General features: G+C 63.2%; 57 protein-coding genes (1 of these 57 cut by a window edge). 34 read left to right on the top strand and 23 right to left on the bottom strand.

Features of this window, described 5'->3' with window-relative positions; all coding sequences use genetic code 11:
• Nucleotides 1-79: 79 nt before the first annotated feature.
• Together NKJ76_RS04560 and NKJ76_RS04555 are read left to right on the top strand one after the other, a co-directional pair.
• Nucleotides 80-400 carry a DUF1476 domain-containing protein gene (locus tag NKJ76_RS04560; protein WP_023669091.1) on the top strand — a complete coding sequence of 107 codons (321 nt, stop codon included), beginning with the start codon at nt 80-82 and terminating at the stop codon, nt 398-400.
• A gap of 127 nt (nt 401-527) precedes the next feature.
• A complete protein-coding gene (locus tag NKJ76_RS04555) occupies nt 528-1301 on the top strand; it encodes an HpcH/HpaI aldolase family protein (protein WP_023715987.1) in 774 nt (257 codons plus the stop codon).
• A gap of 19 nt (nt 1302-1320) precedes the next feature.
• Here the strand turns inward: NKJ76_RS04555 and NKJ76_RS04550 are convergent, their stop codons facing one another.
• The gene (locus tag NKJ76_RS04550; protein WP_023690188.1) at nt 1321-1875 is read right to left on the bottom strand and encodes an RBBP9/YdeN family alpha/beta hydrolase; all 555 of its coding nucleotides are present in this window, start codon (nt 1873-1875) and stop codon (nt 1321-1323) included.
• A gap of 195 nt (nt 1876-2070) precedes the next feature.
• Here NKJ76_RS04550 and NKJ76_RS04545 point away from each other — a divergent pair, with 195 nt between their 5' ends.
• Nucleotides 2071-2886 carry a VOC family protein gene (locus NKJ76_RS04545; protein ID WP_352536861.1) on the top strand — a complete coding sequence of 272 codons (816 nt, stop codon included), beginning with the start codon at nt 2071-2073 and terminating at the stop codon, nt 2884-2886.
• A 15-nt stretch (nt 2887-2901) separates the two neighbouring features.
• Here the strand turns inward: NKJ76_RS04545 and NKJ76_RS04540 are convergent, their stop codons facing one another.
• Genes NKJ76_RS04540 through NKJ76_RS04525 form a run of 4 tightly spaced genes read right to left on the bottom strand, consistent with a single transcriptional unit; the run spans nt 2902 to nt 6246 of the window.
• A complete protein-coding gene (locus NKJ76_RS04540; protein ID WP_352536860.1) occupies nt 2902-3630 on the bottom strand; it encodes a metallophosphoesterase family protein in 729 nt (242 codons plus the stop codon).
• 8 nt (nt 3631-3638) lie between these two features.
• Nucleotides 3639-4940: an adenylosuccinate lyase gene (gene purB / locus NKJ76_RS04535; RefSeq protein WP_352536859.1), complete on the bottom strand. Its 1302-nt coding sequence runs from the start codon at nt 4938-4940 to the stop codon at nt 3639-3641.
• A gap of 59 nt (nt 4941-4999) precedes the next feature.
• Complete coding sequence (locus tag NKJ76_RS04530; RefSeq protein WP_352536993.1) at nt 5000-5464, bottom strand: hypothetical protein; 465 nt, start codon at nt 5462-5464, stop codon at nt 5000-5002.
• 56 nt (nt 5465-5520) lie between these two features.
• Nucleotides 5521-6246, bottom strand: coding sequence for a DUF2259 domain-containing protein (locus tag NKJ76_RS04525; RefSeq protein WP_023754383.1), 726 nt, complete (start codon nt 6244-6246; stop codon nt 5521-5523).
• Between the two features lie 138 nt (nt 6247-6384).
• Here NKJ76_RS04525 and NKJ76_RS04520 point away from each other — a divergent pair, with 138 nt between their 5' ends.
• The gene (locus NKJ76_RS04520; protein ID WP_023669083.1) at nt 6385-6639 is read left to right on the top strand and encodes a DUF2171 domain-containing protein; all 255 of its coding nucleotides are present in this window, start codon (nt 6385-6387) and stop codon (nt 6637-6639) included.
• A 7-nt stretch (nt 6640-6646) separates the two neighbouring features.
• Here the strand turns inward: NKJ76_RS04520 and NKJ76_RS04515 are convergent, their stop codons facing one another.
• Together NKJ76_RS04515 and NKJ76_RS04510 are read right to left on the bottom strand one after the other, a co-directional pair.
• Nucleotides 6647-7666: a P1 family peptidase gene (locus NKJ76_RS04515; RefSeq protein WP_352536858.1), complete on the bottom strand. Its 1020-nt coding sequence runs from the start codon at nt 7664-7666 to the stop codon at nt 6647-6649.
• Entirely contained in the window at nt 7666-8736 is a 1071-nt protein-coding gene (locus tag NKJ76_RS04510) for a branched-chain amino acid ABC transporter substrate-binding protein (RefSeq protein ID WP_352536857.1), read from the bottom strand. The genes NKJ76_RS04515 and NKJ76_RS04510 overlap by 1 nt, the downstream gene beginning before the upstream one ends.
• Nucleotides 8737-8916: 180 nt before the next feature.
• Between NKJ76_RS04510 and NKJ76_RS04505 the strand changes: the two genes are divergently transcribed.
• The 8 genes from NKJ76_RS04505 (at nt 8917) to NKJ76_RS04470 (ending at nt 16728) form a co-directional block, all read left to right on the top strand.
• The gene (locus NKJ76_RS04505; RefSeq protein WP_352536856.1) at nt 8917-9444 is read left to right on the top strand and encodes a flavin reductase; all 528 of its coding nucleotides are present in this window, start codon (nt 8917-8919) and stop codon (nt 9442-9444) included.
• Nucleotides 9441-10370 (top strand): AAA family ATPase, encoded by a 930-nt coding sequence (locus NKJ76_RS04500; RefSeq protein ID WP_023700847.1) that lies wholly within the window; start codon nt 9441-9443, stop codon nt 10368-10370. Before NKJ76_RS04505 ends, NKJ76_RS04500 begins: the two co-directional genes overlap by 4 nt.
• 4 nt (nt 10371-10374) lie before the next feature.
• Complete coding sequence (locus NKJ76_RS04495) at nt 10375-11640, top strand: vWA domain-containing protein (RefSeq protein WP_352536855.1); 1266 nt, start codon at nt 10375-10377, stop codon at nt 11638-11640.
• 59 nt (nt 11641-11699) lie between these two features.
• Entirely contained in the window at nt 11700-12038 is a 339-nt protein-coding gene (locus tag NKJ76_RS04490) for an XdhC family protein (protein ID WP_023734542.1), read from the top strand.
• Nucleotides 12039-12040: 2 nt separating this feature from the next.
• Entirely contained in the window at nt 12041-12745 is a 705-nt protein-coding gene (locus tag NKJ76_RS04485) for an XdhC family protein (protein WP_352536854.1), read from the top strand.
• Complete coding sequence (locus NKJ76_RS04480) at nt 12742-14352, top strand: NTP transferase domain-containing protein (RefSeq protein ID WP_352536853.1); 1611 nt, start codon at nt 12742-12744, stop codon at nt 14350-14352. Before NKJ76_RS04485 ends, NKJ76_RS04480 begins: the two co-directional genes overlap by 4 nt.
• Before the next feature lie 185 nt (nt 14353-14537).
• Nucleotides 14538-15449, top strand: coding sequence for an alpha/beta hydrolase (locus NKJ76_RS04475; RefSeq protein ID WP_502902271.1), 912 nt, complete (start codon nt 14538-14540; stop codon nt 15447-15449).
• A 100-nt stretch (nt 15450-15549) separates the two neighbouring features.
• A complete protein-coding gene (locus tag NKJ76_RS04470; protein WP_352536852.1) occupies nt 15550-16728 on the top strand; it encodes an epoxide hydrolase family protein in 1179 nt (392 codons plus the stop codon).
• Nucleotides 16729-16764: 36 nt separating this feature from the next.
• Here NKJ76_RS04470 and NKJ76_RS04465 read toward each other — a convergent pair whose 3' ends face one another.
• Nucleotides 16765-17823: a DUF1176 domain-containing protein gene (locus tag NKJ76_RS04465; protein WP_352536851.1), complete on the bottom strand. Its 1059-nt coding sequence runs from the start codon at nt 17821-17823 to the stop codon at nt 16765-16767.
• Nucleotides 17824-17947: 124 nt separating this feature from the next.
• Here NKJ76_RS04465 and NKJ76_RS04460 point away from each other — a divergent pair, with 124 nt between their 5' ends.
• The gene (locus NKJ76_RS04460; protein WP_023690171.1) at nt 17948-18454 is read left to right on the top strand and encodes a DUF1993 domain-containing protein; all 507 of its coding nucleotides are present in this window, start codon (nt 17948-17950) and stop codon (nt 18452-18454) included.
• Between the two features lie 76 nt (nt 18455-18530).
• Here NKJ76_RS04460 and NKJ76_RS04455 read toward each other — a convergent pair whose 3' ends face one another.
• On the bottom strand, nt 18531-18695 hold the full coding sequence (locus NKJ76_RS04455; RefSeq protein WP_352536850.1) for a hypothetical protein: 165 nt from the start codon (nt 18693-18695) through the stop codon (nt 18531-18533).
• A 328-nt stretch (nt 18696-19023) separates the two neighbouring features.
• Between NKJ76_RS04455 and NKJ76_RS04450 the strand changes: the two genes are divergently transcribed.
• From NKJ76_RS04450 to NKJ76_RS04440, 3 genes are all read left to right on the top strand, one after another.
• Nucleotides 19024-19566, top strand: a complete 543-nt coding sequence (locus NKJ76_RS04450; RefSeq protein ID WP_023706484.1) for a hypothetical protein — start codon at nt 19024-19026, stop codon at nt 19564-19566.
• 115 nt (nt 19567-19681) lie between these two features.
• Entirely contained in the window at nt 19682-20749 is a 1068-nt protein-coding gene (locus tag NKJ76_RS04445) for an aldo/keto reductase (RefSeq protein WP_352536849.1), read from the top strand.
• Between the two features lie 52 nt (nt 20750-20801).
• Complete coding sequence (locus NKJ76_RS04440; protein WP_352536848.1) at nt 20802-22064, top strand: cysteine desulfurase-like protein; 1263 nt, start codon at nt 20802-20804, stop codon at nt 22062-22064.
• A 4-nt stretch (nt 22065-22068) separates the two neighbouring features.
• Here the strand turns inward: NKJ76_RS04440 and NKJ76_RS04435 are convergent, their stop codons facing one another.
• The 5 genes from NKJ76_RS04435 to NKJ76_RS04415 all read right to left on the bottom strand — a co-directional run bounded on the left by NKJ76_RS04435 (nt 22069) and on the right by NKJ76_RS04415 (nt 27755).
• Nucleotides 22069-23097, bottom strand: coding sequence for a histone deacetylase family protein (locus NKJ76_RS04435; RefSeq protein ID WP_352536847.1), 1029 nt, complete (start codon nt 23095-23097; stop codon nt 22069-22071).
• Entirely contained in the window at nt 23094-23597 is a 504-nt protein-coding gene (locus NKJ76_RS04430) for a GNAT family N-acetyltransferase (RefSeq protein WP_352536846.1), read from the bottom strand. Before NKJ76_RS04430 ends, NKJ76_RS04435 begins: the two co-directional genes overlap by 4 nt.
• 211 nt (nt 23598-23808) lie before the next feature.
• Nucleotides 23809-24738 carry a 3,5-dioxohexanoate:acetyl-CoA acetone transferase gene (gene kce, locus NKJ76_RS04425; protein ID WP_023816557.1) on the bottom strand — a complete coding sequence of 310 codons (930 nt, stop codon included), beginning with the start codon at nt 24736-24738 and terminating at the stop codon, nt 23809-23811.
• Between the two features lie 10 nt (nt 24739-24748).
• A complete protein-coding gene (locus NKJ76_RS04420) occupies nt 24749-26122 on the bottom strand; it encodes an aminotransferase family protein (RefSeq protein ID WP_023684915.1) in 1374 nt (457 codons plus the stop codon).
• A gap of 1 nt (nt 26123) precedes the next feature.
• Nucleotides 26124-27755, bottom strand: coding sequence for a N,N-dimethylformamidase beta subunit family domain-containing protein (locus NKJ76_RS04415; RefSeq protein ID WP_352536845.1), 1632 nt, complete (start codon nt 27753-27755; stop codon nt 26124-26126).
• 169 nt (nt 27756-27924) lie between these two features.
• Here NKJ76_RS04415 and NKJ76_RS04410 point away from each other — a divergent pair, with 169 nt between their 5' ends.
• The 6 genes from NKJ76_RS04410 (at nt 27925) to NKJ76_RS04385 (ending at nt 32222) form a co-directional block, all read left to right on the top strand.
• Nucleotides 27925-28173 (top strand): ParB N-terminal domain-containing protein, encoded by a 249-nt coding sequence (locus NKJ76_RS04410; RefSeq protein ID WP_023669061.1) that lies wholly within the window; start codon nt 27925-27927, stop codon nt 28171-28173.
• A 114-nt stretch (nt 28174-28287) separates the two neighbouring features.
• Nucleotides 28288-29244, top strand: a complete 957-nt coding sequence (locus NKJ76_RS04405; protein WP_023756447.1) for an alpha/beta fold hydrolase — start codon at nt 28288-28290, stop codon at nt 29242-29244.
• Between the two features lie 187 nt (nt 29245-29431).
• Nucleotides 29432-29830, top strand: coding sequence for a GFA family protein (locus NKJ76_RS04400; RefSeq protein ID WP_023754395.1), 399 nt, complete (start codon nt 29432-29434; stop codon nt 29828-29830).
• A gap of 115 nt (nt 29831-29945) precedes the next feature.
• Nucleotides 29946-30143 carry a hypothetical protein gene (locus NKJ76_RS04395; protein ID WP_023711466.1) on the top strand — a complete coding sequence of 66 codons (198 nt, stop codon included), beginning with the start codon at nt 29946-29948 and terminating at the stop codon, nt 30141-30143.
• A gap of 355 nt (nt 30144-30498) precedes the next feature.
• Nucleotides 30499-31563: a glycoside hydrolase family 25 protein gene (locus tag NKJ76_RS04390; protein ID WP_023669057.1), complete on the top strand. Its 1065-nt coding sequence runs from the start codon at nt 30499-30501 to the stop codon at nt 31561-31563.
• 152 nt (nt 31564-31715) lie between these two features.
• The gene (locus NKJ76_RS04385) at nt 31716-32222 is read left to right on the top strand and encodes a DUF2314 domain-containing protein (RefSeq protein ID WP_352536844.1); all 507 of its coding nucleotides are present in this window, start codon (nt 31716-31718) and stop codon (nt 32220-32222) included.
• Here the strand turns inward: NKJ76_RS04385 and NKJ76_RS04380 are convergent.
• Nucleotides 32212-33171 (bottom strand): LysR family transcriptional regulator, encoded by a 960-nt coding sequence (locus NKJ76_RS04380; protein WP_023669055.1) that lies wholly within the window; start codon nt 33169-33171, stop codon nt 32212-32214. The genes NKJ76_RS04385 and NKJ76_RS04380 overlap by 11 nt on opposite strands.
• Before the next feature lie 103 nt (nt 33172-33274).
• Between NKJ76_RS04380 and NKJ76_RS04375 the strand changes: the two genes are divergently transcribed.
• Genes NKJ76_RS04375 through NKJ76_RS04365 form a run of 3 tightly spaced genes read left to right on the top strand, consistent with a single transcriptional unit; the run spans nt 33275 to nt 34966 of the window.
• Nucleotides 33275-33448 carry a hypothetical protein gene (locus NKJ76_RS04375; RefSeq protein WP_023669054.1) on the top strand — a complete coding sequence of 58 codons (174 nt, stop codon included), beginning with the start codon at nt 33275-33277 and terminating at the stop codon, nt 33446-33448.
• A 28-nt stretch (nt 33449-33476) separates the two neighbouring features.
• Nucleotides 33477-34085, top strand: a complete 609-nt coding sequence (locus NKJ76_RS04370) for a class I SAM-dependent DNA methyltransferase (RefSeq protein WP_023669053.1) — start codon at nt 33477-33479, stop codon at nt 34083-34085.
• Complete coding sequence (locus NKJ76_RS04365; protein WP_023669052.1) at nt 34082-34966, top strand: DMT family transporter; 885 nt, start codon at nt 34082-34084, stop codon at nt 34964-34966. The genes NKJ76_RS04370 and NKJ76_RS04365 overlap by 4 nt, the downstream gene beginning before the upstream one ends.
• A gap of 20 nt (nt 34967-34986) precedes the next feature.
• Here the strand turns inward: NKJ76_RS04365 and NKJ76_RS04360 are convergent, their stop codons facing one another.
• A complete protein-coding gene (locus tag NKJ76_RS04360; protein ID WP_352536991.1) occupies nt 34987-35928 on the bottom strand; it encodes a phosphoribosylaminoimidazolesuccinocarboxamide synthase in 942 nt (313 codons plus the stop codon).
• Nucleotides 35929-36091: 163 nt separating this feature from the next.
• Here NKJ76_RS04360 and NKJ76_RS04355 point away from each other — a divergent pair, with 163 nt between their 5' ends.
• The 3 genes from NKJ76_RS04355 to NKJ76_RS04345 are packed head-to-tail and all read left to right on the top strand — an operon-like array spanning nt 36092 to nt 38222.
• Complete coding sequence (locus NKJ76_RS04355; protein WP_023669050.1) at nt 36092-37063, top strand: DUF3592 domain-containing protein; 972 nt, start codon at nt 36092-36094, stop codon at nt 37061-37063.
• A gap of 13 nt (nt 37064-37076) precedes the next feature.
• The gene (locus tag NKJ76_RS04350; RefSeq protein WP_245272087.1) at nt 37077-37592 is read left to right on the top strand and encodes a hypothetical protein; all 516 of its coding nucleotides are present in this window, start codon (nt 37077-37079) and stop codon (nt 37590-37592) included.
• Nucleotides 37593-37616: 24 nt separating this feature from the next.
• Nucleotides 37617-38222 (top strand): hypothetical protein, encoded by a 606-nt coding sequence (locus tag NKJ76_RS04345; RefSeq protein WP_245272086.1) that lies wholly within the window; start codon nt 37617-37619, stop codon nt 38220-38222.
• 24 nt (nt 38223-38246) lie between these two features.
• Here the strand turns inward: NKJ76_RS04345 and NKJ76_RS04340 are convergent, their stop codons facing one another.
• The 3 genes from NKJ76_RS04340 to NKJ76_RS04330 are packed head-to-tail and all read right to left on the bottom strand — an operon-like array spanning nt 38247 to nt 42429.
• Entirely contained in the window at nt 38247-38453 is a 207-nt protein-coding gene (locus NKJ76_RS04340) for a type II toxin-antitoxin system HicB family antitoxin (protein ID WP_023669048.1), read from the bottom strand.
• Nucleotides 38454-38457: 4 nt separating this feature from the next.
• The gene (locus NKJ76_RS04335; RefSeq protein ID WP_023669047.1) at nt 38458-38658 is read right to left on the bottom strand and encodes a type II toxin-antitoxin system HicA family toxin; all 201 of its coding nucleotides are present in this window, start codon (nt 38656-38658) and stop codon (nt 38458-38460) included.
• Between the two features lie 6 nt (nt 38659-38664).
• Complete coding sequence (locus NKJ76_RS04330) at nt 38665-42429, bottom strand: vitamin B12-dependent ribonucleotide reductase (RefSeq protein ID WP_352536843.1); 3765 nt, start codon at nt 42427-42429, stop codon at nt 38665-38667.
• Between the two features lie 732 nt (nt 42430-43161).
• On the opposite strand from NKJ76_RS04330, the gene gltX reads away from it, so the two are divergent.
• Nucleotides 43162-44535 carry a glutamate--tRNA ligase gene (gene gltX, locus NKJ76_RS04325; protein WP_027049499.1) on the top strand — a complete coding sequence of 458 codons (1374 nt, stop codon included), beginning with the start codon at nt 43162-43164 and terminating at the stop codon, nt 44533-44535.
• On the opposite strand, the gene NKJ76_RS04320 is transcribed toward gltX, so the two are convergent.
• Nucleotides 44453-45649, bottom strand: a complete 1197-nt coding sequence (locus tag NKJ76_RS04320) for a DUF2865 domain-containing protein (protein WP_023734568.1) — start codon at nt 45647-45649, stop codon at nt 44453-44455. The genes gltX and NKJ76_RS04320 overlap by 83 nt on opposite strands.
• 203 nt (nt 45650-45852) lie before the next feature.
• Between NKJ76_RS04320 and NKJ76_RS04315 the strand changes: the two genes are divergently transcribed.
• Nucleotides 45853-46473 (top strand): DUF1287 domain-containing protein, encoded by a 621-nt coding sequence (locus NKJ76_RS04315; RefSeq protein ID WP_352536842.1) that lies wholly within the window; start codon nt 45853-45855, stop codon nt 46471-46473.
• 5 nt (nt 46474-46478) lie between these two features.
• Here the strand turns inward: NKJ76_RS04315 and NKJ76_RS04310 are convergent, their stop codons facing one another.
• Both NKJ76_RS04310 and NKJ76_RS04305 read right to left on the bottom strand, forming a co-directional pair.
• Entirely contained in the window at nt 46479-48803 is a 2325-nt protein-coding gene (locus NKJ76_RS04310) for an NADP-dependent malic enzyme (RefSeq protein WP_023684938.1), read from the bottom strand.
• A 159-nt stretch (nt 48804-48962) separates the two neighbouring features.
• Nucleotides 48963-49742, bottom strand: coding sequence for an SDR family oxidoreductase (locus tag NKJ76_RS04305; protein WP_023699356.1), 780 nt, complete (start codon nt 49740-49742; stop codon nt 48963-48965).
• Nucleotides 49743-49862: 120 nt separating this feature from the next.
• On the opposite strand from NKJ76_RS04305, the gene NKJ76_RS04300 reads away from it, so the two are divergent.
• Nucleotides 49863-50678 carry a UDP-2,3-diacylglucosamine diphosphatase gene (locus NKJ76_RS04300; protein WP_352536841.1) on the top strand — a complete coding sequence of 272 codons (816 nt, stop codon included), beginning with the start codon at nt 49863-49865 and terminating at the stop codon, nt 50676-50678.
• A 104-nt stretch (nt 50679-50782) separates the two neighbouring features.
• On the top strand, nt 50783-51997 hold the full coding sequence (locus NKJ76_RS04295; RefSeq protein ID WP_352536840.1) for an MFS transporter: 1215 nt from the start codon (nt 50783-50785) through the stop codon (nt 51995-51997).
• Here NKJ76_RS04295 and dgcA read toward each other — a convergent pair.
• Entirely contained in the window at nt 51968-52951 is a 984-nt protein-coding gene (gene dgcA / locus NKJ76_RS04290) for an N-acetyl-D-Glu racemase DgcA (protein ID WP_023690143.1), read from the bottom strand. The two genes, NKJ76_RS04295 and dgcA, sit on opposite strands and share 30 nt — an antisense overlap.
• A 77-nt stretch (nt 52952-53028) precedes the next feature.
• Here dgcA and NKJ76_RS04285 point away from each other — a divergent pair, with 77 nt between their 5' ends.
• Nucleotides 53029-54216 (top strand): MlaE family ABC transporter permease, encoded by a 1188-nt coding sequence (locus NKJ76_RS04285; protein ID WP_023708615.1) that lies wholly within the window; start codon nt 53029-53031, stop codon nt 54214-54216.
• Between the two features lies 1 nt (nt 54217).
• Nucleotides 54218-54553, top strand: partial view of an ABC transporter ATP-binding protein gene (locus NKJ76_RS04280; protein ID WP_488494662.1) — the start only. It continues 483 nt past the right edge of the window; 336 of the gene's 819 nt are visible here — the first part of the coding sequence; its start codon is at nt 54218-54220; its stop codon lies beyond the right edge, outside the window.

Below are 54553 nucleotides of genomic sequence, written 5' to 3'. Positions count from 1 at the left end.
GGCCCGCGCCCTTTTGGTTTGTGCTGCGGCAGCACACATATCCATCACCAACGCGAATCGATTTCATCGGAGGGAAGCCATGAGCAGCATGAAAGACCGCGAAGAGGGTTTTGAGCGCAAATTCGCCTTCGACGAAGAACTTCGCTTCAAGGCTTCGGCACGCCGCAACAAGGCGCTTGGCCTGTGGGCAGCCGAAAAGCTGGGCAAGTCCGGCACTGACGCCGACGCCTATGCCAAGGAAGTTGTGGTTTCCGACATCGAGGAAGCTGGCGATCACGACGTATTCCGCAAGATCCGCAAGGATTTCGACGCCGCCGGCGTCGACCAGTCGGATCACCAGATCCGCCGCACCATGGACGAACTGATGGCGCAGGCGATCGAGCAGATCAAGAACACCTAGAGCGAGTAGCGCTGGACCAATCGACCGCCCGGTCCAGCCGGGCGGTTTTTCTTTGCCTTTTCAGCCTTTTCCGGCTGAAACTGTGCGTAGGCCTGTTACAAGGCTCTACCCAACGAGGAAAGCACCCATGTCCCTGAAGTCACGCCTGGCGGCGGATGAAACGCTGTTCACCGCCTGGTCCGGCGTTCCGGACGCTTTGACGGTCGAAATCATCGCCAAGCAGGGTTTTGACGCCGTCACGCTCGACATGCAGCATGGCGGACACCACGAAGACTCGGTCTTGCGCGGCCTGGTGCCGGTGCTGGCCGCCAACAAGCCGGCGCTGGTGCGCATTCCGGTCGGCCGCTTCGACATGGCCAGCCGCGCCCTCGATTTCGGTGCCGAGGCGGTGATTGCACCGATGGTGAATTCGGTGGCCGATGCAAAACTCTTTGCCGCGGCGATGAAATATCCGCCGATGGGCGAGCGCTCCTGGGGCCCGACCTATGCTTTTCCGCGCCATGGCAAAGGCGACCACGCCGAATGGCTGCGCGACACCAATCAACGCACCATGGCCTTTGCCATGGTCGAAACGCGCGCCGCACTCGATGCGCTGGACGGCATCCTCGACACGCCGGGCATTGACGGCATCTTTCTCGGCCCATCGGATTTCTCCATCGCCTGGTCGAATGGCGCCACCGTCAATTCGACGCTGGAAAGCATGATGGAAACCGTCGCCTCCATCGCCGAGCGGACGCGCAAGGCGGGCAAGCATGCGGCGATCTACGTCGTTGAGCCGGCGATTGCCGGCCGCGTCGTGGCGATGGGCTACCGGCTGCTGGCGATGGGCTCGGACCATGCGCTGATTTCGCTCGGCGCAAAGACACTCATCAAAAGCATGAACGATTCGATCAAGGGCTGAGGCGTGGTGCCTTGCCCGGTCAGGCCTTGAGGTCGGTCAGGAACTTGGCGAAGGTCATCGACCCTTCCGGCCACGGGCCGAAGCCGGCATCCTCATTGAGGTGACCGGTTTCGCCGGCATCGATGAACAGCGAACCCCAGGCAGCGGCAATGTCCTCGGCAACCTCGAAGGCGCAGAACGGATCGTTGCGGCTGGCGATGACGATGGACGGGAAGGGCAGCGGTTCGCGCGCATAGGGACCAAAGGTCATCAGGTGACGCGGCCTTATCTCCGGGTTGGCGACGTCGGGCGGCGCGACAAAAAACGCGCCGGCGACCGGCTTCCTGAACTGCGGAATGGCCTGCACCGCGGCCGCCACACCGAGGGAATGGGCAACGATCACCACCGGCCGCTCGGCCTCGTTGACAGCGTTCGCCACGCTCGTCGTCCAGTCCTCGCGCACCGGCTTCGACCACTCCGCCTGCTCGACCCGGCGCGCCGTCGACAGTTTCGATTGCCAGCGTGTCTGCCAGTGTTCGGGGCCGGAATTGGTGTAGCCCGGCACGATCAGAATATCTGCGTCTTTGACTTTCATGGCGCTGAGATAGCGAGCGGCCGTGTCTCGTGCAACCCGCGCTGACGTATGCGGTGCATCACGATTGTGAACAACCTGTTCGATTCTTTCCATCTTGTGTGAACGATCGGGATCGACGATTTGAAGCGGGAAGAGATGGACAACAGAATAGGCTGGTGGCGCGCCCTAGGGATAACGCGCTGAACGGAGAGTTTTATGAGCGAACTGCCTTTTGCCGCGACGACCGCCGTCAGCGTGTCACGCGTGGGCCTGAAGGCGCGCGACGCCGAAGGACTTGCCGATTACTACCGGGCTGTTGTCGGCCTGCAGGAATTGAGCCGCGCCGATGGCGCCATCACGCTGGGCGCTGCCGAGCGCCCGCTGCTGGTGATCGAGCCTGACGCAGCGGCCAAGCCCGACGATCCGCGCAGCGCCGGCCTTTTCCACACCGCTTTCCTTCTGCCCAGCCGCGCCGATCTCGGCCGTTGGATAAACCATGCCGCCGCCAACAAAATCCGCATCGAGGGCGCCTCCGACCATCTGGTCAGCGAGGCTCTCTACCTGACCGACCCCGAAGGCAACGGCATTGAAATCTATAGGGACCGTCTGCCGCAGGAGTGGAAGTGGAACGGCGACAAGATCGCCATGGCGACCGAGCGGCTGAATCTGGCCGCCGTGGTTGGCAGCGTGCCGGCCGGTGACGCCGGCTGGCAGGGCGCGCCGCAAAACAGCATTATCGGCCATGTCCATCTGCGCGTCGGCCGGCCGGAAGATGCCGAGGCCTGGTGGCACGACGAATTTGGCTTCGACACGGTCGCTAAGTATGGAGGGCAGGCGGTGTTCCTGTCGTCGGGAGGCTACCACCATCATATCGGTGGCAATTCGTGGCACAGCGCCGGCGCCGGGCGCCGCGATCCGTCCCGCTCAGGGCTGGCCTGGGTCGAGATGCGCTCGGACAAGACAACCGCTGAAACCACGCGGGAAGATCCGTGGGGCACGGTGATCCGCACCGTGCCGGGCGCCGCCGGCTGAGCGCCCGCTCGGTTCTTACAAGGAATTGGCGGCGTAGCCCGTCAGCAGCCCATGCGCCCAGCTGTCGAAGCCGGTGGCTGTCGCGCGGGTGGACGCCTCGGTCCAGTCATAATTGACCACGTGATGGCTGAACGACCATTGTCCGTCCTTGCGCGTAGCGAGGGCGTAGCGGGCATGCGGACTGCCGGTCACGGTCAGGCCGGGGGATGCCTGGACGCCGACGCTGCCCGGATTGAGGATTGTCCGGTTGTCCGACAAGCGCACAACGCGCGGCGTATGTGTATGGCCGCACAAGGTCAGCCCGGCGCCGGCGCTGCCCAGCTTGTGCCTGATCTGCTTTTCATTGGAGGGGTGGAAGTGGCTGCCTCCGTCTTCCTCGAGCAGGAACACGTCGTCGTCACTGGGGCTGCCATGGCAAAGCAGGATGTCCGGGGCAGGCGACAGGGTGACCGGCAAGGCCGAGAGCCAGGTCAGGGATGTCTCAGAGAGGCGTTGGTGGGTGAAAGCATCGACGTCTTCCAACCCGGAAGCAGGCGGCTCGATCAGCACACGGTCGTGATTGCCGCGCACGGTCGGCCAATTCTGCGCCATCAGATATTGCGCGGTTTCTTCAGGCCATAGCGGCCCGGAAAGACAATCGCCCAGATTGACGATTATGTCGGGAGAAGCGTCTTTGATCTGCGCATGAACCGCCTCAAGCGCGCGCAGATTCCCATGGATGTCGGAAAGGACGGCCAGCCGCATCGAAAAACCTATCCGAAAACCCGCTTGAAGATCGTGTCGACATGCTTGGTGTGATAGCCCAGGTCGAATTTCTCGCGGATCTCGGCTTCGGGCAGCGCTGCGGTGACTTCCTTGTCGGCCAACAGTTCTTCAAGAAAATCAGCGCCTTGTTCCCACACCTTCATGGCGTTGCGCTGCACCAGGCGGTAGGCGTCCTCGCGACTGACGCCGGCTTGGGTCAGCGCCAGCAACACGCGCTGCGAATGCACCAGGCCACGGAACTTGTTCATGTTCTTCAGCATGTTGTCGGGATAGACCAGCAATTTGTCGACGACGCCGGTCAACCGCGACAGCGCGAAATCGAGTGTTACCGTGGCGTCCGGGCCGATCATGCGCTCGACTGAGGAATGCGAAATGTCGCGCTCGTGCCAGAGCGCCACATTTTCCATCGCCGGCAGCGCCATGGAGCGCACCATGCGGGCAAGGCCGGTGAGGTTTTCGGTCAGCACCGGGTTGCGCTTGTGCGGCATTGCCGACGAGCCCTTCTGGCCCGGCGAAAAATACTCTTCCGCTTCCAGCACCTCGGTGCGCTGCAGATGGCGGATCTCGGTCGCCAGCCGCTCGACCGACGAGGCGATGACGCCGAGCGTGGCGAAGAACATGGCATGGCGGTCGCGAGGGATGACCTGCGTCGACACCGGCTCCGGCTTGAGCCCAAGCTTTTTCGCCACATGCTCTTCGACATAGGGATCGATGTTGGCGAAGGTGCCGATCGCGCCGGAGATAGCGCAGGTGGCAATATCCTCTCGCGCGTGCACCAGCCGCTCGCGGCAGCGTGAGAACTCGGCATAGGCCTGCGCCAGCTTGACGCCGAACGTGGTCGGCTCGGCATGAATGCCGTGGCTGCGGCCGATGGTGACGGTGTCCTTGTGCTCGAAGGCCCGGCGCTTCAGCGCGGCGAGCAGGCCGTCGAGGTCGGCCAGCAAAATATCGCTGGCGCGGCTGAGCTGCACCGCAAGGCAGGTGTCGAGAACATCCGATGAGGTCATGCCCTGGTGGATGAAACGCGCATCCGGCCCGACGAATTCGGCGAGATGGGTGAGGAAGGCGATGACGTCGTGCTTGGTGACGGCCTCGATCTCGTCGATCTTGCCGACGTCGAATTGGGCGGCGCCGCCTTTTTCCCAGATGGTCTTGGCGGCTTCTCTGGGGATGACGCCGAGCTCGGCCAGCGCATCGCAGGCATGGGCCTCGATCTCGAACCAGATGCGGAAGCGGGTTTCCGGCGACCAGATGGCGACCATTTCCGGCCGGGAATAGCGAGGGATCATCCGTCAGTCCTGATATGTCGGTGGTTAAGTGCGCCTCCTATCAGAGGCGGACCGAATGCTCAACGCTGCCGGCGTGCAAACCACACGCTGGCGGCGGCAAGCGCGATGAATCCGAGCGGAAAATAGAGCCTGATACCCAGCACCACGAACTGGTAGAGCGCCGTCAGCGAGGTGAAGACCAGTTCGAACGCCCACCGGGCGGTGAAGGCCTCCGCGTGCCATTCGGCATAATAGGAGCGGTATTGCAGCGCAAACAACCCGCCGGTGAAGGCGAGCGTCGTGGCAAGCAGGCAGACGAAGGCGGCGGCGAACGCCACCTCCCAGTGCCGGTCCAGCGAGACCAGCCGCGCCGCGAACAACCCGACGGGAAAGGCCAATGCCGCGCCGGTTGCGAACAGCAGGGCGACGAAGCGGATCTTTTCCGGGGTCTCCCAATTGTCGAGCCAAAGGCCGGTCAGCGCGCTGGCGCCCATGGCCATCGCCCACAGCAAGGCGCCGACAAGCGCCGTGCCCGTCGCTGGCATGGCGCGGCTGACGCGATTTCCGGCGCGCTTGCGCCTGCTGGATTGATCGAGCGCAGTCACAGGCGTCCGGTCACGGCGATCCAGCGAAAATCCGGCCCTTCGAAGCCGTATTGGCGCACTGCGATCAGCACCGCATAGGCGCTGATGCTGTCCATCGAGAACGTCTGCACCGCGCCGATCCTGTAGCCGTTCGGGCAGCCACGGCTTTTCGGGATCGATTTATCCTCATGCAGCAGATGGGTCCGGCCGCCATCCCTGGCCTCGATCCGCAGCAGGCGAAAACCGTTGACCTCGCCCTGGCTCTGGCAGCTTTCGGTGTCATTCATGCCGATCTCGTCCAGCCGGAATTCCAGCGGCGGGTCGACCGGCGAAAAGATCGGCCGTGGGTTCACCACCATGCGGAACGGGTCGGCCGACAATTCGGTCACCGGGTTGAAGCCGGCGGTGATGCCGCGGTTGGCGGTAAGCTCGGCCTGGGCAATGATTGCTTCGCCTTTTTGCTTGGCTTGCTGACGGGCCGTCTCGAGCGAGGCGGTCTCATCCTCCAGCCGGACCCGGATTGGCGTGCCCTTCAGGAACGTGTCGTCGGCGGTGTTGATGTAGTAGCGATTGGCATAGGGAAAGCCCGAACCGTCTGCCACACCATATTCCTCGAAGGCGAAGACGCTGCCATCCTTGCTGAAGCCGAGGATTTCAAGCTCGGCGACATCGCCCGCTCGGGCGGCCATGGCGGATGCCAGATGGACCAGCAGGCAAACGCCAATCAGGACGAGATTTCGCATCGGGGTTCCGCTCCGCCTGCCTTGGTTCGATCGTTCCCTATCACGAGACAGTCCAAAACATCGTGCTATTCAAAAGGCGATGCATCCAATTTCGCCTCTGTTTGTTATCGTCGATCGGTTTCAAAAGGAGAACACCCCATGACTGAGGCCAGCAAGATTCGCGAGCATATGGAAGTGGTCGGCGCCGACGGCGTTCACATCGGCACCGTCGACAGGGTCGATGGCGAGCGGATCAAGTTGACCAAGGCCGACAGCGGCGAGGGCGCCCATCAGGGGCATCACCACTACATTCCCTTGAGCCTGCTTGCCGAGGTCGAGGGCCAGAAAGTGTGGCTGTCGGCGAATTCGGATGTCGCGGTCAGCTTCGAGGAAGAGGAGTCCGACCCGACCTGACTGAAAGTCAGCGCGACGACCACACCGGAAACAGATCGCCTTCGGCCGGCGTCGCGGCATGGATGCCGCGGCTGATTGCGCGCGCCATGGTGGCGCCGGCGGCGGCAAAGAAATCGACGGCATCGTCGGCGCTGAGTTCTATGCCGCTCTTGCCCGTCGCCAGCGCGAACACCAGATCGCCGTCAGCCGGCGTGTGCACGGGCCAGATGGCGCGCACGAAGCCGTCATGCGCTGAAATGGCCAGCCGCTTGGCTGCCGCCTTGGTCAGCACGGCGTCGGTGGCGATGACGGCGATGGTGGTGTTGCCACCGGCCTCGGCTTGTCCACCGACACGCTTGTCGCGGTATTTCAACAGGATCCGCCTGGCGTCGTCCGGCATCGGCGAGGGATAGCCAAGCCCGCCGAACTCATCCCCGATCTCGAATGGCGCCGCCCAGAAATAGCGGGTCCGCGCGATCGTTACCGAGCCGGTCGGGTTGGCGGCGGCGAGCGCGCCGATGGTGACGCCCCTGTCGAGCACAGTCGAGGCAGAGCCAAGGCCGCCCTTCAGCCCGGAACTCAGCGCCCCGGTGCCGGCGCCGATTGTGCCGAGCGGAAAGTCGACTGTTGCCGCCTGGGCGGCTTCGTAGCCGAGGTCGCGGTAGGGAGGATAACGGCCCCAATCCTTGTCGCCGCCATTGCGCAGGTCGAACAGGATCGCCGCCGGCACGATCGGCACGCGAAAGCCGCCAACATCGACGCCAATGCCTTTTTCGCGCAGCGCCGCCTGAACGCCGGAGGCGGCGTCGAGGCCGAAGGCCGAGCCGCCCGACAGCACGACGGCATGAACCGCCTCGATGGAATTGTGCGGTTCGAGCAGGTCGGTCTCGCGCGTACCCGGCGCGCCGCCGAGGATCTGCACGCCACCGACCGCCGGTTCGTCGCACAATACGGTGGTGACGCCCGATTTCAGCTTGGCGTCCGACGCGTTGCCGACGCGCAGGCCGGCGACATCGGTGATCAGATTGCGCGGCCCGGTGCGAAACATCAATTCGTCTCCGCCGGCACGAAACGCGTCCCGTCGAAGCGGAAGGCGCGATAGAGGTTTTGGCTCAGATCGCCTTTGTCGTCGAACCGTAGCGGGCCGATCGCGGTGGTGAAATCATGCCCGGTTAGCGCGTCGGCCAGCCCCTTGCCCGAGGTCTCGGGCGCGGCCGAGGCCGTCTTGGCAATCTCCACCGCCGCATAGGCCGGCAAGGCATAGCCATCCGGCGCGATGTTTTTGGCCGTAAACGCCGCCAGCACCTTGGGATCGGCGACATCGGCCCATTCCGGCGGCGCGATCATCAGCGTGCCGACGGCGTAAGGCACATCGCCGGGTGGCGTGCGCAAATTCTCGCCGCCGGCAAAGACAATGCCGGCCTCGAGCTGGCCGGCGTCGCGGCCCATAATGGCGATGTCGTCGCCGTCGCCACCGGCAAAGACATGCGTGGCGCCCGCCTTCTTCAGCCGCCCGATCAGCCCGATCTGGTTGTCGAGCTGCGGCCGGAACGTGTCTGTGAAGACCGGCTTCAGCGCTGCCTGCTCCGCTGCGGCGCGTAGCGTCTCGGCGATTTCGCGGCCATAGATGGTGCCGTCATCGACGATGGCGAACAATTCGCTCTGCCACAGCCGGGTCAGGATGGCGGCCACCGCATTGCGCTCGTCGTCGCCGCGTGGCCCCAGCCGGTAGACCGGCCAGCCGGTTTTGGCGCGGCGGTCGGTCAGGCTTTCGGTGCGCACGCCAACGGTGATGACCGGTATGTTGGCGTCCTTGAGGATCGGCAGCGCCGCCTGGATCGCCTCGGTGCAGAGGAAGCCGACGACGATATCGACCTTCGCAGCGGCGAATTCCCTGGCGGCGGCAGCCCCGCCATCGGCGGTGCAGGCATCGTCGACCGTCCTGATCTCGGCGCCGTTGGCTTCTGCTGCCAGGGCAGCGCCCGCCTCGATCTGCTTGCCCAGGATCGCCGACGGACCGGACAGGGGCGCGGCGACGCCGACAAGCAGCGTCTGCGCGCCGGCGCTTGCCGGCAGCAGCCAGAGCAGTGCCGCTATTACAGCTGTTGGGGGTCGCATTCTGACGACGAATTCCTCCGTGCCGGTCGCATGCTTCCAGCGTCTCTTCCGCCAAGACCTAAAGGCTGCCCGTCCCAGGCGCAACACGGGAATTTGCGGATTGGCGTCAACCACTTCGCTTGTGGCCTATTGTGTGCCGCCATATATAACGCTTGGATTCCCGCTTATGGAAAATCATCGGTGTTGAAGTTGAACGACATAGGGCCTCAGGCCTATCGCGACGCGATGGCGCATTTTGCCGGCCACGTCCATGTGGTGACCACCGACGGGCTCGCCGGCAAACGCGGCACGACGGTGATTGCGGCCTGTTCGGTGTCGGACACGCCGCCGACGGTTCTCGTCTGTCTCAACCGCGAGAATGCCAAGAACGAGCTCTTCGTGCAAAACGGCCGGTTTGCGCTGAACACGCTGGCTTCGCACCAGCAGCCCCTATCGGTGGCGTTTTCAGGCCTGACCGGGCTGTCTGCCGATGAGCGTTTCGCGCTTGGCGAGTGGGATGTCATATCGACGGGCGCGCCTACCCTGAAGGGCGCTCTTGCGGTTTTCGACTGCGAATTGATCGATACCAAGGATCTCGCCACCCATCGTGTGCTTTTTGGCAAGGTGACAGGCCTGCGCATGGGCGATAATTTGCGGCCGCTGATCTACCACGCCCGCGACTACCACGTGCTGCAGAGCGGAGCAGAGGCGGCAACGGAGAAAGAATGACCGAGCTGAAACCGCGCCCCGCGCCGCGGACGATCGACGAAACGCTCGATCTCCTGACCGGCGCGGACTATGTCGCGGACCGCTCGCTCGCAACGGTGCTGTTCCTGTCGCTGCGCATGCAGCGGCCGCTCTTCCTCGAGGGCGAGGCCGGCGTCGGCAAGACCGAGATCGCCAAGGTGCTGGCGCAGGCACTCGGCCGCCGGCTGATCCGCCTGCAATGCTATGAAGGGCTCGACGTCTCGTCCGCTGTCTATGAGTGGAATTACGCCGCGCAGATGATAGAGATCCGCATGGAGGAGGCGGCAGGCTCGGTCGACCGCTCCGACATGGAGCGCAATGTCTTTTCCGAAAAATACCTGATCCGCCGGCCGGTGCTCGATGCGCTGACCGGCAAGGCGGGTGCGGCCCCGGTGTTCCTGATCGACGAGCTCGACCGCACCGACGAAGCCTTCGAGGCGTTCCTGCTCGAAATCCTGTCCGATTTCCAGGTGACGGTGCCCGAGCTTGGCACGATCAAGGCGGAGGAGCCGCCGATCGTCATCATCACCACCAACCGCACCCGCGAAATCCACGACGCGCTGAAGCGGCGCTGCCTCTATCACTGGGTCGACTATCCCAATGCCGAGCGCGAGCTGGAGATCGTGCGCCGCAAGGTGCCGCAGGCCAACAGCCGACTTTCGGCCGAAGTGGTGTCGTTCATCCAGAAGCTGCGCCGGGTCGAGCTGTTCAAGGCGCCGGGTGTCGCCGAAACCATCGACTGGGCCGGCGCGCTGACCGAACTCGACAAGGTGGCGCTCGATCCCGAAACCGTCTCCGACACGATCGGCGTTTTGTTGAAATACCAGGACGACATTGCCCGCATCGGCGCGGGCGAGGGCCGGCGCATCCTCGATGAGGTCAAGGCCGAACTGGCGGCGGCGGAGTAGGGCAGTGAAGGCGCCGGGTGCTTACCCCAAAGAGACCGACCCCAGAGAGGCGACGGAAGACGGGCGCATCGCCGACAACATCGTCTATTTCGCCCGCACCTTGCGCAAATCCGGCATGCGGGTCGGGCCGGCTTCGGTCAAGGATGGGATCGAGGCGGTGCTGGCAGCCGGCATCGGTTCGCGCGACGATTTCTACTGGACGCTGCATGCCGTGCTGGTGTCGCGGCACGAGGATCACCCTGTTTTCGACGAAGCCTTCCGGCTGTTCTGGAAATCGCGCGAGCTGATCGAGAAACTTCTGGTGATGTTCTCGCCGGTGGCGCCCGACACCAGGGAGAAGCAAAAGCCGCGCGCGGCAGAAAACCGCGTCAGCCAGGCCATGTTCGAAGGCCACGAGAAGAATCGGCCGGTCAGGGAAATCCCGGAGATCGAAGTCGACGCCCGGCTAACCTTCTCCGGGAATGAAGTGCTGCGCGGCAAGGACTTTGCCCAGATGAATGCCGACGAGATGGCAGACGCCAAGAAGGCGATTGCCCGACTGCGGCTGCCGTTCGACATGGTCCGTACCCGACGCTTCCAGGCAGACCTGCATGGCCGCCGTATCGATCCACGCGCCATGATGCGGTCGGCCGCCCGAACCGGCGGCGAACTGATCCTGCCGAAATTCCGTTCCGCCCGCAAGGTCCATCCGCCGCTGGTCGTGCTTGCCGACATCTCCGGCTCGATGAGCCAGTACACGCGCATCTTTCTGCATTTCCTGCATGCGCTGACCGAAAAACGGCGGCGCGTGCACACCTTCGTCTTCGGCACGCGACTGACCAATCTCACGCGGCAGATGCGCCATCGCGACCCCGATGCCGCCCTTGCCGACTGCTCGGCGGCGGTGAAGGACTGGTCGGGCGGCACCCGCATCGGCGATACGCTGGCGGAGTTCAACAAGCACTGGTCACGCCGCGTGCTCGGGCAGGGCGCGGTGGTGCTTTTGATCACCGACGGTTTGGAGCGCGACGATGTTTCCGGCCTGTCGGAGGAGATGGATCGCCTGCACAAATCCTGCCGGCGGCTGATCTGGCTCAACCCGCTTCTGCGCTTTGGCGGCTTCGAGGCGCGGGCCCGCGGCGTCAGAGCGATGCTGCCTCATGTCGACGAGTTCCGCTCGGTACACAATCTCGATGCGCTGGCCGACCTCTGCGCCTCGCTGGACAAGAAATCGGCCGCTTCGGTCGATCCGCGTCGCTGGCTGGACGCTGGTGTCAGGCGCGCCGCATAGCCATATTGGATTCCGAAAAACAGGCTCCCAGAGAAAAACAGACTTTGAGGCAAGCGATCATGGACAACAGCATCTATCTCGATGAGGCCCGCGACCCCTTGATCATCGCGGAAGGCTGGATGAAGGACGGCAAGGATGTCGCCATCGCCACTGTGGTCGAGACCTGGGGTTCGGCGCCGAGGCCGGTCGGCAGTCATCTGGTCATCGACGCCGAAGGCAATTTCCACGGCTCGGTCTCGGGCGGCTGCGTCGAGGGCGCCGTGGTAAGCGAGGCGATCGACGTCATCGATAGCGGCAAGGCCAAAATGCTGGAGTTTGGCGTTGCCGACGAAACCGCCTGGCAGGTCGGCCTGTCCTGCGGCGGCCGCATCAAGGTCTATGTGGAGCGGCTTGGTTAGGCATGGATCCCTACGCTCTCAAAACGCTCAATGCCGAACGCCGGGCCCGCCGCGCCGCGATCCTGGTCACCGATCTCGGCGACGGCCGCGACCGCATCGTGCGCGAAGGCGACCAGGTTGCCGGCGATCTCGGGCAAGCGATCGCCAAGGCATTTCGCACCGGCAATTCCGGTTCGGTCGAGGCTGAAGGGCGCACCTTCTTCCTCAACGCGCATTTGCCGCAGCCGCGCCTGGTGGTAGTCGGCGCCGTCCATATCAGTCAGGCGCTGGCGCCGATGGCCAGGATCGCCGGCTATCCCCTGGAGATCGTCGATCCGCGCACCGCCTTCGCCACCCCGGACCGTTTTCCCGATGTAGCACTCCATGCCGAATGGCCGGAGGATGTGCTGAAACGCCAGCCGCTCGACAGCTATACGGCGCTCGCCGCCGTCACCCATGATCCGAAGATCGACGATTTCGCACTGAAGGCCGCGCTCGACGCCAACTGTTTCTATGTCGGCGCACTCGGCAGCCGCAAAACACACGCCAGGCGCGTCGAGCGCCTGCTGGCGCTCGGCGCCAGCGCCGACCAGATCGCCCGCATCCACGCACCGATCGGTATCGACATTGGCGCGGCGAGCCCGGCCGAGATCGCCGTCGCCATCCTGGCGCAGACGATCCACGCCTTTCGCTCGCGCGGTCTCGAAGCCAAAGGCGCGGCGGCGTGAAGTTCGGGCCGATCCCGATCGATCAGGCGCAAGGCGCGGTGCTCGCGCATGCCACCACGGCCGGCGAGCGACGTTTCCGCAAGGCACACAGGCTGAGCGCCGAAGACGTGGCGGTGCTGAAGGCGGCCGGCATTGCCGAAATCGTCGTCGCGGTGCTTGCCACCGATGATCTCAGCGAGGATGCGGCGGCTGAAAAGATCGCTGCAAGCATGGCCCATCGCAACATCGAGGCAAAACCCGCCGCGACCGGCCGGGTCAATCTCCATGCCAAGGCAGCCGGTGTCTTCACCGTCGATGCCGCCATGATCGACGCTATCAACACGGTCGACCCGACCATCACCATTGCCACGCTGGCGCAGCACGCACCTGTCGAGAAGGGACAGATGGTCGCGACGGTCAAGATCATCCCGTTCGCCGTTGCCTCGGCCCTTGTCGATGCGGTGACAAAGATATGCGCCGGCGGCGAGATCTTCGCCGTCAACGCTTATCGGCCGGTGCGCATCGGCGTGATTCAGACGATGCTGCCCGGCATCAAGGCCAGCGTGCTCGACAAGACGCTGCGCGTCACCGAGGCCCGGCTGGCACGCTCCGGCGGTCGGCTGACGACGGAGCGCCGCACGCCGCACGAGATCGCGCCTGTAGCCGAGGCCGCGGCCGCGCTGGCGCGCGACAACGACATGGTGGTGATCTTCGGCGCCTCGGCGATGAGCGACTTCAACGATGTCGTTCCGGCGGCGATCGAGGCAGCAGGTGGCACGGTGATCCGCGCGGGCATGCCCGTCGATCCCGGCAATCTGCTGGTGCTGGGCACGCTCGACGGCAAGCGCGTCATCGGCGCGCCCGGTTGCGCCCGCAGCCCCAAGGAGAACGGTTTCGATTGGGTGCTCGACAGGCTGATCGCCGGCCTCGACGTCACAGCCAAGGACATCGCCGGCATGGGCGTTGGCGGCCTCTTGATGGAAATCCCGACCAGGCCGCAGCCGCGCGAGCCGCTGCCGGCGAGAGCCGGGCTGAAGGTCGAGATCGTGCTTCTGGCCGCCGGTCGCTCCAGCCGCATGGGCGGGCCGAACAAGCTTCTGGCGCTGTTCGACGGCAAGCCGCTGGTGCGCCGCACCGCTGAACGGGCGCTCGATTCCAAGGCTTCTGCCACCGTTGTCGTCACCGGCCATCAGCGCGAGCGGGTTCACGCCGTGCTCTCGGGCCTCGACGTGATGTTTGCCGACAACCCGGATTTTGCCGACGGCCTGTCCTCGTCTCTAAAAGCCGGCATTGCCCGCGTTGGAGCCGAGGCGGCCGGCGCCATGATCGTCCTCGGCGACATGCCGGGCATTTCCTCGACCGATCTCGACCGGCTGATCGAGGCCTTCCGTAGGGACGGCGGCCGCTCAGTGGTGCGTGCCGCCCATGACGGCCGCCGCGGCAATCCGGTGCTGTTGCCACGCGCGCTATTTGGAGGCATCGCCCACCTCGAGGGCGACACCGGCGCCCGCCATCTGGTCGAGGCCGAAGGGCTCGATGTCATCGATGTCGAGATCGGCGACGGCGCGTCGATCGATGTCGACACGCGCGAGGCGCTCGAAGACGCCGGCGGCGTGCTGCAGGATTGACAAAGCGCGGCTGAAAAACGCATGCCTTTAGCATGGCTCTCTCTTTACTTGCCTCAGCGCTTCTACCCCCCTCTGGCCTGCCGGCCATCTCCCCCTCAAGGGGGGAGATCAGCAGCCTCGATGGCGGCGTCTATCCTGCAGCTTTGAAGATTGGCGGAAGGCGGCGTGATATCCAATCTCCCCCCTTGAGGGGGAGATGGCCGGCAGGCCAGAGGGGGGCGGCCGCGTTCCATACCCTTCTGGTTTCACTTCTTTTCCTGTTCTCTGCCGCCCACGCGGACGCGCTCGAACTAAAACCCTACAAGGATGACCTCTTCGCCTATCCGGCGACCCTCTCTTCGTCTGACAAAGGCGCCTACACCGTCATCGACTATCGCGAGATGCGCGACATCAACGACCGCGACGAAGTGCCGGAAAAGCGCGTGCAGGCTAAGTATACCGACACCGGCGTGCGCAAGGTGCAGCGGGATTTGATGCTGAAAACCGATGCCGGCGATGTCAGGCATGTCGCCGTTGGTAAGACCGAAGGCGCCGGCATCATCGTGCTTTACCTGCACGGGCAGGGCGGCAGCCGCAAGCAGGGCGTCGACGACTTCACCTTCGGCGGCAACTTCAACCGAATCAAGAACCTGATGGCCGGCAATGGCGGCCTCTATCTCTCACCCGATTTCACCGATTTCGGCGACAAGGGTGCGGCCCAGGTCGCGGCGCTGATCGGCCACTATGCCGAGGCCTCGCCGGACGCCAAGATTTTCGTCGCCTGCGGCTCGATGGGTGGTGCGCTGTGCTGGAAGCTGGCCGGCCGCAACGATACGGGACGGCGCATAAACGGGCTGCTGCTGCTCGGCTCGCTGTGGGATGACGGTTTCCTGTCGAGCCCGGCCTACAGGCGCCATGTGCCGGTGTTCTTCGGCCAAGGCAGCAAGGACCCGGTCTTTCCCGTGGAGAAGCAGGAAGCCTTCTTCCGCTCCATCACTGCGAACTCGAAAGCCTATCCGACCCGGTTCGTCCGGTTCGAGACCGGCACCCACGGCACGCCGATCCGCATGGTCGACTGGCGCCAAACGTTGAACTGGATGCTGTCGAAAGCGCCTTGAGGCATATCGCCCAGAGGTGACCGTTAGTTTTGGCGATCATGGCTCGGCCGATATCCTCTTAGGTGTAGGCTGATATGATCCAACGATCGGAAGCACAGCGATGGACGCTCACCCCTTCAAGATCCAAATTCCGAACGAACAACTTGAAGATCTCCAGCGTCGGCTTAGCGCAACACGATGGCCGATTCCGCTAAGCGAAGCGGGCTGGAACGATGGGGCCGACCTGGCGTTCATCAAGCGCCTTGCGGATTGCTGGCGAGACCGCTTCGACTGGAGAGTGCAAGAGGCGCGGCTGAACCGGCTGCCGCAATATCTGACGAGGCTGAACAACCTAGATGTCCACTTTGTCCACCAGCCAGGCAACGGACCGGCGCCGCTGCCGCTGATCATAACGCATGGCTGGCCCGGCTCGTTCATCGAAATGGAACACGTCATTCCATTGCTGGCAGACCCAGCTGCCCATGGTGGTGACCCGGCCGACGCTTTCCACGTGGTAGTTCCCTCCTTGCCCGGATACGGCTTTTCCCAGGCGCCGACGGAACCAGGCTTCCATTCCGGCCGCATCGCGGAGTTATGGGTACAGTTGATGCGCGGGCTCGGCTACGACCGCTTCGCTTCCCAAGGAGGCGACATCGGCGCGGGCGTTTCCGCCTGGATGGCACGGCTCCATTCCGAAAGCGTGCTTGGCGTCCACGTCAATTACATTCCCGGGAGCTATCGGCCCCCCTTGGGTGCAGGTCTGCCATCTGTCACCGTTGAGGAGCAGGCCTTTCTGGAAAAGGCCGCGGCCTGGACGGCAACGGAGGGCGCCTATGCCCATCTGCAGGGCACGAAGCCTCAGACGCTTGCTTATGCTCTGACAGACTCGCCGATCGGTCTCGCAGCCTGGATGATCGAGAAGTTCCGTAGCTGGAGCGATTGCGACGGTGACGTGGAGCGCACCTTCGGCATGGACACGCTCCTTACGGATGTTTCGCTCTATTGGTTCAGCAACGCGCTCACCTCGTCCTTGCGGCTCTACAAGGAGAATCGACTGTTCCCTCTTGCGTTCGAGACGCTGGAACGCGTTTCGCCGCCATTTGGGGTAGCGCTTTTCCCTCGCGAGTTGCCGATGCCGCCTCGATCCTGGGTGGCGCGGGTCTTTGACGTTCAGCGATGGACATCGATGCCGCGAGGGGGCCATTTCGCTGCGCTGGAGGAACCGAGTCTTCTGGTCGAGGACATTCGCGCCTTCTTCCGGCCGATGCGTTCCCGGCCTGAAACGAGAAGGCGAATGTGAAGGACTGCTTGAGCGCGGCGGTTCCTGGTAAGATCCCTACGGCGCGGTGTTGTAGTCGACCACCGTCTGCGGGTTCTCCTCGCCATCGTAAGACGCGTCCACATCATATTGGACGAGGGAAAAATCGCCGTTACGGAACAGGTATATCCCCTTGTCCGAGGCGTCGCCGATGCCGCGCCATTTGTTGAACGTGGTCAGCGTCTTGGCGTCTTCGTCATATTCGGAATTGGCCGCCCAGCCGGATGTGCGGAAGCCGATGATATCCATGCCCAGCAGTTTGCCGTCGCTGTCATTGTTCTCGTAACGGATATCCATTTCGGGCTCGGTGAACTGCAACTGCCGCACGCCCGATACTTCGTCGGTCATGTAGTAGACCGAACTTGCGTTATAGGCTGCCGCTTGGCAGTAGAACTCGAAAAGCCGCGTTTCCTTGTCGGGATCGCTGGCAGCCGCGTCCTTTGCCTTGTATTTGATCGAAAAGATGTTCGGCTCCTCGCCGAGAAATTGCTTGTCACACTGATCGCCATAATCGGCGGCGAACAGTTTCTTCACCTGCTCGAGTGCGGTGTCCTTCTTCGGCGGCGGCGGCCCGTCACCACAGCTTGGCGGCAGCGCCTCCTCGAAATCGGCCTTGGACGGCTTCAGCGCGCCCTTGTCGATAAAGATCGGGCGGAATGGCGGGGCCTGGATCTGAGCGCTGACCTGGCGCAGCGTGTAACAGCCGGCGAAGACCGCCTCGTTGCCGTCCTTGCCGGTGGCGCGGATGGCGACCGGAACACTGTAGTAGATGCTGCCGGCCGCGCCCTCATCGGAAACGGCGCCGGTTTCGACATCGACCTTGTCGGTGCCGTCATAGCCCTTGACGAGTGTGTCGAAATCCTTTGCCGGCTTTGTATCGCCGTAGTAAGCCCAGGCGCGGGCGAATTCGTGCCGGTTGATGGCGCTGTAGAGCGAGCGGATGACGGCTGCGGCATCCGACCTGTCATCGACGTAAGGGGCTTGGTCATCGGCTGCCGGTTCATCGTCGGCGAACACAGCCTGGCCGGATGCGGCAAGGGAGCAAAAGGCGGCCGCTGCCAGAAAGACGCGTCTCATCTGAGAATCTCCACCACGAAAGGAGCCTATCATAGAGATTGCGGCGACGTGGTGACGCTTGAAAAATCCTCCGGGAAGGCGCTACGTCCCGCGGTCGGCGCTTCAGCCGCAATGGAGATTTGACGTGACACTATCGATGTATGAAGCCTCGGTGCCGGTGTTTTCGGCCAGGCTGAAGGCGCTGTCCGGCGTGCTGTCGGCAGCCGAACAGAATGCAACTGAACGCAAGATCGACCCGCAGGTGTTTTTGACCGCGAGGCTGGCGCCCGACATGTACGCACTGGTCAGGCAGGTGCAGGTTGCCACCGACCACGCCAAGGGCGCGCCATCACGGCTGGCCCGTCGCGAAGTGCCGAAATACGAAGACAATGAAGCGACCTTCGCCGAGTTGCAGGCGCGCCTGACCAAGACGCTCGATCTGCTGGCGTCATTCTCAGCCGCCGAATTCGAGGGTTCGGATGAAAGGGTGGTCGAACTGAAGTTTGGCCAGCGCGAAGCCTCGATGCCAGGCATGCAGTATCTGCTGCATGTCGCCATGCCCAACTTCTATTTCCACGTGACCACCGCCTACGACATCCTGCGCCACAATGGCGTGCCGCTGACCAAGGGCGCCTATCTCGGTAATCGTTGACGAATTGCGCTTTGCGAGGTTTCCCGGCCGCTGCCGGGAAACTTCGTTTGACGCTGGTTCAGCGCCAAGGCCTTGATCAACGCGGTGACATTTCGCGCGCGATGCGCGGGAAATCGGCCGGCTTGACGCCGATGTCGGCGCGGTCGGCATTGCTCATCGAGTGCAGCAGCGCCAGGGCGGAACGATAACGCTGCTGCTCCTGCGGACGCGGACGGGCAAACATTTCAGTGAAGAACCCCATGATTCGGCCCCTTGTTGATCCTCCACGGCGCCGAATATAGGAAATTTGTGAAGATTGTGCAGTGCAGCATTTGCATGGCAGCCATGCCAGGCGAATTTTTTTCGGCACAATTGGCCCATGCGCTGAAACTTGTGGCGCATCCCCACCGTATGCATAGACGCTGGCACATGGCCGGCTTTTCCTCGCCACTCCTGGCGAATTTCCGGACTGCACGCAAATGCAGTCCGGCTTTTTGTTGGGTCTTGCGCATCGCCAACCGGGCCCGCCCAAACCGCAAACGCCTAAACTGGTTAAGATCAGCGGCATTCATTTTTAACGAGCCGGTTCTATGCTGCGACCGGCTCTGTTCGCACGCTTAAACGAGGGGGAGGCTGACATCGGCGCCAAGCGGGATTTCGCTTCCTTGCTCGACGATCTGTTCGTTGCCTCCGACAAGGATGAGGCGGCGGAAGAGACGAGCGCGCGGCCATCGATCCCGTTCGACTATCTCTCCGTGGCCGACGAGCTTCATTCCGGCCGCATCAAGGTCTCGGGCGAAACGTTCGCCGCCGAATACCGCGAGGCGGGAGCCGATCTCGCCGCCGAATTCGCAGCCCTTCTCGATCATGCCAAGCTGGCGCTGGCCGGCGAAGAGGCAAAGCCCGAGGAAAAGCTGCCGCCGATCGACCCTGACGCGATCGCCGTCGAGCTCGGCCTCGATCATCCAGTCAAGAACGCCGATCTCGGCCGCATGCGCCGCAGCTTCGCCTTCGCCAACCACCCCGACCGCGTCGCGCCGCATCTGCGCCAGCGCGCAATGATCCGCATGCAGGTGGCCAACATGCTGATCGACGAGGCCAAGCGGCGCGCTTTGGCTGGCGTCCGGCGCTGACTTTCCAGGGTTCACGCAAAAGTCGGTCCGCTAAGGGTTGGAGAGCGGCGCCGCTTTCCCTATAGATGCGGCTTCCTTCCAGCGTAGCCGCGCAATTCCCGCCGGAGAAAATTCGATGCATAAACGCCGTCTCGGTCGGACCGATCTTCTTGTGACCCAGATCTGCCTGGGGTCGATGACCTGGGGCGAGCAGAACACCGAGGCCGATGGCCATGCGCAGATGGATCTGGCTTTTGAGCGCGGCGTGAATTTCATCGACACCGCCGAGCTCTACCCGATCCCGCCCAAGGCTGAGACGCAGGGGCGCACGGAAAAGATCATCGGCAGCTGGATGAAGGCCAAGGGCAACCGCGACAAGGTGATCCTGGCCTCGAAGGTGGTCGGCCGCACCGCCAACAGCTGGTTTCGTGGCGACCGTCCGTCGAAATTGGTGCGCGCCGATATCTTTGACGCCATCGACAAATCGCTGTCCAAGCTCGGCACCGACTATCTCCATCTCTATCAGATCCATTGGCCGGAGCGCGACATCCCCTGGGGCGCCAACCCGACCCGCGTGGGTGCTGTGCCGCGCCGTGCCGATGCCGTTGGCGCGCCGGCCGGCGAGACACCGATCGCCGAGACACTCGCAGTCTTCGAGGAGCTGGTGAAGGCGGGAAAGATCCGCCATCTCGGCCTGTCGAACGAAAGCTCCTGGGGCGTCATGCGCTTCATCGCCGAGGCCGACAAGGGCGTCGGCCCGCGCATCGTTTCGCTGCAGAACGCCTACAATCTGGTCAACCGTACCTTTGAGGTGAACCTGGCCGAAGTCTGCGGGCGCGAGGATGTCGGCTTTCTCGCCTATTCGCCGCTGGCGCAGGGCTATCTCACCGGCAAATACGACCATGGCGCACGGCCGCAGGGTTCGCGCTCGCAGCTGTTCAACCGCGGCCAGCGCTACGAGACGCCAAATGCGGCGGAGGCGCAGCTCGCATACAATAAACTGGCGCGTTCCTTCGGCCTTGAACCGGCGCTGTTTGCCAACGCCTATGTCGCCAGCCGGCCTTTCGTCACTTCCAGCATCATCGGCGCGACGACGATTGCCCAGCTTGAGATGGCGCTGTCGTCAGCCGACGTGACCTGGACCGACGAGATGCAGAAGGGCGTGGATGCGATCCACCAGCGCGTCGGCAATCCGTGTCGATAAGCAGACCGTTTGGCCGGAATTGCCGGGTAAAGACAAGGGGAAGGGGACAGCCATGGATTTTCCGATCGAGACCGTCAGGGGAAAATTTCCGGCGCTGGACCTGACCGATAAGGGCCGCCGGCGCATCTATCTCGACAATCCGGCCGGCACCCAGGTGCCGCAAGCGGTTGCCGACGCGGTGGCGCGCTGCCTCCTGACCACCAACGCCAATCTCGGCGGTTATTTCGAAACCACGCTTGCCGCGCAACAGGTGGTCGACGGCGCCCATGCGGCGATGGCCGATTTCCTGGGTGCAGCGAGCGCTGAGGAAATCATCATCGGCGCCAATATGACGACGCTGACCTATCACATGTCGCGCACGCTCGGCCGCGGCTTCAAGCCGGGCGACGAGATCATCGTGACCCGCATGGATCATGAGGGCAATGTCTCGCCTTGGCTGCAGCTGGCCGAAGACCTTGGCCTCTTGGTGCGCTTCCTGCCTTTCGACGAGAACAGTTGGCAGGTCGAGGAGGCGGCGCTCAGCGCTCTGCTTACCGACAGGACAAAACTCGTTGCGCTGAACTATGCGTCGAACCTCACCGGCTCGATCAACCGGGTCAAGGCGCTGACGCGAATAGCCAAACAGGCCGGCGCGCTCGTCTATGTCGATGCCGTGCAGTTCGCCCCGCACGGGCTGGTCGACGTGCAGGAACTCGGCTGCGACTTCCTGATCTGCTCGGCCTACAAGTTCTTCGGCCCGCACATGGGCATTCTTTGGGGCCGCCGCGACATCATCGATGCGCTGAAACCCTACAAATGCCGTTGCTCGTCCAATGGCCTGCCGGAGCGCTTCGAACTCGGTACGCCGCAGATCGAACTGATGGCCGGACTTACCGCAGCGGTCGATTACTTCGCCGAACTCGGTGCTGCGGCCGGCGAGGGCGGTTCGCGAAGGCAAAAGATCGCAAAGGCATACGAAGTGTCGATCGCCTACGAAAACCCGCTGGCGCTGAGGCTGATCGATGGGCTGTCCGCCATTGAGGGCCTGACCATCCGCGGCATCACAGATCAGAAGCGTGTCATTGAGCGCGTGCCGACCGTGTCCTTCACCGTCGACGGCATCGTGCCAGAGACGATCGTGCGGCAGATGAATGCCGAGAACATTTTTCTATGGTCGGGTCACAACTACGCCTGGGAGATCGTCCACCATCTCGGCATTCCGGCCGAGCAGGGAGTCGTGCGCATCGGTATTGCGCACTACAACACGGCGGCAGAGATCGACGAGACGTTGGAAAGCGTGCACCGGGTGATCGCCATGCTGAGGCAGCAGCGCTAGTCAGCTATCGCTGTTTGCCGCCGAAACCGGTGAGGAACGCCGTGAGATTGTCGCCGAGCGCGTCGCAGAGATAGCCGCCTTCCTGGACGATAATCGTCGGCAGGCCAAGCTTGGCAATTGCCTCGCCGATCCGCGAGAAACCGGGCGTGGTCACCGAAAGCCCGCCGAACGGATCGCCCTCGAACGCATCGAGACCGAGCGCCACGACCAGCGCGTCCGGCGAAAAGGCGCGGATACGCTGGAACGCCACTTCGAGGGCCTCCAGAAACGCCGCGTCGGCTGATTTGCGCGGCAATGGCAGGTTGAAATTATAGCCGAGGCCCGGACCTTCGCCGCGCTCATCGGCATGGCCCCAGAAGAACGGATAGAAGCGCACCGGATCGGCGTGCAGCGACACCGTCAGGACGTCGGAACGCGTATAAAAGATGCCTTGCGTGCCGTTGCCGTGATGCAGGTCGACATCGAGGATCACCACCCGCGCTGCCTGCTTGCGCAACACCTGGGCCGCGACCGCTGAATTGTTGATGAAGCAGAAGCCGCCGGCGACATCGGCAAAGGCATGATGGCCGGGCGGCCGGCAGAGCGCATAAGCGGCAGGCGCGCCTGCCATGGCAGCTTCCGCCGCTTCGACTGCACTCCAGGCGCTCCACAGCGCGCTGTGCCAGGTTTCGGCCGAGATCGGGCAAGCGGTGTCGGCCATGTGGTAGCCGGCCTGGCCGACCGCCGAGGCCGGATAGGACCCTGTGCGGGCCAGTGGATGGATGTTGGGGATGACTTCCGCGGATGCGCCCTCGATGCGCTGCCAGCGCGCAAAAATGTGTTCGAGGAAGGCGAGATATTCCGGCGTATGCACCGCCGCCACCGGGCCTAGGCCATGTTCCCTGGGCCGTTCGATGGTCAATCCGGCAGTTCTTGCGCCGGCTAACAATCGCTCGGCGCGCTCCGGCTGTTCCGGATTGGGCTGCGGCGCGCCGCTGGACAGGAATGCCTTCGGGTCGTGGCGTTTCTGCTCCTCGGCAAAGAAGGCTTTCATTCCGCTTCCCCATCCTGCGCTGCATCGGCAAAGGCGAAAAAGGCTTCACCGACGATCTTCTGCGTCTGCTCGTAGTGCGCCCAGGCAATGCCCAGCTTTTCATAAAAAGCCTTGGCGCCGTCATTATCGGTGTCGACGGACAGCCTGAGATAGACGCCGCCATCCCTGCGGCAGTCGCGCGCGACCCGGCGCAGCAGTCTTTCGCCGATCTTGCGGCCGCGAAACCGGTCCTCGACATAGAGGTCCTGGATATAGACGCCGGGCCGCCCCATCCATGTCGAGAAGATCGGGAAATGCAGGCAGAGCCCCGCAAAATCGCCGCCGATCTCGGCGATCAGGGTGGAGAAGGCGGGTTTGTCGCCAAAGCCGTAGCGGCGGAGATCGTCGGCAGTGGACGTGATCTCCTGATGCGCGCCGATATGGGTGCCGAGCTTGAGCAGCGCGGCATGGATGGTGTCGACGTCGTCGATGGTGCCGGGGCGGAGGGTGACTGTATTCACGATAAGTAGGATGCCAAGGCACCCCCCTCTGGCCTGCCGGCCATCTCCCCCTCAAGGGGGGAGATTGGATGGCCGTTTGGCTTTCGCCAATCACAAACTTTCGAGGATGAGCGACGAGGTCGGAGCTGCCAATCTCCCCCCTTGAGGGGGAGATGGCCGGCAGGCCAGAGGGGGGCGCGAAGGAACGCAATCATCTCAGATTGTCTTCATCTCAAAACGCCACCCGGTCCCCACCCTTCAGCGCCAGCATCTCCCGCGCCTCCGCCGGTGTGGCCACCTCCAGCGACAGGCCATCGAGAATGCCACGTATCCTGCGCACCTGGTCGGCATTGGATTTCGCCAGTTGGCGGCCGTCGTAGAGACTATCCTCCAGCCCGACGCGGACATTGCCGCCCATCGCCGCCGCGATCGAGATCAGGGGCATCTGATGGCGGCCGGCGGCGAGCACCGAGAACTGGTAGCTGTCGCCGAACAGCTTGTCGGCGATGCGCTTCATATGGATGAGATTGTCGGGATCGGCGCCGATGCCGCCGAGAATGCCGAGCACGAACTGGATGAACAGCGGCCCCGAGACCAGCCCACGGTCGCGAAAATGCGCCAGCGAATAGAGATGGCCGACATCGTAGCATTCGAACTCAAAGCGCGTGCCGCAGCCCTTGCCGAGCTTTTCGAGCACGCCTTCCATATCGGCAAAGGTGTTCTTGAAGATGGTGTCGCGCGTGGCTTCGAGCAGCTTTGGTTCCCACTCGTGCTGCCACTCCCTTGGCTTGTCGAGCATCGGGAACAGCGCGAAATTCATCGAGCCCATGTTGAGCGAGCACATTTCCGGCTCGGCCCGCAGTGGTGCCGCCAGCCGCTGGTCGAGCGTCATCAGCGACGAACCGCCGGTGGTGATGTTGATCACCGCATCGGTCGCTTGCTTGATGCGCGGCAGGAACTGCATGAACACCTCAGGATCGGCGGTCGGCCGGCCGTCTTTGGGATCGCGGGCGTGGAGATGCAGGATTGAGGCGCCAGCCTCGGCCGCCGCGATGGCGTCGGTCGCGATCTGGTCCGGCGTCACCGGCAGATAGGGCGACATGGACGGGGTGTGCACCGAGCCAGTGACCGCGCAGGTGATGATGACTTTCCTCGGCGCCATTCTTTAGCCCTCAGCCTTCGACCGGCAGGTCGAGTTCGGCGGCCAGAACTTCCAGCGAATCGCCGATGATGGAAATGATCTCGCCGACCTCTTCAGCCGTGACGATCATCGGCGGCGCCACCATGAAATTGTCGCTGTCGACACCGCCCTTGACCCTGCGGCCGTAGATGATCAGCCCGCGCTCGTAGGCGAGGTCGAGCAGGCGCTGCGTGGCTTTCTTGCCCTGTTCGATCGGCCGTAGAGTTTCGGGATCGGCAACCATCTCGGCGCCGGTGAGCAGGCCTTTGCCTCGGACATCGGCGATGAACGGAAAACGCTTCGCCAGCCCTTTCAGCCCGTCCATCAGCACGTCGCCCATCGCGGCGGCATTGGCGATCAGGTCGAGGCGGTCCATCTCGCCGAGCACGGCGAGCCCGGCCGCGCAGGCGAGCGGATTGCCAGCATAGGTGTGGCCATGCTGGAAGCCGCCCGACGCCAGCAGCGGCTCGACCAGCCGCATCGGGGCGGCCAGCGCGCCGAGCGGCGCATAGCCGGAGCCAAGCCCCTTCGACAGCGCGACGATGTCGGGCTTGCAGTTCCAATGGTCGCCGCCAAGGAATTTTCCGGTGCGGCCGGCGCCGCTCATCACTTCATCATGGATGAGCAGGATGCCGTAGCGGTCGCAGATCTCGCGTATACGCGGATAATAGCTGTCCGGTGCGACGAGGGCCGAAGTCGCCGCACCGCCGATCGGCTCCATGATGAAGGCGAGCACGCTGTCCGGGCCCTCGGCCTGGATCTTCTCCTCCAGCATGTCGGCATAACGGACGCCGCGCTGCTCCATCGAAAGATTGTCGCGGTCGCGCCATGCCGTCGGCGCCGGCACGGTCGGCATCACCCGCATCATCGGTGTGAACGTTTCGGCCAGCGCATCGTCGCCGGTTATCGAAAGCGAACCCAGCGTGCCGCCATGATAGGAGGGAAAACGCGTGATAACCTTCCAGCGCTTCGGCTGGCCGGTCGCGACCGCCCATTGCCGCGCCAGCTTGATGCAGGATTCCGTCGCCTCCGAACCGCCGGAGACGAAGAAGATTCGGTCCATGCCCTCCGGCAGTTTGCCGGCGAGCTCCCGCGCCAGTTCTTCCGCCTGCTCGTTCTCGAAATGCAGCCGGTAGGCGAAGGTGGCGCGGTCCATCTGCCGCTTCATGGCGTCGAGCACGTTGCGGTTGGAATGGCCGATATTGGCGACCATCGGTCCGCTCGATCCGTCGATGAAGCGGCGGCCGTCCTGCGTCCACATATAAATGCCTTCGGCGCGGTCGATCAGCGGCCGGCGCAGGCTGGAGAGGTAGAACAGGTGCGAGGGCGCGCGCGTTTCTGAACCAGTTGATGAGGGCTTCTGCATGTCAGGACTTTCCGAGGTAGCGATCGATTACATTCCTGGTCACGCGCTCGACCATGGGATCCTGCCTGAGCAGGCCGGCGACCCATTCGCAGCTTCCGGCGTGGAAAACCTCGCCCTTGCCGCGCGGAAAATTGACGATCATGCCGTTGCCGCGTTTGACCTTTTCCAGATTGGCGTCGGTCGCCTCGCCAAACAGCGTTTCGGCCGTAAAGCGGCCATCCTCGTCGGTGAGAAACTGGTCCTCGATCGGGATATCGGCGCTTTCCTCGACCTGGCTCGCCATGCCGACGGCCAGCACCTGCAGCCCGTCAGGCGCACCGCTGTCCGGTGTCGGATAGGGCAGGCCGCCGCGGATCTCGAAATCGAGCCCGTCGACCTCATAGCCATAGACATGGCTGTCGGCGCCGAGCAGGTCGCCATAATAGATGCCGGTGCCGGCGAAGGCCCAGTGCTCGGGCCGAAAGACCGGAAAGCCGCGCACGCCGCGCGGTGCGCATCCGCCCCAGCCGGCATAGACGCCGCGCGTCGCGTTGAGGCCGAAGGTCATTGCGCCGGGACGACCGATCTCAGGCGCTTCCCAGGAGTTGGTGGCCCGGGTGACGTCGCCGCTATAGGCCGGGTCTTCGGCCCGCGCCCGGTATTTGTAGCAGACCTGCCGGCGGCCTTCGTCCTCGAGCCTGGTCTGCCACATGAAATTGCCGGCAAAGCGAGCCGCATGACCGCCGCGCTCGACGTAGCTGTCGACGGCGTCCCGCATTTCCCAGGTCCAGTACTCGTCATGGCCGACGAAGACGACGCAGTCGTAGCCGTCGAGGATCTCGGGCGAGAAGTGCAAATCGTGCTGGCTGGCGAGATCGACGCCGTAGCCGGCGCGCTCGGCAAAGCGGAAGAAGTGGCTGTCATAGCTCGCCCAGCCGGAGGAGGTGTATTTCTTCGAATGTCCCGTGGCGTACGCCCATTCCATGTGCGGATAGCGCGGCACTGTTTTCGGCGGCACGGCAACCTCCAGCGGCACGCGCGGCGCGTCCTTGGGCAACACCACGAAGCCACGGCACCAAGGCCGCTGCGTCGACACCATGCGCGCATACTGGTCGCGGCCCGGGCCGGTGATGCCTTGATAGGCGTTGGAGCCGCCCCATGTGTTGTAGGACAGCCAGGTGCCGGTCGCCGCCACCTGCAGCACGCGACCGGGTTTTCTGCCGGGCAGGGGCGCGACGATGATGAGGTGATGGCAATGGATGGGCTCGCGCCCGTCCGCCGTCAGCGTCAGCCGATAGGCGCCGGATGGCCAATCCTTGCCGATGCGAAATTCGAAAGACGCCTCCCAGCCGCAGCCTTCGACCGAGCACTGGTCGGGCGTATCCTGCCAGCGCGCCGAAAGCCCCGTTTGCTCGAAGACCTTTGTCTCGCTGCCGCCGTCGCGGACAATGACAATGCTGAAGCGCGGCGCCGTCGAGCTGACATGCAGCGTCACGGTCTCGCCGGCGCGGTAGGAAAATCGATCAGAATAGCACCAGATCTCGCCCCGCTCGCCGTCCATTCCCGGCCATTCATAGTAATGGCCGCGCACTGCCTCGCGGCGCTGCTCGGGCGTCAGTCCGAAATCGGGAAATTCGGTCGGCAGTTGGGTCATGAACACCGGAAAAGTGACAGGCCGCCATTTCGGCCATCTGCCGGCCAAGCGTCAAATGGAAACGATCGGGCCAGCAATTGCATACGACACAATTGCTTGGCCGCTCTTGGCCGCACCTGGCAAACCGACTATCTCAGGCGAGGCGGCATTTTCCGCCTCGGGAGCCGGTATGCTGAGAGTGCAGAAGGTCAAGGTCGACGAAATCTACGTGCCGACGGCGCGCAAGAAGACGCTGCATCCCGAAACGGTCCGGCATCTGGCCGAAGACATACTGGAAAACGGCATGAAGACGCCGATCCAGGTTCGCCATGACGGCAAGCGCCACATCCTGGTCGAGGGCCTGCACCGGCTGGAAGCCGCCAAATGGCTCGGCGAGACCGAGATCGACGCCTATCTGGTGCAGGCCAAGCGCCACTGAGGCGCGCGACCGATCGACAACAGCCAAACCGGTCATTCTTCCGCGGATTTTTCGCAGGGCATGTCGGCACGCGGCGTGCTCGCTCGTCCTTGGGGGGAACCTGAGGAGACCGACATGTCCAGACGAATCTATTTCGCCATTCTTGCCTCGGTCGCTGCCTTGTTTGCAGCGCCCGGCCCAGCCAATGCAGAGGAGACCAAGCCCGCCATGACCACCGAGGCAACAGCCATGCCGAAGCCGGAAAAGTCCGGCTTGCTGCCGATCGACGGCCTGAATTACTACTATGCCGTCTATGGCAAGGGCGAACCGCTGCTTCTGCTGCATGGCGGCCTTGGCACGTCGGACATGTTCGCGCCGCTGCTGCCGAAGCTGGCGGAAAACCGCACCATCATTGCCGTCGACCTGCAGGGCCATGGCCGCACCGCGCTCGGCGAGCGACCCTTCAGCCTGGAGGGGATGGGCGACGACATGGCTGGTATCGTCAAGGCGCTCGGCTATGACAAGGTCGACGTGCTTGGCTATTCGCTGGGCGGCGGCGTCGCCTTCCGCATGGCCGTTCAGCATCCCGAGACGGTGCGCCGGCTGGTCCTGGTCTCGACCGGCTTCGCCGCCAATGGCTTCTATGACGAGATGCGCGGCCAGCAGGCGCAGGTGAGCGCGGCCGCCGCCGATTTCATGAAGGACACGCCGATGTACAAATCCTACGTCGCCGTCGCCCCACGTCCCGACGATTTCCCTAAACTGCTCGATGCGCTGGGCAATTTCATGCGCAAGGATTACGACTATTCCGCCGATGTGGCGAAGCTGAAGATGCCAGTCATGCTGGCCTATGGCGACAGCGACATGTACAAGCCCGAGCACGAGATCAGGTTCTACCAGATGATCGGCGGCGGGCTGAAGGATGCCGGCTGGATGCGTGAGAACCTGTCGCAGAACCGGCTGGCCATCATTCCCAATCGCACCCACTACGACGTCTTCTTCGCACCGGAGCTGACGGCCGCGGCACTGCCCTTCCTCAATGGCGAAACCAAGGTGAAGACCTGGGACGAAGTCCTCAGCGAAACGAAATAGCTTGCCTGAAAATACATGCCGGCCGTCTCGAAGAGGCGGTCGGCTTTTTTGTGCCTGCGAAGCTACGGAGCCTTGGCGCAGCCATTGGTCCTATCGGCGCAATCGATGGCGCCATCAGGGCTTTTCAATTGACCGAAAGGTACCTGTCGATATCATCAAGAGACCTTCAGTGTGATGAGTTCGAATGATGACGAAATACCAGGGCGGATGCCATTGCGGGGCAGTGCGCTACGGCACTGAGGCGGCGCCGCTCAACCAGCGCGTCTGCCACTGCCGGTGCTGCCAGAAGGTCATAGGCGCGGCGTTCAACGCCCGCCTTTTGTTTCGCATCGACGATGTCACGGTCGAGGGAGAGGTGGCGACGGTCAACACCTCTCCGGACCTCAAGCGCGGCTTTTGCGCCGCTTGCGGCACCACGCTGTTTTCCCGACGCGACTCCGCCGGCATCGTCGGCATCACCACCGGCTCGCTCGACGATCCCTCGCTGTTCAAGCCGGAAATGCATATGTGGACCGCCTCGAAGCAGCCCTGGCTGCAGCTCGATGACGGCCTGCCGCACCATGAAGGCGCGCCGCCTCCGAATTGACGCCGGCCTTACCGGAAATAATCCCGAAACCACGACATAGCCGGCAAAGCGTCATTGGCGGGCCATGATTGCCTGCCTATCTATCGTCTGCGGGCCGGTATCGAGGAGACGACCGATGAGCGACAGAATCAGCACCCTGGACGAGCTTTTGAGCGATCCGATGGTCCTCCTCGTGATGGAGCGTGACCGCGTGCGCCCCGAACAGGTTCGCCTGCTGCTCGAACGTGCCCGCCGCCCGGCCGCCGACGAACCATCGGTGCCGCCGGCGCATGTGGTGGCCAAGACTTGTTTGCAGCAATGGCTGGGAAGGTAAGGCTATGATCCTTCGTCGTCCTCGGGCTTGACCCGAGGATCCACGCCGTGACGTCGGCCGAAGTATGTCGCGGTCGAGAATGGCTTCCTTGCTCGACCCATTTCGCCCAAACTCAATCTTGAACCGTCTTCATGCCATGGATGCAACGGCATGGATTCCAGGGTCTGCCCGACGTCGCTTCGCGACTGCTTCGCCCTAGAATGACGAAGGTAGGTTATGGCCGCCGAACATACCCCGGCCAATTCCTAACAACTTGATTCAAACTTTGTTGGTAATTTCTCGTTAGTAATCGAGGCCGGTTTGTCCGGCGGCGTCTGTTTGCCTTCGGTCTGTTGTGTTTTGCGTACAGGTCCAGATGCGGATTTCAGGCGTCGTCAGTTTCATGTTGGCATCGCTGTGGCTTGCCGGCTGTTCGTCCACAGCGGGCGTCGATGGCTTGCAGCCGTCGAACGAGACGACCAGTTCGGTCGTGCGTCCGAGCGCGCCGGTCACAGCGGCTCCGGCGGAGACCGCCGACCTCGCGCCGATGCGGTCCGACATGGTGGCCGACAACGCTGTGGCCGACAATGCGCCGCCCTTTTCCATGGTCGAGGAAGAAGAGGCCATCGTCGCGGGCACGCCGCAGGGGAGCACCAGACCACAGCTCGAGCCCGCCGCTCTGATGTCTGCGCCGAAGCGGTTGACGCGCGCGGCGCCGGCCATGCTGGCCTCGCCGGTCACCCGCTACGGTTTCCGCGACGCCAAGCCGATCAATTTCGGCAAGGCTTCGCCACGCTACCTTGCCGTCCACGGCGTCGACGTCTCGCGCTGGCAGGGCAATGTCAACTGGGGCAAGCTGCGTGCCCAGGGCGCCAACTTCGCCTATATCAAGGCGACCGATGGCGGCGACCATCTCGACCCGATGTTCATGAAGAACTGGCGCAATGCCGATGCCGCCGGGCTGAAGCGCGGCGCCTATCACTTCTTCTACTGGTGCCGCACCGCCGGCGAGCAGGCGGACTGGTTCATCCGCAATGTGCCAAGGGTCGAAGGCGCGCTGCCGCCGGTGATCGATGTCGAATGGAACGGCGAATCCTCCTGCAAGCGGCAGCCTTCGCGGGCCACCGTGCTGGAAAAGATGAAGGTGTTCATGGACAAGCTGGAGCGCCATTACGGCCAGCGGCCCATCATCTACACCGCACCGGATTTCTATCGCGACAATCTCAAGGGTGCGTTTCTCGATTATCCGTTCTGGCTGCGCGCCGTGGCGCGGCATCCCTCAAAAGTCTATCCCGGCCGCAAATGGCTGTTCTGGCAGTACTCCGGCTCCGGCCTGTCGCACGGCGTGACCGGCCGCATCGACCTCAACGTCTTCCATGGCGACGAGCGCGCCTGGTGGGCATGGGCAGGCGGGCAGACGACCGTCGCCGACGCCGACTGAACGTCAGGCCGGTGCCGGTGCGCCTGCGCTGCCTGCCGCTGCGGCTTGGGTTGAATTTTCAGCGTCTCGCTAACGATCCGCTCACTGTGTCCTTTAGCGGTATCGCAACAGCCTTCCGGTAACGTGCCCGTGATCGGGTTTCGGAGGGGTCCATGCGCAATCCAGTTGTGGCTGTCGCTCTTGCCGCCGCTGTCGGCTACGGGTTTTTCAGCTCGCTCGGCCACATGCCGGGCGGAAGTGGCACTTCGCTGGCCGAGTCGAAGCAGAACGTCGTGTCCTATTCCACCGAGGACAAGGCGATGCAGGCCGCCAAGGACAGCGGCCGCTCGACCCTCAAGCGCTTCCACGAATTGATGGACGCCGGCACACCCGGCACCTACACGGTAAAATTCCCGCTGACCCAGAACGGCGCCACCGAGCATATCTGGCTGCAGCTGGTCGGCTACAGCGACGGCTCCTATATCGGCCTGCTCGCCGACGTCCCGGTCAATGGCAACAAGTACAAGATGGGCGACAGGATGACGGTGACCGAGGCCGACGTCGAGGACTGGATGATCAAGAACGGCAAGGTGATCTATGGCGGCTACACCACGCGCCAGACGCTTGCGGATATGCCGAAGGAACAGGTTGCAAGATACGGGTTGACCTTCAAGGACTGAGGGTTGAGGCGGGGGCGAGTTTTATCGCGGTGCCTAGAGGGCTGTCGCGCTTTTCGCGTTCGCGTATCTCTGCCGTCTGCGCCAGCACCCAGTCGCGAAACACCTTGATTTTGGGCGCGTTGCGGCGGCTCTCCAGATGCACCAGCCAATAGCCGTCGCCGTCCGATCCAAGCACGCCGAATGGCTGTATCAACTGGCCCTTTTCCAACAGGGCGCTGTAAAGGTTTCTGGTGAGGATCGCGGCGCCCTTGTCGGTCAGCGCCGCCATCGCATCATAGGCCTGCGTACCCAGCTTCGGGCCAGCGATGACGCGATCGGGCTCGAACGGCACGCCGGCAGCCTTGAACCAGATTTCCCACCAGGGATCGTCGGCACAGCATAGCGGCACTTGGTAGAGATCCTCGGGGCGGTGGATGCCGCCGACGCTTTCGGCGAGTCTCGGGCTGAGCATCGGCGTATAGTCCGCCTTGAACAGATAGTGAGCCGTCAGGCCCGGCCATTTTCCACTGCCGGTGCGAATGCCGACATCCATGTCGCCGCGCGTGAAATCGACCAGCCCGTGCGATGTATTCACCTTCACGGCAAGATCGGGATGCATCAGCTGGAATGTTCCAAGCCATACGGCCAGCCAGTTCGATGCGAAGGTTTCCATGGTCGTCACCGACAGCACGCCGGTCGCTCCACCCTTGGTGGCGACCCATGCGTCGGCCAGGGTCGAGAACGCGCCTGTTGCGTGCGGCGCCAGCTGCTGTCCGGCCTCGGTCAGCGCGATCTGCCTTGTTTTTCTTATGAAAAGCGGCGTTCCGGCACGTTCTTCCAGCACCTTTATCTGATAGCTGGCAGCTGATTGGGTCATGCCGAGTTCTTCGGCTGCCTTGGTGAAACTGCCCAGCCGGGCCGCGGCTTCAAAGACCCTGATGGCTCCTAATGGTGGTAGTTCCCAGCTCATGACGCATCAATCCCGCTGATGCATACTACGCGACGTTCGATTGGAAACCAAGCCCGGAAAACGGCATGCTGCATTCATCGGATCAAACCCTGAGGATACGGCAATGACCACCACCATCGCTCTCTACAACACGCTTCGCCGCCCGGTGCTCGACCTCTTCACCGCGCCGTTCAGGCCTCGCAAGCGCGGCTTGCTCGACCGCCGCTCGCTGTCGGATCATTTCCTCAGGGATATCGGTATGCTTGACGGACGCGTGCCTCCCGGCACCATTGGCTAAGCAAGCTCTTTGACCAGGGGAGGGAAAGATGACTGTGCCATCCGAGGATCTGGCGAAGAGCCGCCAAACGATCAACGCCTATGAGGACTATGCCGAACGCTACGACGCTCTGGTGCGGCACGTTCCGAACCAAAGAGAACAGAAATGGCTGAAGCGCCTGGTGAAGATCGCCGGCAAAGGTGGCCGGATTCTGGAAGTCGGTTCGGGGCCCGGATACGATGCGGACTTCGTCGAAGGGCTCGGTGTCCAGGTTCGGCGCACAGACGCAACGAAGCGGTTTCTCGAGTTGCAGGCCGCACGCGGCAAGCATGGTGAGTTTCTCGATCTCATCACCGACGATCTCGGCGGCCCCTACGACGCGGTGCTCGCATTGTGCGTCCTGATCCACGTGCCGCGCGAGCAGGCCGACCAGGTGCTTGCCAAGATTGCCGGGTCGTTGCGGCCGGGCGGCGCCTTCCTCGTCTCGATGCGCATTGGCGATGGCGAGAAGAGCGGCGAATATCATACGGTCTACTGGCGCAGGGACGACTTCGCGGCCCGCCTTGAAAACGCCGGGCTGGTTCTTGTCGGAGACGAATTCAACGTCGGCCGCGATCGCGAAGAGTGGACCACCTTTCTGGCTGTGAGGCCGTCATGACGCGCCGCGGACTGTTTTTGTTCGTGCTGCTCAGCCTCCTGTGGGGCATTCCCTATTTGTTGATCAAGCTGGCGGTTGCCGAGGTGTCGGTGCCCTTCCTGGTCTTTGCCCGAACAGCCGTCGGCGCCCTGGCGCTGCTGCCCTTCGTCCTTGTCCAGCGCAGTTTCGGATGGCTGAAGACACATTGGCCGGCGGTCGCCGCATTCTGTCTGGTCGAGATGATCCTGCCATGGGGGCTGATCACCCATGGCGAAGTCAGCATCGACAGTTCCACCGCCGGACTGCTGATTGCCATGACGCCGGCGGTAACCGTCGCGCTCTCAAAGCTGATGGGCTCGGATGAGCGGCTGGGGATACGCCGCTGGACCGGTCTTTTCCTCGGTTTTGCCGGTGTCTTCGTGCTGGCGCTGCCGACCTTGGGTGGCGGATTTCTCGCGGTCGTCGAGATTCTCATGGCCGCGGCCTGCTATGCCTCGGGTTCGATCATCGCGTCGCGCTGGCTGAACGATGTGCCGGCAACCTCGCTGACGGCAGTCTGTCTGGCAGGGGCCGCGCTGATCTACGCCGTGCCGGCGGCGTTGGCCTGGCCGGCGGCCATGCCGTCGACAACGGTGGTTGGCGCAATCCTCGGTCTTGGCGTGTTTTGCACGGCGATCGCCTTCGCCACCTATTTTCTGCTGGTGCGGGAGATCGGCCCCGAACGGGCGGTCGTCATAACCTATGTGGCGCCCGCCGTCTCCGTGGCAGCCGGCGTGCTCGTCCTTTCAGAGCCGCTCGATATCGGCATTGTAGCGGCTTTCGCGCTCATCCTGTGCGGATCATATCTCGGCACGTGGCGCGCTCCGCCAGAACCGTCCGTGTCCGCGACCTCGGCAAGTTGACCGGCGGCCGCCAGCCGCCGTCAGAAATAAGGTCGCAGGTTCTCGCGAATGCGGTCCAGCACCGTCTTTCCCGAGATATCGGCGGTGAAGGTCTTGCCGGTGATGGTCTCAAAGGCCTGCGTGTAAACCCGCGATGTCTGCTCGATGAGCTCGGCGGGGATTTTCGGAATACGATCCTTGTAGGGATCGCAGCGCGCGGTCACCCAGGCGCGAATAAAGTCCTTGTCGAAACTTTGCGGCCGCTCGCCTGCCTTGAAACGCTCTTCATAGGTTGCCGCAAGCCAGTAGCGGCTTGAGTCGGGCGTATGGATTTCATCGGCAAGGATGATGGTGCCATCCTTGTTCGTGCCGAACTCATATTTGGTGTCGACCAGGATCAGGCCGCGCTTCGCGGCCAACGCTTTGCCGCGCGCAAACAGCGCCAGCGCATAGCGCGAGACTGTGTCCCATTGCTCTTCCGATAACAGGCCGCGCGTCAGGATCTCGTCGCGCGTCAAGGGCTCGTCATGACCGCCATCGAGCGCCTTGCTGGTCGGCGTGATGATGGCCTGCGGCAGCTTCTCATCGTCGCGCAGCCCGTCCGGCAGGCGGATGCCGTACATATCGCGTTCGCCGTTCTTGTATTTCGTCAGCACCGAAGTGCTGGTGGTGCCGGCGAGATAGTCGCGAACAACGATTTCCACCGGCAGAATGTCGAGCCTGGTGCCGACAACGACATTGGGGTCGGGATAATCGAGCACATGGTTTTGGCAGATGTCCGCCGTTTCCTCGAACCAGTAGCGCGCCGTCTGCGTCAGCAGCTCTCCCTTGAGAGGTATTGCGGTCAGGATCACATCGAAGGCGCTCAGCCGGTCGGTGGCGATGATGATGCGGCGGCCATCCGGCAGATCGTAATTCTCGCGGACCTTGCCTTTGTAGTGGTTCGGGAGTTCCGGAATGAAGGCATCCGAGAGAACGCGCAGTGCTGTCATCCTGGTCTCATGGCTCCTAACAGTTTGGGCGACTCTTAACAAAGTTGAGGGGGCTTCGATACCCGAGGAAGGGCGGTTCGTCCTTCGCGAATAATCAAGACATTGCCTTCGCCGTGCTATCTATTCGCAGCTTCCGACACTCCTGGGGGACGCGGTGGACGTAGAGCTCAAATTTCTGATTGTCGGATTTGCCTGCGCGATCGCGGGCGGTCTGTCGTTCATCACTTTCGTCAAATGGCGCGAGGTGCAGGCGATGAGCCACTGGCTGCCGGCGCCGGGCAAGATCATCTCGTCGCGCGTCGAGGCGCGTGAAGTCAGAAGGTCGGGCGTCGGCTCGGACAGCAGCGACACCACCGAGATGCGCAATTTTCCGGCGATCACCTTCGAATACAAGGTCGGTAAAAAGAAATTTCAAAGCTCGCGCTACAGCGTGAAGGAGAATCTGGGGAATTTCGAAGTCACCGAAACCCTGGCGCAGTTTCCCACCGGCGCTGAAGTGACCGTCTTCTACAATCCGGCCGATCCGGGCAAGGCCGTGATCGAACGCACCCTGCCGGACGGCGCCTTCAAGTTCATGGTCAAGCTCTCGGCCGGGCTGGTGATCGGCACGGTGGTGCTGGTGTTTTCGCTCGGTGGCGTGCTGGAGGCGATCCGGCCGCACCTGCCCAAGCCGCAGAACCTCGGCGCCGGAGCGCTGCTGCTGTTCATGGGCCTGATGATCCTGCGCATGGCCTTCGTCCAGAAGTCGCTTGCCGAGCAGGCGGCAAAATGGCCGGTCGCGCCCGGCCGCATCGATTCCTCCGGTCTGCAGGCGCTACGAAACTACAGCGGCCACCGACGCTGGAGCACCGTTTTCAAATCCCGCATCGTGTACAGCTACGGCGTCGCAGGCCAGCACTACACCTCAGACCGCGTCACCTTCGGCGCCACGGTCACCGCTTCAATGCCCGGCCTCGTCAGCAGCCAGGCGCGCAGCTATGCCGAGGGCGGCAAGGTCGACGTGCATTACGACCCAGCCAACCCCGCCTCGGCAGTGCTCGAATGCAGGGTGCGCGGGCTTTGGCTGCTGTGGGTCTGTTCGGCCGCGTTTCTGGGCGGCGCGGCTTGGCTGGTCGGTTTTATCTGAGGCGCCCACTTTCATGACAAGACATCCAATGATCGTCCGCAGGCTGGCCGTCGTTTGCCTGGCTCTGCTCGGCGCCGTGCAGGCAGCGAGCGCAAAAGAATGTCTGCTCAGCCATGCCACCTACCGCGAGCCGCGTTCGGGCGCGGTGATGCAATTCCGGCCGCTGAACAATGAGCCGGCGGCACTGACGGCCGAAGTGTTTTCGGTGACCGTGCCCAACACCGACACGCGCTTGCCGGCCGACATCACCTGGACCAATGGCAAAAATTCGTTTCCGCTCGGCACCATCCGCCATGCCTGCACCGACGACGACCGCGAAGCGGGGCTGGAGGACGGCAGCGGGATGTGCCGGATATGGACTGGCCAGGTCTATGCCTTGACCGGAGGCGGAGCCGAGCAGCTGAATTCACGCGAAGCGACACCGGCGCCGAAAGGCTGTTGCTGCCCGATTTCGGCGCGGGCTTCACCGAATTTGCCGATTTCGCCAATGCCAATCCGGACGGCTCGGCGTGGGACGCCTTCACATTGACAGGATGCAGCGATGAATAGCGCCATGAGACCGATTGTCTGGATATGCACGCTGTTTGCCTCGGCGACGATATCAGCCGCAGCGCGGGCGGACGAGCCGGCGCCATCCCGCCCGCCGATCGACAAATGCGTCTGGGAAAAGCTGGCCGACAAGACGATTGGGCTGGCCGCCTGGGTGCAGCGCTGCGATTTCGGCTTCCGCCAGATCCATTTCGAATTCGTCGACAACGCACTCGCCATCAAATACAGCGATGGCAGCGCGCCCGATCCGCTGATCGAGGTGTTCGACATCAAATCAGGCGAAACCGCCGAGGCCGCGGTGTTGCGCCTGTTGCTGGAAAAGACCGACAAATCAGTCAGCGCCCGCTGCGTGCTGACGCCCTACACCGAGGGCACCGTGCCCACCGGCGTCAAACGCTACACATTCAGCCCCGACGCCGCCTATTCCAAAGAGCTGAAAGCGCTTGCCAATGACGAAGTTCCCGAACCGCCCTGCGGCGACTGGGGCGAAATGCCGGATGGTATTCAGTATTTCGAGGCGCCGGCGGGTGAGGGGCGGAGGGTGCTGTTCGTTCGGGCGGGGCAGGACGAGCCGCTGTTCGACGATCAAACGCTGCGGGTGCCGGGATAGGATGTTGTCCTGAAGGGCTACCGCTTATGCCTCTACGTATTCCGCGAGACTGATTCCTTTGGGCACCTCCAGCCCATCGGCACGCAAGCCCTCGATGTGAAAGCGTATAGCGTCGCGAATTTCGATTTCTACTTCTGGCACGGTAGCACCAGTTGCGATGCAGCCGGGTAGGTCCGGCACATAGGCAGAGAAATTGTTGCCTGCTTTTTCAATCACCACCGCGTAACGCATATAGTCACTCCTTCAAACCGGACTGCTTGAGGATGCTGTTCAGTGTTCCTGGCGCAACCTCTTCAGATGGTTTGCCGGCCACGGTGACGCGGCCGGCTTTGGTTTTGTGCTTATATTGGCGATGACTGCCCTTGGTTGCAACCAGATACCAACCGTCGGTCTCCAGCAGGCGAATGACTTCGCGGACTGTAAGCCGAGGCGGCATGAGTTCTCAGCTGCACCCGCTCGTCGATCCACAAGTATCGCACTTCTCGCAGGTTCCGTTCCGCACCATGGTGAAGTTGTGGCATTCCGAGCATTCGTTGCCGGTGTAGCCTTGCATCAAGGATTGCTGACGCCGCGTGGAGGCAAGCGCCTTTGCCTCGGCCGCTTCTTTCGCTGCTTCGTCGGTGAACAAACCGGTGGGGTCGGCTGCCTCCTCGGAAACAATATCTTCGACCAATTCCTTGGCTCGCTCCTCATAGTCGCGCTTGTAGGCGATGGCTTCGTCGCTTGCTGGTTTAAGCGCCAGCACATTGGAGCCTGAGAACGCAGTTGGGGTGACCCGGGCAGGGGCCGCGGCAGGTGATCCGGCAAAACCCTTGGGTTCGCCACCTAGGCCAGACACCAACTTGACCGGCGAGGCGCCGCGGGTAAGGCCCTTCGAGAACGGCGTCGCCTTGCCTTCGTTGATGCCGCGTCCGAGCGCCGTCTTGTCGAAATCCGACTGGTCGACATGGGCGAGGTCGTGGCGGCCGAGGTAGGACACGGCGAGTTCGCGGAACACGTAGTCGAGGATCGACGTCGCATTCTTGATCGCGTCGTTGCCCTGCACCATGCCGGCCGGCTCGAATTTGGTGAAGGTGAAGGCCTCGACAAATTCCTCGAGCGGCACGCCATATTGCAAGCCAAGCGAGATGGCGATGGCGAAGTTGTTCATCATCGCCCGGAAAGCGGCGCCTTCTTTGTGCATGTCGATGAAGATCTCGCCGATGCGGCCGTCGTCGAATTCGCCCGTGCGCAGGTAGACCTTGTGGCCGCCGACGACTGCCTTCTGGGTGTAGCCCTTGCGGCGATTCGGCAGTTTTTCACGATCGCGGTAGAGGCGTTCGATGACGCGCTCGACGATCTTCTCGGTGACCTGCACGGCACGCTGTGAAGCGGGCGCCGCGATCAACTGCTCGACCGCATCGTCCTCGTCGTCCTCGCTGTCGGCGAGCAGCGACGAATTGAGCGGCTGCGACAGCTTCGAGCCGTCGCGATAGAGCGCGTTGGCCTTCAGCGCCAGCTTCCACGACAGCATGTAGGCGCCCTTGGCGTCTTCCACCGTCGCATCGTTGGGCATGTTGATGGTCTTGGAGATGGCGCCGGAGATGAAAGGCTGTGCCGCCGCCATCATCTGGATGTGGCTGTTGATGGACAGCGAGCGCTTGCCGATCTTGCCGCACGGGCTGGCGCAGTCGAACACCGCGAGATGCTCGGCCTTGAGGAAGGGCGCGCCTTCCAGCGTCATCGCACCGCAGACGTGGATGTTGGCGGCCTCGATGTCCTTTTTGGAGAAGCCCAGCGCCGGCAGCATCTCGAACGAGAAGTCGTTGAGCTGCTCGTCGGTGAAGCCGAACGTCTCCTTCACCCAGTCGGCGCCGAGCGTCCACTGGTTGAAGACGAACTTGATGTCGAAGGCCGACTTCAGTGCTGCATTGAGCGCCGCGATCTTGTCGTCAGTAAAACCCTTCGCCTTGAGCGAGCCGGGGTTGACCGCCGGCGCCTGGTTCATGTTGCCGTGACCGACCGCATAGGCCGCGATCTCGGCGATCTGGCTTTCTGAATAGCCCAGCGTGCGCAGCGCTTCCGGCACGGCGCGGTTGATGATCTTGAAGTAGCCGCCGCCGGCAAGCTTCTTGAACTTCACCAGCGCGAAGTCGGGCTCGATGCCGGTGGTATCGCAATCCATGACCAGGCCGATCGTGCCGGTCGGCGCAATCACGGTCGCCTGCGCATTGCGGTAGCCATGCTCTTCGCCGAGTTCGATGGCGCGGTCCCAGGCAGCCTTGGCGTGCGCGGCCAGTTCCTGCTGCTTCAGGTCGGACGCGACCAGCGGCACCGGATTGACGGCGAGCTTCTCGTAGCCCTGCTTTTCGCCATAGGCGGCACGGCGATGGTTGCGCATGACGCGCAGCATGTTCTGCGCATTGCGGTCGTAGTCGGCGAAGGCGCCGAGCTCGCCGGCCATCTCGGCCGAGGTGGCATAGGCGACGCCGGTCATGATGGCGGTGAGTGCTGCGCAGATGGCGCGGCCCTCGTCGGAATCATAGGGAATGCCGGACGTCATCAGCAGGCCGCCAATGTTGGCATAGCCGAGGCCGAGCGTGCGGTATTCGTAGGACTGCTTGGCGATCTCCTTCGACGGAAACTGCGCCATCATCACCGAGATTTCGAGAACGACGGTCCACAGCCGCACCGTGTGCTCGTAGGCGGCGATGTCGATCGTGCCGTCGGCATTGCGGTAGGGCAGCAGGTTGATCGAGGCCAGGTTGCAGGCCGTGTCGTCGAGGAACATGTATTCCGAGCACGGATTGGAGGCCCGGATCGCACCGGCCGAAGCGCAGGTGTGCCAGTCGTTCATCGTCGTGTTGAAATGCAGGCCCGGATCGGCCGAAGCCCAGGCGGCGTAGCCGATCTTTTCCCAGAGGTCGCGTGCCTTCAGCGTCTTCAGCACCTTGCCGTCCTTGCGGGCGGTCAGATGCCAGTCGGCGTCGTCCTCGACGGCGCGCAGGAAGTTGTCCTTCAGCGACACCGAATTGTTGGAGTTCTGGCCGGAAACGGTGAGGTAGGCGTCGGAATCCCAGTCGGTGTCGTAGGTCTTGAACGACATCGCGGTGTAGCCCTGCTTGGCGAACTGGATGACGCGGTAGATGTAGTTCTCCGGCACGGCCGACTTCTTGGCCGCCTTGATCTCGCGCTTCAGCGCGGTGTTGATCGACGGGTCGAAGCAATCGTCATCATGGCCTTCGCAGTTGATGCAGGCCTTCATGATCGCTTCGAGATGTTTTTTCACGATCTTGGAGCCGGTGACCAGCGCCGCCACCTTCTGCTCTTCATTGACCTTCCAGTCGATGAATTCCTCGATATCGGGATGGTCGGCGTCGACAATGACCATCTTGGCCGCACGACGCGTGGTGCCGCCCGACTTGATGGCGCCCGCCGCGCGGTCGCCGATCTTGAGGAAGCTCATCAGGCCGGACGAACGGCCGCCGCCCGACAGCTTTTCGCCTTCGCCGCGCAGCATCGAGAAATTGGAGCCGGTGCCCGAGCCATATTTGAACAGACGCGCTTCACGCACCCACAGGTCCATGATGCCGCCTTCGTTGACGAGATCGTCCTGCACGCCCTGGATGAAACAGGCATGCGGCTGCGGATGCTCGTAGGAGGACTTCGACTTGGTCAGCTTGCCGGTAAACGGGTCGACATAATAGTGGCCCTGGCTCGGACCATCGATGCCGTAGGCCCAGTGCAGGCCGGTGTTGAACCATTGCGGCGAGTTCGGCGCAACGCGCTGGGTGGCGAGCATATAGGCGAGTTCGTCGCGGAAGGCGCTCGCGTCTTCTTCCGACTTGAAGTAGCCGCCCTTGTAGCCCCAATAGGTCCAGGTGCCGGCCAGCCGGTCGAAGACCTGGCGGGCGTCGATTTCGGAACCGTAGCGCTCGGCTTCCGGCAGCTTCGCAAGCTCGGCCTCGTCGGCGACGGAGCGCCACAGGAAGGAGGGGACGTCGTTCTCCTCGACCTTCTTCAGGCGCGCGGGCACGCCGGCCTTGCGGAAATACTTCTGCGCCAGGATGTCGGCGGCAACCTGCGAGAACTGCGCCGGCACATCGATATTGTCCAAGCGGAACACCACCGAGCCGTCCGGATTCTTGATCTCCGAAAGCGCCTTGCGGAATTCGATCTCCGCGTAAGCTGATTGGCCTGGCTTGGTGAAACGACGCTCGATGCGCATTGGTCCGGTCCCTTTTGTCTATATATAGCGCTTTTCCCCGGGGATTTCTGCCCCCAATGCGAAACGCGCATGTCCGCCGTCTGCCGGCGTTCGAAAACACCGGCTCTCCTTGTGGCAGTCTTCGTCGCCTTGCCGGTCGAGCTTCTTACGAAGCCGCTGTTCCAACTCTGCGCCGAACCCTGCGGGTCCCTCAAAACTGAATTTTTCCTCGATTCCCTCGACCGAGGGAAATTCACATTATCTAGCGTCGAACCTGCCTGCAAACACTAAATATAGTGTTAACAGACAATTTATTCCAGTCCGACAAATCTCCCTTTTCGCTCCCGAAGCCCCCACGATCCAACGCTTCCGCCAGCCTCGTAAACAGGCGGAAATCATGGCCAAAACGCACAAAATCCGGGAAAAATGACCGGGCTCGAAACTCTCCGGTCGCGCCCTCAACAAGAGCACATGGCACATAAAAGGCGACTCGGTTTGCGTCGTCAAGGATTCGTTTGCGTAGCTTTTGTGACCCCAACATCTTGTGTGTCACATATGTGGATAACGGGGACAAAAAGCGGCTGAGGAAAGCCCGATTCTGCCGGCGTGGACCGCTGGTGAGCGGTTCACCCGAGACAGGCCCGGCCGGATTCTGGCTCACAGCCTTTTCATTTTAGCTGGCGTGCATTATGTCTTTGGCGTCGCGCGGGGGCGCGTCTTGTCAATTCCAAGAGCATCCGTTACGCCCCGCCCATGACAGTTACCGTCCGTTTTGCCCCCTCACCAACCGGCCGCATTCATATCGGCAATGCCCGCACCGCCTTGTTCAACTGGCTGTTTGCCATGAACAACAAGGGCCGTTTCATCCAGCGCTTCGACGACACAGACATTGCCCGCTCGAGGCAGGAATTTTCCGACGCCATCCTCTACGACCTGCACTGGCTGGGGATTTTTCCCGACGCCACCGAATACCAGTCGCGGCGCTTCGAAACTTACGACGCGGCGGTGGAGCGGCTGCAGAGAGCCGGCGTTGTCTATCCCTGCTACGAGACCCCCGAAGAACTCGACCTGCGCCGCAAGGTGCGCCGCACGCGCGGCCTGCCGCCGGTCTATGGCCGCGAGGCGCTGGCGCTTTCGCAGCAGCAGATCGCCGAATACCGCTCCGATGGCCGCCGGCCGCACTGGCGCTTTCTGCTGCCCAACTTCACCAGCGATCCGCTGCAGCCCGAACGCACCGAAATCCACTGGAACGATCTGGTGCGCGGCGAGGAAACCGTCGATCTGGCCTCACTGTCCGATCCGGTGCTGCGGCGCGAGGACGGCACTTATCTCTACACGCTGCCTTCGGTCGTTGACGACATCGAGATGGGGGTCAGTCATGTCATTCGCGGCGACGACCACGTCACCAACACCGGCGTGCAGATCGCGCTGTTCAAGGCATTGGGCGCCGAGCCGCCTGTCTTCGGCCACCACAATCTCTTGACCACGGCCTCGGGCGAGGGCCTGTCGAAGCGCAGCGGTGCGCTGTCGATCGAAAGCCTGCGCGAGGAGGGCATCGAACCGATGGCTGTGGCTTCGCTGGCCGTCCTTGTCGGCACCTCGGAAAATGTCGCGGCGGTGCATGACATGCCGGCACTGGCCGCGCGCTTCGATCCCGCCGCCACGTCGAAATCGGCGGCCAAATTCGACCCGGACGAGCTGTTCGTGCTCAATCGTGCGCTCATGCACCACATGCCGTTTTCCGAGGCGCGGGATCGGCTGATCGTGCTCGGCATCTCCGGCGACAAGGCCGAGCCGTTCTGGCTGGCGGTGCGCGGCAATCTCGACCGGCTGAGCGACGCGGTCGGCTGGTGGCGTATCCTTGCCGACGGCCCGCGGCCGGCGCCGGAATTTTCCGACGAGGATCGCGACTTCCTGCAGCAGGCCTTCGACCTGCTGCCGGAAGAGCCGTGGACCGGCACGGTCTGGAAAGACTGGACGGCCAGGATCAGGGAAGCCAGCGGCCGCAAGGGCAAGGCGCTGTTCATGCCGCTCAGGTTGGCCCTTACCGGACTTGCTTCCGGGCCGGAGCTTGCAGATCTATTGCCGCTGCTGGGTCGGGAAGGAACGCTGGCCCGACGACCCTGACCTTGCGCTGGTCCGGCGGGATCAGCGACACCGGCGACACCACCGGCTTGACGGCAAGGCGCTTGATGGCGGCGCGGTCGAGCCCGCCTTGTACGTTCGCCAGCGTCTCCGGATCCGCGCCCGGATCGGGTTTGGCCGCCGGCACCGGAATGAATGGCGTTGTCTCGGTATCAGGCTGCGATTGCTCGGGCGGTGGCGGGTTGCCGCCGATGATCTCGAAATTTCCGGCCTGCGCATTGCAGCCACAAGCCAGCGGCCGCGACATGTTGGGCTGTTTGTAGAGATAGGCGGTCGGCAACTCGCTGTAGGGCCTGCCGGTCACCGACGACGTCATGTTGGCCGAATCGTCTTCCATGCCGCGCGAATAGAACACCTGCATTTCGGTGCCGGGGCAGCTCGATTCGCAATTCTTCTGATCGCGCTCGAAATCGCCGAGCGAAGCCGAGTTCGACATCGGGAAGAAATAGCCGTCGCAGGTGCGCACGCAGCTCGTATGGAACTCGCCGCCGACCGTCGGGAAATCCGGCACGCCGGGCTGATTGAGCACCCGGCGCACATTGCGCTCCTCGCCGGGATCATCGGGCTGATCGAGCGTGTCGATCTGCCGGTTGCCGCCGAAAAGCTGGTCGAACAGATTGCCGTCGTCGGGTTCGCGGCTGGCTTCCTGCAGCGGCTCCCGGCGCGGCGCGGGCTCGTCGCGGCAGCCATTGGCGTCGAGCGCGGCCAGGATGCGGCCGCGGTCGCGCCGCGAGCCGCCGCCGGCAAGCTGCGCGCGCTTGGCTTGCAACGCATCGAGATTGGCGTTCATGCGATCGATGCTGCTGTTCAGCGCGGCACATTGGCTGACATTGCGCGAAAACAGCGAAATCCCGCAATTCGCATCGCTCGCACGACCGCGCACCTTTGATAGCTGTTCGAACTGGCGGGAGATGGCCTTGTCATACTTCCGCACCATGCTGGAATTGCCGCCGCCATTCGATGAAGAAGCAAGCTCGGCTTCCAGTTGACGGCAAACGCGGGAGGCGGCCTGCGGTTCAGTGGTGGCGACGGCCGAAAGCACAAGCGCTCCGAGCAGCGCAGCCAGGTGCTTCAGCCTCCATCGTCCGCCCGTCATTGCCCGAACCCCGCTTGCCTGCCTGTCTACCGGATTCGCCGTTAACCGTTCCCTCAATCTACAACCAAAGATGGTCTTAGCCCATAGACGCGTTGCAGGAGGCGTTTGGATAGAGCGGCAACTGTGCGATCTCACCGCTGCATGAAAAAGGCGCAATCGCCCCGGAATTATCCCACGATCCAGCAATGCCCCGGGGAGCTGGCATGATCGCGATTACCCGTCGAACCGCGCTGCAGTTCGGCCTCCTGTGCCTGGCGGCGCCCGCAGCCTTGGCGCAGGAAAATCCAGCCGCTCCGGACTGGCGCAGCAAATTGGTCGAAGCCGCGCGTGAGCAGATCGGCGTCACCACCTTCTACGACCCGGCCTATGTCCGCCTCGACTATCCCGGCGGCGATGTCGCGCCGGATAGGGGCGTGTGCACGGATGTCATCGTGCGCGCCTATCGCCGCGCCTTCAATCTCGACCTGCAGAAACTGGTGCATGAGGAAATGGCCGCCAATTTCGCCGCCTATCCCAAGACCTGGGGCCTGAAAGCGACCGACCGCAACATCGACCACCGACGGGTCGGCAATCTTGCCGCATTTTTCGGGCGCAAGGGAGTTTCCTTGCCCGCCAGCGAGTATCCTCCCGACTTTCAGCCGGGCGATATCGTCACCCAGATGCTGCCCGGCAACCTGCCGCACATCGTCATCGTCTCAGCCGAACGCTCGGCGGACGTGCCGGAACGAGCGCTGGTCATCCACAATATCGGGGCGGGCGCCCGCGAGGAGGACACGCTGTTCGCCTTCAAGCAGACCGGGCATTACCGCTTCGCGCCTGCGTGAGAAACTCAGCCGAAATGAACCACCGCCTGCGCCTTGTGCGCCGCCTCGACCACCGCGAGCGCCGTCATATTGACGACGCCGCGCGACGTCACCGACGGCGTCAAAATATGCGCCGGCTTGTCGGTGCCAAGCAGGATCGGGCCCACATGCAGCGCATCCATCATCGTGCGCAGCGCGGTCAGCGTGATGTTGGCGGAGTCGAGGTTGGGGAACACCAGGAGATTGGCTTCGCCCTTCAGCCGCGAATGCGGATAGACGCGCTGGCGCAGATGCTCCGACAGGGCTGAATCGGCATGCATCTCGCCATCGCATTGCAGGTCGGGCGCAACGCGCGCCAGGATCGCCGCCGCCTGCCGCATCTTCAGCGCGCTGGGTGAATCGCGCGAGCCGAAATCCGAATGCGACAGCAGCGCTGCCTTCGGCTCGATGCCGAAGCGCTGGATTTCCTCGGCCGCCAGAATGGTCATTTCGGCGATCTCCTCGGCCGTCGGGTCGACCGAGACATGGGTGTCGGTGAGGAAGATGATGCCGCGTTGCGAGATCAGCATCGACAGCGTCGACAGGTCGCGGTCCTTGACGCCTGCGCGTGGTCCGATGACCAGCGTCACATTGCGCAGATGCCGCTCGAAACGACCCTCGAGGCCGCAGATCATGGCGTCGGCATCGCCGCGCTTCAGCGCCAGTGCCGCAATCACCGTATTGTCGGTGCGCACCATGGTGCGCGCGGCCTCCGTCGTCACGCCGCGCCGGCCGGCAAGCTCGATCAACAGGTCGACATAATGGCGGTAGCGCGGATCGTCCTCAGGGTTGATCAGGCCGAAATCGACGCCCGGCTTGATACGCAGGCCGTAGCGCTTCAGCCTGACCTCGATGACATGCGGGCGGCCGATCAGGATCGGCTCGGCAATGCCTTCCTCCAGCACCACCTGGGCTGCGCGCAGCACGCGCTCGTCCTCGCCGTCGGCATAGATGACGCGCTTGGCGGTCGACGCCTTGGCCGACGAAAACACCGGCTTCATCACCAGGCCGGAGCGGAAGACGAAGCGGTTGAGCTGGTCGATATAGGCGGCGAAGTCGGTGATCGGCCGGGTCGCGACGCCGGTGTCGCAGGCAGCCTTGGCCACCGCCGGCGCGATGCGCAGGATCAGGCGGGGATCGAAGGGCGAGGGGATAAGGAAGTCGGGTCCGAAGATCGGCGTCTCGCCGGAATAGGCGCGGGCGGCGACGTCGGATGGTTCCTCGCGGGCAAGGGCAGCAATTGCCCTGACCGCGGCCATCTTCATCTCCTCGTTGATGGCGCTGGCGCCGCAGTCCAGCGCACCGCGGAAGATGTAAGGAAAACAAAGCACGTTGTTGACCTGATTGGGAAAATCGGAACGGCCGGTGCAGATCATCGCGTCGGGACGGGCGGCGCGCGCGACCTCCGGCATGATCTCGGGATTGGGGTTGGCCAGCGCCAGGATCAACGGCTTAGGCGCCATATGATCAAGCAGTTCCGGCTTCAGCACGCCGGCGGCCGACAGGCCGAGAAAAACGTCGGCGCCAGGGATCACATCGGCCAGCGTGCGCGCCTCGGTGTCCTTCACATAGGGGTCTTTCCAGCGATCCATCTCGTCGGTGCGGCCCTTGTAGGCGACGCCGAAGCGGTCGGTGACCCAGATATTCTCTACCTTGGCGCCAAGCGAGACCAACAGGTTGAGGCAGGCGAGCGCTGCCGCACCGGCGCCTGAGGTGACGATCTTGATGTCGGAAATGGTCTTGCCGGCGAATTCCAGCCCGTTGAGCACGGCGGCGGCGACGATGATGGCGGTGCCATGCTGGTCGTCATGGAAGACGGGAATGCCCATGCGGGCCTTCAACTGCGCCTCGACCTCGAAGCATTCGGGCGCCTTGATGTCCTCGAGATTGATGCCGCCGAAAGTTGGCTCCAGCGCCGAGATCGTCTCGACCATGCGCTCTATGCCCGGCGCATCGATCTCGATGTCGAAGACGTCGATGCCGGCGAATTTCTTGAACAGCACCGCCTTGCCTTCCATCACCGGCTTGGAGGCGAGCGGGCCGATATTGCCGAGGCCGAGAACGGCCGAGCCGTTGGAGACGACGCCGACCAGATTGGCGCGCGCCGTGTAGTCGGCGGCGGTCGCCGGATTGTCGCGGATTTCGAGGCAGGGGGCGGCAACACCAGGCGAATAGGCCAGCGCCAGATCGCGCTGGTTGCCGAGCGGCTTGGTTGCCTGAATCTCGAGCTTTCCCGGCCTTGGATGCTTGTGGAAGTAGAGGGCGGCTTCGTCGAGGTCCGAACGTGCCGTTTTCTTGTTCTCGCCTTCCATGCGGCCGCTCCCTCAAACCTGCTTTGCAGCCTTTTAGCACGCAAAAATGGTTTTTCGCGACGCCAAATAACGCAAGGGCGGCTAAAACAACCGGGGCCGAAAAGACCGAATTATTTCAAACGGTTGCGCGGAAATCCTGCTGAGGATGCACTGAGCCCTTCAGAACGCGCTGACATAGAGGCCGCCATCGACCGGGATGTTCTGGCCGGTGAGATAACCGGCATGGACCGAGCACAGAAAGGCGCAGATCTGGCCGAACTCTTCCGGCGTGCCGAGCCGCTTGGCCGGAACGTCGGCGCTGATGCGGGTCTTGCGCGCTGCGGCCGCTGCCGGGTCTTCCATCGTGCCGGCCTCATGCGGGCCACGCAGCCGGTCGGTGTCGAGCTTGCCCGGCAGCAGGCTGTTGATGGTGACGTTGCGGTCGATCACCGTGCGCGCCACGCCGGCCAGGAACGAGGTCAGCCCGGCTCGCGCGCCGGACGACAGATCGAGGCCGGGAATCGGGACGTAGACCGACAGCGAGGTGATGTTGACGATGCGGCCGAAGCCGCGCTTGGCCATGCCGTCGATCACGGCCTGCACCAGTTCGATCGGCGTCACCATGTTCTGCGTCACGCCTTCGAGGATCTTTGCGCGGTCGAGTTCGCGGAAATCGCGCAAGGGCGGGCCGCCATTGTTGTTGACCAGGATATCCGGGTCGGGGCAGGCGGCAAGGAGCGCGTTCTGCACGTCGGGTTTCGAGACGTCGCCGACGATCTCGGTCACCTTCACGCCGTAGCGTTCGCGCAGTTCGGCTGCGGTTTTTGCCAGCAGCTCGGCATTGCGGCCGTTGACGACGAGATCGCAGCCGGCCTCGGCCAGCGCCATGGCGCAGCCGCGGCCCAGCCCTTTGCTCGATGCGCAGACGATCGCCTTCTTGCCCTTGATGCCCAGATCCATGACGATTTTCTCCTGTGAATGGCGCGGCACGCTAGCCCTTTGGCTGGCCCAATCGCAACCGTCATACGGTTGTTGCATGAATCGGGGCATAGCCTGCGCGAAAGCAACGGTGACGATCTGATGTCCGGTACAGAAACCCGCACTTTCCGCAGCATGTTCATATCCGACCTGCATCTCGGATCGAAGGCGGCCAAGGCCGAGTTCCTGATCGATTTCCTGCGGTATCACGACGCCGATATCATCTATCTCGTCGGAGACATCGTCGACGGCTGGCGTCTGCGGCGCAGCTGGCATTGGCCGCAGAGCCACAATGACGTCGTCCAGAAACTGCTGCGCAAGGCGCGCAAGGGCACCTCGATCACCTATATCGCCGGCAATCACGACGAATTCGCGCGCCAGTTCCAAGGCGTGCATTTCGGCGGCATCGTCGTTGCCGACCGCGCCATCCACGAAACCGCCGATGGCAGGCGCCTGCTGGTCATCCATGGCGACCAGTTCGACACCGTCGTCCACAATGCACGCTGGCTGGCCTATCTCGGCGATTACGCCTATGACGCGGCGATGCTGGTCAACCGCGCGGTGACGAGGCTGCGCCACCTGCTTGGGCTTCCCTACTGGTCGTTCTCGTCCTGGGCCAAGGTCAAGGTCAAGAAGGCGGTCAACTTCATCGGCTCGTTCCAGACCGTGCTGACCGAGGAGGCCCGCCGCTCGCACGTTGACGGCGTCATCTGCGGCCACATCCATCACGCCGCGATCGAGACTTATGAGAATGTGCAGTACATCAACACCGGCGACTGGGTGGAGAGCTGCACGGCGGTGGTCGAACATTTCGACGGCAAGATGGAGATCATCCACTGGGCGCTGGTGCTGCCCGAAGCACCGGACGAGCCGTTCATCCCGCTGCTCATCGAAGACAGGGTCGTCGAAGCGGCATAACCCTCCTGTTAATCGACTGGTCCAGGCAGTTTCGGACCGCTTTCGCGCATGTTAAGGGATCGATCTGCGTTGCAGCCCTTTGTGCAGCGTAATTGGATCGATTCATGTCGCTGCCGCCGCTCTCGCCCAAACAACTCGTCAAGCCGCGCCATTTCGAACTGCGCATGAGCCTGATCTTCGCGACATTATTCATGTCCCTGGGAACGCATGTGCCTTATTTCCCGCTGTGGCTGCATGCCCAGGGTTTCCACGCCGAGCAGATCGCCATCATCCTGGCGGCGCCGATGTTCCTGCGCGTGGTGACGACGCCGCTGCTGACCGCGCTGGCCGACCGGGCGAAGGACAGGGCCGATGTCTATATTGCGCTGGTGGCCGCGACGATGGTGCTTTCCGCCGGCTATTTCCTCACTCCCACCTATGCGGCGGTGCTTGCCGTATCGCTGGCGCTGACGGTGGTGTGGACGCCGCATTCGCCGATCGCCGATTCGCTCGCGCTGTCGGGTGTGCGCCGCTTCGGCTCGAACTACACCGCGATGCGCAAATGGGGCTCGATATCCTATCTCTGCGCCAATGTCGCAGGCGGCTTTATCCTCGCCTGGACGAGCCCGCAGGCCGTGCCGGTAATCATCTTTGCGGCATTGTCTGCCGCGCTCGTCGCCGGATTGCTGGCGCCGCGGCTTGGCCGCCCGCGCCGCGCTTCGCCGCTTTCGGCCGCCGACATCCAGCATCAGGCGCCGAGCCTTCTCAATCCGTATTTCCTGTATTTCACCCTCGGCGTCGGCATCATCACCGCCAGCCATGCCTTCCTCTACGGCTTTGTCTCCATCTACTGGAAATCGGTCGGCATCAGCGATTCCGTCGTTGGCCTGCTGTGGGCCTGGGGCGTAGTGGCCGAGGTCTGCATGTTCGTGTTTTTCAACCGTATTTTTGCCTCGGTCTCGGTCGTCAAGGTGATGCTGATCGCCGGCATCGGCTCCATCGTGCGCTGGATCGCCTTTCCGCTGATCTGGCCACTCGGGCTTGGCGTCGCCGGTTTCTTCGGCGTCCAGACCCTGCATTCGGTGTCGGTGGCGATGGTGTTGATCGGCCTGCAGAAGATGATCGGCGAAACGGTTTCGGAAGAACGCACGGGTGCGGCGCAAGGCATTGCCTATTTCTTCAACGGCTTCTTCATGGCGGCGGTGACGCTGGCGTCCGGCCCGCTTTACGAGCGCTACGGCGTCGACGGCTTCCTGGCGATGATCCCGATCGCCATCGTCGGCCTGGCGCTGATCGGGCTCGCCGCGCGTTCAGCCCCACAGCATCCTGTCAGGCGGTGACACCAGCGACCCCTGGTACACGAGGCCGGGCTGGCGGTCGCGGGCAAGCAGCAGCGGACCGTCGAGGTCGACGAAGTCGGCGCCTTGCGCCAAAAGCACTGCCGGCGCCATCGCCAGCGACGTGCCGACCATGCAGCCGACCATCACGCCGAATCCCAGCTCCCGGGCGCGGTTGCGAAGGGTAAGGGCGGCGGTCAGGCCGCCGGATTTGTCGAGCTTGATGTTGACGGCGTCATAGAGGCCGACAAGCGTTTCGAGGTCCTTCGCCTCGTGGACGCTTTCGTCTGCGCAGATCGGCACCGGATGCGCGATGTGGCGCAGGATGGCATCATGGCCGGCGGGAAGCGGCTGTTCGATCAGGGCTATGCCATGTTCGGCGGCGAAAGCGAGATTCTCGATGATGTTGGCATCGATCCAGCCTTCATTGGCGTCGAGGATGATGCGGCTGTCGGGCGCCGCTTCGGTCACGGCGCGGATGCGGGCCATGTCGTTGTCGCCGCCAATCTTGACCTTGAGCAGCGGCCGCCCGGCATTGGCGCGGGCTTGCGCCGCCATTGCCTCCGGCTCGCCCAGCGACAGCGTGTAGGCCGTCTCCAGCGCCGACAAGGGCACAACGTGGATGGCGTCCGCGACCGCAACGCCGCTGATCTTGGCCTCCAGGTCCCACAAGGCGCAATCGATGGCGTTGCGGGCAGCACCCGCCGGCATCGCATCGAGCAGTTCCTTGCGGCTGATGCCGCCTTCTATCTGCCGGCGCATGGCCTCGATGGCGTCGCGCACCCCCTCCATGGTCTCGCCATAGCGCTTGTAGGGGACGCATTCGCCCCATCCGCGATTGTCCCCATCACTGATCGTGCAGGTAATGACTTCGGCTTCGGTCTTCGACCCGCGCGAGATGGTGAAGGTGCCGGCAATGGGAAAACGCTCGGCCTCAACCGAAATGACACGCGCCATAATTTTCTGCTCCGGCTATGCGACAACGCGTCGTCGGCAAATCGACAGGTACGACCCGTCAGGCTAAACAGGACGCCATGTTGACCATCGGCAAACGCGACGCAAGCGGCAACGCCGCCAAGGAGGCCGACCACCAGCCCCGCGTTGCGGTCGGCGAGGAGGGCGGCGTCCTCGGCTGCGCGTTCTCCGGCATCTGGACGACAACGACAGTGGCGCTGATCGACGCCGAGATGCGCAAGATCGAGCAGCGCAAAGGCTTCCAGACGCTCGCTTTGGATCTTTCCCACATCGAGAAGATGGACACCGCCGGCGCCTGGCTGATCGATCGCCTGGTCAGTGTCTTCGAAAAGAAGGGTGTCGAGATCAAGATGCAGGGGCAAAGCGATGTCGCCTCGATCCTGCTCGGCGCCGTTGGCGAAGCTGTCCGGCGCGAGCCCGAATCGCGCGGCGTCCGGCGCCCCAACATCATCCTCCGCGGGCTGGAGGCGGTCGGCCGCCGCATCTATGAGATGCGCGATGATTTCCTCGCCTCGATGAACATCCTCGGCGCCACCATCGGCGGCGCCCAGATGAAGCTCGGGCGCGGCCATGCCATCAATCCGGCGGCGATCTTCAACCAGATCGATCGCATGGGGGTCGGCGCCATCCCCGTGGTGGTGCTGATGTCGGCGATCGTCGGCGCCATCGTCGCCCAGCAGGGCGCCTACCAGCTCAATTATTTCGGCGCCAACATTTTCGTTGTCGATCTGGTCGGCGTGCTGATCCTGCGCGAACTCGGCGTGCTGATGACCGCCATCATGATCGCCGGCCGCTCCGGCAGCGCCATCACCGCCGAGATCGGCTCGATGAAGATGCGCGAGGAGGTCGACGCGCTGAAGGTCATCGGCCTCAACCCGATCGGCGTGCTGGTGTTTCCGCGCCTGGTGGCGCTGGTGATCGCGCTGCCCTGTCTCACCATCGTCGCCAATTTTGCCGCTCTTGGCGGCGGCATCCTAGCCGCCTGGCTTTATTCCGGTATTGCGCCGACGGCCTTCATCGACCGGCTGCGCGGGGCAATCGATATCAGCACCATCTTCGCCGGGCTGATCAAGGCGCCGTTCATGGCCATGATCATCGGTACCATTGCTTCCGTAGAAGGCATGAAGGTCGGCGGCAGCGCCGAATCGCTGGGTCTGCACGTCACCGCCTCGGTTGTGAAATCGATCTTCGTCGTCATCATCCTCGATGGCCTTTTTGCCATCTTCTACGCATCGATCGAGTTCTGACATGATGCACAGAAACTCAAAGGCGACCAAAGCTGTGCAGGGAATGGAAGAAGACGATATCGTGCTGTCGGTGCGCGATATCACCGTTTCCCTGGACGACAAGCTGATCCTCGACAAACTGGCGCTCGACATCAAGCGCGGCGAAATCCTCGGTTTCGTCGGCGCCTCGGGCGCCGGCAAATCGGTGCTGCTGCGCACGATTCTCGGCCTGCTGCACAAGCAGTCCGGCACGATCAAGCTGTTTGGTCTCGACCTCGAAAAGGCCAGCGACATCGAACGGTTGCGCATCGATATGCGGCTTGGCGTGCTTTTCCAGCACGGCGCCCTGTTTTCGGCG

Source organism: Mesorhizobium sp. M0029, from assembly GCF_040323735.1.
GTDB lineage: Bacteria > Pseudomonadota > Alphaproteobacteria > Rhizobiales > Rhizobiaceae > Mesorhizobium.
The sequence above is the reverse complement of the archived record's forward strand: the minus strand, read 5'-3'. Positions and strand labels throughout refer to the sequence as shown.

Coding starts and splice junctions, on each gene's coding strand:
- NKJ76_RS04560 (WP_023669091.1), top strand. CDS start 80: ATGAGCAGCATGAAAGACCGCGAAGAGGGTTTTGAGCGCAAATTCGCC.
- NKJ76_RS04555 (WP_023715987.1), top strand. CDS start 528: ATGTCCCTGAAGTCACGCCTGGCGGCGGATGAAACGCTGTTCACCGCC.
- NKJ76_RS04550 (WP_023690188.1), bottom strand. CDS start 1,875: ATGAAAGTCAAAGACGCAGATATTCTGATCGTGCCGGGCTACACCAAT.
- NKJ76_RS04545 (WP_352536861.1), top strand. CDS start 2,071: ATGAGCGAACTGCCTTTTGCCGCGACGACCGCCGTCAGCGTGTCACGC.
- NKJ76_RS04540 (WP_352536860.1), bottom strand. CDS start 3,630: ATGCGGCTGGCCGTCCTTTCCGACATCCATGGGAATCTGCGCGCGCTT.
- purB (WP_352536859.1), bottom strand. CDS start 4,940: ATGATCCCTCGCTATTCCCGGCCGGAAATGGTCGCCATCTGGTCGCCG.
- NKJ76_RS04530 (WP_352536993.1), bottom strand. CDS start 5,464: ATGCCAGCGACGGGCACGGCGCTTGTCGGCGCCTTGCTGTGGGCGATG.
- NKJ76_RS04525 (WP_023754383.1), bottom strand. CDS start 6,246: ATGCGAAATCTCGTCCTGATTGGCGTTTGCCTGCTGGTCCATCTGGCA.
- NKJ76_RS04520 (WP_023669083.1), top strand. CDS start 6,385: ATGACTGAGGCCAGCAAGATTCGCGAGCATATGGAAGTGGTCGGCGCC.
- NKJ76_RS04515 (WP_352536858.1), bottom strand. CDS start 7,666: ATGTTTCGCACCGGGCCGCGCAATCTGATCACCGATGTCGCCGGCCTG.
- NKJ76_RS04510 (WP_352536857.1), bottom strand. CDS start 8,736: ATGCGACCCCCAACAGCTGTAATAGCGGCACTGCTCTGGCTGCTGCCG.
- NKJ76_RS04500 (WP_023700847.1), top strand. CDS start 9,441: ATGACCGAGCTGAAACCGCGCCCCGCGCCGCGGACGATCGACGAAACG.
- NKJ76_RS04490 (WP_023734542.1), top strand. CDS start 11,700: ATGGACAACAGCATCTATCTCGATGAGGCCCGCGACCCCTTGATCATC.
- NKJ76_RS04485 (WP_352536854.1), top strand. CDS start 12,041: ATGGATCCCTACGCTCTCAAAACGCTCAATGCCGAACGCCGGGCCCGC.
- NKJ76_RS04470 (WP_352536852.1), top strand. CDS start 15,550: ATGGACGCTCACCCCTTCAAGATCCAAATTCCGAACGAACAACTTGAA.
- NKJ76_RS04465 (WP_352536851.1), bottom strand. CDS start 17,823: ATGAGACGCGTCTTTCTGGCAGCGGCCGCCTTTTGCTCCCTTGCCGCA.
- NKJ76_RS04455 (WP_352536850.1), bottom strand. CDS start 18,695: ATGGGGTTCTTCACTGAAATGTTTGCCCGTCCGCGTCCGCAGGAGCAG.
- NKJ76_RS04450 (WP_023706484.1), top strand. CDS start 19,024: ATGCTGCGACCGGCTCTGTTCGCACGCTTAAACGAGGGGGAGGCTGAC.
- NKJ76_RS04445 (WP_352536849.1), top strand. CDS start 19,682: ATGCATAAACGCCGTCTCGGTCGGACCGATCTTCTTGTGACCCAGATC.
- NKJ76_RS04440 (WP_352536848.1), top strand. CDS start 20,802: ATGGATTTTCCGATCGAGACCGTCAGGGGAAAATTTCCGGCGCTGGAC.
- NKJ76_RS04435 (WP_352536847.1), bottom strand. CDS start 23,097: ATGAAAGCCTTCTTTGCCGAGGAGCAGAAACGCCACGACCCGAAGGCA.
- kce (WP_023816557.1), bottom strand. CDS start 24,738: ATGGCGCCGAGGAAAGTCATCATCACCTGCGCGGTCACTGGCTCGGTG.
- NKJ76_RS04420 (WP_023684915.1), bottom strand. CDS start 26,122: ATGCAGAAGCCCTCATCAACTGGTTCAGAAACGCGCGCGCCCTCGCAC.
- NKJ76_RS04415 (WP_352536845.1), bottom strand. CDS start 27,755: ATGACCCAACTGCCGACCGAATTTCCCGATTTCGGACTGACGCCCGAG.
- NKJ76_RS04410 (WP_023669061.1), top strand. CDS start 27,925: ATGCTGAGAGTGCAGAAGGTCAAGGTCGACGAAATCTACGTGCCGACG.
- NKJ76_RS04405 (WP_023756447.1), top strand. CDS start 28,288: ATGTCCAGACGAATCTATTTCGCCATTCTTGCCTCGGTCGCTGCCTTG.
- NKJ76_RS04400 (WP_023754395.1), top strand. CDS start 29,432: ATGACGAAATACCAGGGCGGATGCCATTGCGGGGCAGTGCGCTACGGC.
- NKJ76_RS04395 (WP_023711466.1), top strand. CDS start 29,946: ATGAGCGACAGAATCAGCACCCTGGACGAGCTTTTGAGCGATCCGATG.
- NKJ76_RS04390 (WP_023669057.1), top strand. CDS start 30,499: ATGCGGATTTCAGGCGTCGTCAGTTTCATGTTGGCATCGCTGTGGCTT.
- NKJ76_RS04385 (WP_352536844.1), top strand. CDS start 31,716: ATGCGCAATCCAGTTGTGGCTGTCGCTCTTGCCGCCGCTGTCGGCTAC.
- NKJ76_RS04380 (WP_023669055.1), bottom strand. CDS start 33,171: ATGAGCTGGGAACTACCACCATTAGGAGCCATCAGGGTCTTTGAAGCC.
- NKJ76_RS04375 (WP_023669054.1), top strand. CDS start 33,275: ATGACCACCACCATCGCTCTCTACAACACGCTTCGCCGCCCGGTGCTC.
- NKJ76_RS04370 (WP_023669053.1), top strand. CDS start 33,477: ATGACTGTGCCATCCGAGGATCTGGCGAAGAGCCGCCAAACGATCAAC.
- NKJ76_RS04365 (WP_023669052.1), top strand. CDS start 34,082: ATGACGCGCCGCGGACTGTTTTTGTTCGTGCTGCTCAGCCTCCTGTGG.
- NKJ76_RS04350 (WP_245272087.1), top strand. CDS start 37,077: ATGACAAGACATCCAATGATCGTCCGCAGGCTGGCCGTCGTTTGCCTG.
- NKJ76_RS04345 (WP_245272086.1), top strand. CDS start 37,617: ATGAGACCGATTGTCTGGATATGCACGCTGTTTGCCTCGGCGACGATA.
- NKJ76_RS04340 (WP_023669048.1), bottom strand. CDS start 38,453: ATGCGTTACGCGGTGGTGATTGAAAAAGCAGGCAACAATTTCTCTGCC.
- NKJ76_RS04335 (WP_023669047.1), bottom strand. CDS start 38,658: ATGCCGCCTCGGCTTACAGTCCGCGAAGTCATTCGCCTGCTGGAGACC.
- NKJ76_RS04330 (WP_352536843.1), bottom strand. CDS start 42,429: ATGCGCATCGAGCGTCGTTTCACCAAGCCAGGCCAATCAGCTTACGCG.
- gltX (WP_027049499.1), top strand. CDS start 43,162: ATGACAGTTACCGTCCGTTTTGCCCCCTCACCAACCGGCCGCATTCAT.
- NKJ76_RS04320 (WP_023734568.1), bottom strand. CDS start 45,649: ATGACGGGCGGACGATGGAGGCTGAAGCACCTGGCTGCGCTGCTCGGA.
- NKJ76_RS04315 (WP_352536842.1), top strand. CDS start 45,853: ATGATCGCGATTACCCGTCGAACCGCGCTGCAGTTCGGCCTCCTGTGC.
- NKJ76_RS04310 (WP_023684938.1), bottom strand. CDS start 48,803: ATGGAAGGCGAGAACAAGAAAACGGCACGTTCGGACCTCGACGAAGCC.
- NKJ76_RS04305 (WP_023699356.1), bottom strand. CDS start 49,742: ATGGATCTGGGCATCAAGGGCAAGAAGGCGATCGTCTGCGCATCGAGC.
- NKJ76_RS04300 (WP_352536841.1), top strand. CDS start 49,863: ATGTCCGGTACAGAAACCCGCACTTTCCGCAGCATGTTCATATCCGAC.
- NKJ76_RS04295 (WP_352536840.1), top strand. CDS start 50,783: ATGTCGCTGCCGCCGCTCTCGCCCAAACAACTCGTCAAGCCGCGCCAT.
- dgcA (WP_023690143.1), bottom strand. CDS start 52,951: ATGGCGCGTGTCATTTCGGTTGAGGCCGAGCGTTTTCCCATTGCCGGC.
- NKJ76_RS04285 (WP_023708615.1), top strand. CDS start 53,029: ATGTTGACCATCGGCAAACGCGACGCAAGCGGCAACGCCGCCAAGGAG.